Origin of the sequence: Geminisphaera colitermitum TAV2 (assembly GCF_000171235.2) — a bacterium.
Classification (GTDB): domain Bacteria; phylum Verrucomicrobiota; class Verrucomicrobiia; order Opitutales; family Opitutaceae; genus Geminisphaera; species Geminisphaera colitermitum.
In genome coordinates this window covers 1-57,011 of sequence record NZ_ABEA03000094.1, presented here as the reverse complement: position 1 = coordinate 57,011, position 57,011 = coordinate 1, and the positions used below count along the sequence as shown (strand labels likewise).

52 protein-coding genes (1 of these 52 running past the window's edge) are annotated in these 57,011 nt (G+C 62.0%); 28 read left to right on the top strand and 24 right to left on the bottom strand.

Going from position 1 to position 57,011, the window contains the following annotated elements; translation table 11 throughout:
- The 4 genes in view from OBACDRAFT_RS10240 to OBACDRAFT_RS10225 are tightly spaced (at most 13 nt apart) and all read left to right on the top strand, a layout consistent with a single transcriptional unit that may run on beyond the window.
- Positions 1-469, top strand: partial view of a hypothetical protein gene (locus OBACDRAFT_RS10240; protein ID WP_043585297.1) — the 3' portion only. 437 nt of this gene lie to the left of the window's left edge; the window shows 469 of its 906 coding nt (coding positions 438-906); its start codon lies off the left edge, out of view; the stop codon is at positions 467-469.
- Entirely contained in the window at positions 466-690 is a 225-nt protein-coding gene (locus OBACDRAFT_RS10235; RefSeq protein ID WP_043585295.1) for a hypothetical protein, read from the top strand. Before OBACDRAFT_RS10240 ends, OBACDRAFT_RS10235 begins: the two co-directional genes overlap by 4 nt.
- Positions 687-1,430 carry a hypothetical protein gene (locus OBACDRAFT_RS10230; RefSeq protein WP_043585294.1) on the top strand — a complete coding sequence of 248 codons (744 nt, stop codon included), beginning with the start codon at positions 687-689 and terminating at the stop codon, positions 1,428-1,430. Before OBACDRAFT_RS10235 ends, OBACDRAFT_RS10230 begins: the two co-directional genes overlap by 4 nt.
- A 13-nt stretch (positions 1,431-1,443) precedes the next feature.
- The gene (locus OBACDRAFT_RS10225) at positions 1,444-3,006 is read left to right on the top strand and encodes a phage portal protein family protein (RefSeq protein ID WP_043585292.1); all 1,563 of its coding nucleotides are present in this window, start codon (positions 1,444-1,446) and stop codon (positions 3,004-3,006) included.
- A gap of 203 nt (positions 3,007-3,209) precedes the next feature.
- Here OBACDRAFT_RS10225 and OBACDRAFT_RS10220 read toward each other — a convergent pair whose 3' ends face one another.
- Entirely contained in the window at positions 3,210-4,568 is a 1,359-nt protein-coding gene (locus OBACDRAFT_RS10220) for an MFS transporter (RefSeq protein ID WP_043585478.1), read from the bottom strand.
- A 134-nt stretch (positions 4,569-4,702) separates the two neighbouring features.
- Here OBACDRAFT_RS10220 and OBACDRAFT_RS10215 point away from each other — a divergent pair, with 134 nt between their 5' ends.
- Positions 4,703-5,140, top strand: coding sequence for a VOC family protein (locus OBACDRAFT_RS10215; protein WP_052361698.1), 438 nt, complete (start codon positions 4,703-4,705; stop codon positions 5,138-5,140).
- A gap of 36 nt (positions 5,141-5,176) precedes the next feature.
- Positions 5,177-6,733, top strand: a complete 1,557-nt coding sequence (gene creC, locus OBACDRAFT_RS10210; protein ID WP_043585290.1) for a two-component system sensor histidine kinase CreC — start codon at positions 5,177-5,179, stop codon at positions 6,731-6,733.
- A 426-nt stretch (positions 6,734-7,159) separates the two neighbouring features.
- On the opposite strand, the gene tsaE is transcribed toward creC, so the two are convergent.
- The 3 genes from tsaE to OBACDRAFT_RS10195 are packed head-to-tail and all read right to left on the bottom strand — an operon-like array spanning position 7,160 to position 9,662.
- The gene (gene tsaE / locus OBACDRAFT_RS10205) at positions 7,160-7,624 is read right to left on the bottom strand and encodes a tRNA (adenosine(37)-N6)-threonylcarbamoyltransferase complex ATPase subunit type 1 TsaE (protein ID WP_052361651.1); all 465 of its coding nucleotides are present in this window, start codon (positions 7,622-7,624) and stop codon (positions 7,160-7,162) included.
- Between the two features lie 46 nt (positions 7,625-7,670).
- Positions 7,671-8,678: a thiamine-phosphate kinase gene (locus OBACDRAFT_RS10200; protein ID WP_043585289.1), complete on the bottom strand. Its 1,008-nt coding sequence runs from the start codon at positions 8,676-8,678 to the stop codon at positions 7,671-7,673.
- 36 nt (positions 8,679-8,714) lie between these two features.
- The gene (locus tag OBACDRAFT_RS10195) at positions 8,715-9,662 is read right to left on the bottom strand and encodes a CPBP family intramembrane glutamic endopeptidase (protein ID WP_157837014.1); all 948 of its coding nucleotides are present in this window, start codon (positions 9,660-9,662) and stop codon (positions 8,715-8,717) included.
- 256 nt (positions 9,663-9,918) lie between these two features.
- On the opposite strand from OBACDRAFT_RS10195, the gene OBACDRAFT_RS10190 reads away from it, so the two are divergent.
- Positions 9,919-10,416, top strand: coding sequence for a hypothetical protein (locus tag OBACDRAFT_RS10190; RefSeq protein WP_052361647.1), 498 nt, complete (start codon positions 9,919-9,921; stop codon positions 10,414-10,416).
- A 217-nt stretch (positions 10,417-10,633) separates the two neighbouring features.
- Positions 10,634-11,491, top strand: coding sequence for a universal stress protein (locus tag OBACDRAFT_RS10185; protein WP_043585468.1), 858 nt, complete (start codon positions 10,634-10,636; stop codon positions 11,489-11,491).
- 71 nt (positions 11,492-11,562) lie between these two features.
- On the opposite strand, the gene OBACDRAFT_RS10180 is transcribed toward OBACDRAFT_RS10185, so the two are convergent.
- From OBACDRAFT_RS10180 to OBACDRAFT_RS10145, 8 genes are all read right to left on the bottom strand, one after another.
- A complete protein-coding gene (locus OBACDRAFT_RS10180) occupies positions 11,563-12,219 on the bottom strand; it encodes a hypothetical protein (RefSeq protein WP_052361645.1) in 657 nt (218 codons plus the stop codon).
- 215 nt (positions 12,220-12,434) lie between these two features.
- Entirely contained in the window at positions 12,435-13,853 is a 1,419-nt protein-coding gene (locus tag OBACDRAFT_RS10175) for an MFS transporter (protein WP_043585287.1), read from the bottom strand.
- Between the two features lie 153 nt (positions 13,854-14,006).
- Entirely contained in the window at positions 14,007-15,944 is a 1,938-nt protein-coding gene (locus tag OBACDRAFT_RS10170; protein WP_043585285.1) for a right-handed parallel beta-helix repeat-containing protein, read from the bottom strand.
- A 31-nt stretch (positions 15,945-15,975) separates the two neighbouring features.
- Positions 15,976-16,692: a prepilin-type N-terminal cleavage/methylation domain-containing protein gene (locus tag OBACDRAFT_RS10165; RefSeq protein WP_043585463.1), complete on the bottom strand. Its 717-nt coding sequence runs from the start codon at positions 16,690-16,692 to the stop codon at positions 15,976-15,978.
- Between the two features lie 91 nt (positions 16,693-16,783).
- Positions 16,784-17,698, bottom strand: a complete 915-nt coding sequence (locus OBACDRAFT_RS10160; protein WP_043585283.1) for a PEP-CTERM sorting domain-containing protein — start codon at positions 17,696-17,698, stop codon at positions 16,784-16,786.
- A 53-nt stretch (positions 17,699-17,751) separates the two neighbouring features.
- Positions 17,752-18,498, bottom strand: coding sequence for an RraA family protein (locus OBACDRAFT_RS10155; RefSeq protein WP_043585281.1), 747 nt, complete (start codon positions 18,496-18,498; stop codon positions 17,752-17,754).
- A 24-nt stretch (positions 18,499-18,522) separates the two neighbouring features.
- A complete protein-coding gene (locus OBACDRAFT_RS10150) occupies positions 18,523-19,239 on the bottom strand; it encodes an SDR family oxidoreductase (protein ID WP_043585279.1) in 717 nt (238 codons plus the stop codon).
- A 17-nt stretch (positions 19,240-19,256) separates the two neighbouring features.
- Entirely contained in the window at positions 19,257-20,324 is a 1,068-nt protein-coding gene (locus OBACDRAFT_RS10145; RefSeq protein ID WP_043585278.1) for a glycoside hydrolase family 88/105 protein, read from the bottom strand.
- A gap of 307 nt (positions 20,325-20,631) precedes the next feature.
- Between OBACDRAFT_RS10145 and OBACDRAFT_RS10140 the strand changes: the two genes are divergently transcribed.
- The 3 genes from OBACDRAFT_RS10140 (at position 20,632) to OBACDRAFT_RS10125 (ending at position 24,325) form a co-directional block, all read left to right on the top strand.
- The gene (locus tag OBACDRAFT_RS10140; RefSeq protein ID WP_043585276.1) at positions 20,632-21,735 is read left to right on the top strand and encodes a PDDEXK nuclease domain-containing protein; all 1,104 of its coding nucleotides are present in this window, start codon (positions 20,632-20,634) and stop codon (positions 21,733-21,735) included.
- Between the two features lie 145 nt (positions 21,736-21,880).
- A complete protein-coding gene (locus OBACDRAFT_RS10130; protein WP_052361641.1) occupies positions 21,881-23,356 on the top strand; it encodes a LacI family DNA-binding transcriptional regulator in 1,476 nt (491 codons plus the stop codon).
- Positions 23,357-23,626: 270 nt separating this feature from the next.
- A complete protein-coding gene (locus OBACDRAFT_RS10125) occupies positions 23,627-24,325 on the top strand; it encodes a rhomboid family intramembrane serine protease (RefSeq protein ID WP_043585272.1) in 699 nt (232 codons plus the stop codon).
- Here OBACDRAFT_RS10125 and OBACDRAFT_RS10120 read toward each other — a convergent pair.
- Entirely contained in the window at positions 24,282-25,319 is a 1,038-nt protein-coding gene (locus OBACDRAFT_RS10120; RefSeq protein WP_043585270.1) for a 3-deoxy-D-arabino-heptulosonate 7-phosphate synthase, read from the bottom strand. The genes OBACDRAFT_RS10125 and OBACDRAFT_RS10120 overlap by 44 nt on opposite strands.
- A 191-nt stretch (positions 25,320-25,510) precedes the next feature.
- On the opposite strand from OBACDRAFT_RS10120, the gene OBACDRAFT_RS10115 reads away from it, so the two are divergent.
- The 5 genes from OBACDRAFT_RS10115 to OBACDRAFT_RS10095 all read left to right on the top strand — a co-directional run bounded on the left by OBACDRAFT_RS10115 (position 25,511) and on the right by OBACDRAFT_RS10095 (position 29,974).
- A complete protein-coding gene (locus tag OBACDRAFT_RS10115) occupies positions 25,511-26,137 on the top strand; it encodes an MIP/aquaporin family protein (RefSeq protein ID WP_043585269.1) in 627 nt (208 codons plus the stop codon).
- Positions 26,138-26,336: 199 nt separating this feature from the next.
- The gene (locus tag OBACDRAFT_RS10110) at positions 26,337-27,293 is read left to right on the top strand and encodes an AEC family transporter (RefSeq protein WP_043585461.1); all 957 of its coding nucleotides are present in this window, start codon (positions 26,337-26,339) and stop codon (positions 27,291-27,293) included.
- 405 nt (positions 27,294-27,698) lie between these two features.
- Positions 27,699-28,013, top strand: a complete 315-nt coding sequence (locus tag OBACDRAFT_RS10105) for a hypothetical protein (protein ID WP_043585267.1) — start codon at positions 27,699-27,701, stop codon at positions 28,011-28,013.
- Between the two features lie 73 nt (positions 28,014-28,086).
- Positions 28,087-28,677: a GNAT family N-acetyltransferase gene (locus OBACDRAFT_RS10100; protein ID WP_081721951.1), complete on the top strand. Its 591-nt coding sequence runs from the start codon at positions 28,087-28,089 to the stop codon at positions 28,675-28,677.
- Positions 28,678-28,687: 10 nt separating this feature from the next.
- Entirely contained in the window at positions 28,688-29,974 is a 1,287-nt protein-coding gene (locus OBACDRAFT_RS10095) for an ABC transporter permease (protein WP_232766976.1), read from the top strand.
- Between the two features lie 225 nt (positions 29,975-30,199).
- Here OBACDRAFT_RS10095 and OBACDRAFT_RS10090 read toward each other — a convergent pair whose 3' ends face one another.
- Together OBACDRAFT_RS10090 and OBACDRAFT_RS10085 are read right to left on the bottom strand one after the other, a co-directional pair.
- Positions 30,200-30,409, bottom strand: a complete 210-nt coding sequence (locus OBACDRAFT_RS10090; protein WP_052361639.1) for a hypothetical protein — start codon at positions 30,407-30,409, stop codon at positions 30,200-30,202.
- The gene (locus OBACDRAFT_RS10085) at positions 30,402-30,596 is read right to left on the bottom strand and encodes a hypothetical protein (protein ID WP_043585265.1); all 195 of its coding nucleotides are present in this window, start codon (positions 30,594-30,596) and stop codon (positions 30,402-30,404) included. Before OBACDRAFT_RS10085 ends, OBACDRAFT_RS10090 begins: the two co-directional genes overlap by 8 nt.
- A 136-nt stretch (positions 30,597-30,732) precedes the next feature.
- On the opposite strand from OBACDRAFT_RS10085, the gene OBACDRAFT_RS10080 reads away from it, so the two are divergent.
- Together OBACDRAFT_RS10080 and OBACDRAFT_RS10075 are read left to right on the top strand one after the other, a co-directional pair.
- Positions 30,733-31,542 carry a threonine/serine exporter family protein gene (locus OBACDRAFT_RS10080; RefSeq protein WP_043585263.1) on the top strand — a complete coding sequence of 270 codons (810 nt, stop codon included), beginning with the start codon at positions 30,733-30,735 and terminating at the stop codon, positions 31,540-31,542.
- A gap of 45 nt (positions 31,543-31,587) precedes the next feature.
- Entirely contained in the window at positions 31,588-32,091 is a 504-nt protein-coding gene (locus OBACDRAFT_RS10075; RefSeq protein WP_043585262.1) for a threonine/serine exporter family protein, read from the top strand.
- A gap of 39 nt (positions 32,092-32,130) precedes the next feature.
- On the opposite strand, the gene OBACDRAFT_RS10070 is transcribed toward OBACDRAFT_RS10075, so the two are convergent.
- Positions 32,131-33,333, bottom strand: coding sequence for an MFS transporter (locus OBACDRAFT_RS10070; protein ID WP_043585260.1), 1,203 nt, complete (start codon positions 33,331-33,333; stop codon positions 32,131-32,133).
- Positions 33,330-33,566 (bottom strand): hypothetical protein, encoded by a 237-nt coding sequence (locus tag OBACDRAFT_RS28150; RefSeq protein WP_157837013.1) that lies wholly within the window; start codon positions 33,564-33,566, stop codon positions 33,330-33,332. The genes OBACDRAFT_RS10070 and OBACDRAFT_RS28150 overlap by 4 nt, the downstream gene beginning before the upstream one ends.
- On the opposite strand from OBACDRAFT_RS28150, the gene OBACDRAFT_RS10065 reads away from it, so the two are divergent.
- Positions 33,565-34,263: a tRNA-uridine aminocarboxypropyltransferase gene (locus OBACDRAFT_RS10065; RefSeq protein WP_043585456.1), complete on the top strand. Its 699-nt coding sequence runs from the start codon at positions 33,565-33,567 to the stop codon at positions 34,261-34,263. The two genes, OBACDRAFT_RS28150 and OBACDRAFT_RS10065, sit on opposite strands and share 2 nt — an antisense overlap.
- Before the next feature lie 64 nt (positions 34,264-34,327).
- Here the strand turns inward: OBACDRAFT_RS10065 and OBACDRAFT_RS10060 are convergent, their stop codons facing one another.
- The 5 genes from OBACDRAFT_RS10060 to OBACDRAFT_RS10040 all read right to left on the bottom strand — a co-directional run bounded on the left by OBACDRAFT_RS10060 (position 34,328) and on the right by OBACDRAFT_RS10040 (position 40,696).
- Positions 34,328-35,194, bottom strand: a complete 867-nt coding sequence (locus tag OBACDRAFT_RS10060) for an Fpg/Nei family DNA glycosylase (protein ID WP_043585259.1) — start codon at positions 35,192-35,194, stop codon at positions 34,328-34,330.
- The gene (locus tag OBACDRAFT_RS10055; RefSeq protein ID WP_043585257.1) at positions 35,187-37,304 is read right to left on the bottom strand and encodes a tRNA uridine-5-carboxymethylaminomethyl modification enzyme MnmG/GidA; all 2,118 of its coding nucleotides are present in this window, start codon (positions 37,302-37,304) and stop codon (positions 35,187-35,189) included. Before OBACDRAFT_RS10055 ends, OBACDRAFT_RS10060 begins: the two co-directional genes overlap by 8 nt.
- Positions 37,305-37,389: 85 nt before the next feature.
- On the bottom strand, positions 37,390-37,782 hold the full coding sequence (locus tag OBACDRAFT_RS10050) for a GxxExxY protein (RefSeq protein ID WP_043585255.1): 393 nt from the start codon (positions 37,780-37,782) through the stop codon (positions 37,390-37,392).
- Positions 37,783-37,822: 40 nt separating this feature from the next.
- The gene (mnmE, locus tag OBACDRAFT_RS10045) at positions 37,823-39,349 is read right to left on the bottom strand and encodes a tRNA uridine-5-carboxymethylaminomethyl(34) synthesis GTPase MnmE (RefSeq protein ID WP_052361637.1); all 1,527 of its coding nucleotides are present in this window, start codon (positions 39,347-39,349) and stop codon (positions 37,823-37,825) included.
- Positions 39,350-39,556: 207 nt separating this feature from the next.
- Entirely contained in the window at positions 39,557-40,696 is a 1,140-nt protein-coding gene (locus OBACDRAFT_RS10040) for an LptF/LptG family permease (RefSeq protein WP_232766974.1), read from the bottom strand.
- Positions 40,697-40,754: 58 nt separating this feature from the next.
- On the opposite strand from OBACDRAFT_RS10040, the gene rlmN reads away from it, so the two are divergent.
- On the top strand, positions 40,755-41,882 hold the full coding sequence (rlmN, locus tag OBACDRAFT_RS10035; RefSeq protein ID WP_043585253.1) for a dual-specificity RNA methyltransferase RlmN: 1,128 nt from the start codon (positions 40,755-40,757) through the stop codon (positions 41,880-41,882).
- A gap of 573 nt (positions 41,883-42,455) precedes the next feature.
- Here the strand turns inward: rlmN and OBACDRAFT_RS10030 are convergent.
- A complete protein-coding gene (locus OBACDRAFT_RS10030; protein WP_043585251.1) occupies positions 42,456-43,496 on the bottom strand; it encodes a LacI family DNA-binding transcriptional regulator in 1,041 nt (346 codons plus the stop codon).
- A 145-nt stretch (positions 43,497-43,641) separates the two neighbouring features.
- Between OBACDRAFT_RS10030 and OBACDRAFT_RS10025 the strand changes: the two genes are divergently transcribed.
- From OBACDRAFT_RS10025 to OBACDRAFT_RS25255, 8 genes are all read left to right on the top strand, one after another.
- Positions 43,642-44,403 carry a PEP-CTERM sorting domain-containing protein gene (locus OBACDRAFT_RS10025; protein ID WP_052361696.1) on the top strand — a complete coding sequence of 254 codons (762 nt, stop codon included), beginning with the start codon at positions 43,642-43,644 and terminating at the stop codon, positions 44,401-44,403.
- A 45-nt stretch (positions 44,404-44,448) separates the two neighbouring features.
- Positions 44,449-45,744: a hypothetical protein gene (locus OBACDRAFT_RS10020; RefSeq protein WP_052361635.1), complete on the top strand. Its 1,296-nt coding sequence runs from the start codon at positions 44,449-44,451 to the stop codon at positions 45,742-45,744.
- Positions 45,741-46,472: a prepilin-type N-terminal cleavage/methylation domain-containing protein gene (locus tag OBACDRAFT_RS10015; protein ID WP_043585249.1), complete on the top strand. Its 732-nt coding sequence runs from the start codon at positions 45,741-45,743 to the stop codon at positions 46,470-46,472. The genes OBACDRAFT_RS10020 and OBACDRAFT_RS10015 overlap by 4 nt, the downstream gene beginning before the upstream one ends.
- 126 nt (positions 46,473-46,598) lie before the next feature.
- Entirely contained in the window at positions 46,599-47,696 is a 1,098-nt protein-coding gene (locus OBACDRAFT_RS10010; protein ID WP_052361633.1) for an ABC transporter ATP-binding protein, read from the top strand.
- Positions 47,697-47,736: 40 nt separating this feature from the next.
- On the top strand, positions 47,737-48,498 hold the full coding sequence (locus tag OBACDRAFT_RS10005) for an ABC transporter permease (protein ID WP_043585247.1): 762 nt from the start codon (positions 47,737-47,739) through the stop codon (positions 48,496-48,498).
- 64 nt (positions 48,499-48,562) lie between these two features.
- A complete protein-coding gene (locus OBACDRAFT_RS10000) occupies positions 48,563-50,041 on the top strand; it encodes a GldG family protein (RefSeq protein ID WP_043585244.1) in 1,479 nt (492 codons plus the stop codon).
- A 72-nt stretch (positions 50,042-50,113) separates the two neighbouring features.
- Complete coding sequence (locus OBACDRAFT_RS26445) at positions 50,114-52,591, top strand: DUF4340 domain-containing protein (protein WP_043585243.1); 2,478 nt, start codon at positions 50,114-50,116, stop codon at positions 52,589-52,591.
- Complete coding sequence (locus tag OBACDRAFT_RS25255) at positions 52,506-55,274, top strand: peptidylprolyl isomerase (protein ID WP_232766999.1); 2,769 nt, start codon at positions 52,506-52,508, stop codon at positions 55,272-55,274. Before OBACDRAFT_RS26445 ends, OBACDRAFT_RS25255 begins: the two co-directional genes overlap by 86 nt.
- Positions 55,275-55,486: 212 nt before the next feature.
- On the opposite strand, the gene OBACDRAFT_RS09985 is transcribed toward OBACDRAFT_RS25255, so the two are convergent.
- Entirely contained in the window at positions 55,487-56,392 is a 906-nt protein-coding gene (locus OBACDRAFT_RS09985; protein WP_232766971.1) for an alpha/beta fold hydrolase, read from the bottom strand.
- Between the last annotated feature and the right edge of the window lie 619 nt (positions 56,393-57,011).

Genomic DNA, 57,011 nt, shown 5'->3' with positions numbered 1-57,011 from the left:
ATTTCTGGATGAAGTCGGGCGCATTCCCGGCCTGAAGGACATACTGGAAGCCGTCATGCCAATCATGGAGTCCAACCCGGAGTTCATCATGTGGATGGCGACCACCCCGCCGCCGGACGACAAACATTACTCGTTCGAACTGTTCCAGCCGCCTTCCGCGATGGATTTTCCGGTCAACCCCCTCGGCAACTTCTACGACGCGCCGGCCGGCGTGCTCGTCCACCGCTTCGACGCTTGGGACGGCGAGGCCGCCGGCATCCATCTCCACCATCCCAAGACCGGCGAGCCGATCACGCCCGAAGAGCACCGCGCCCTCGCCTTCGACAAGGCCGGCTGGGATCGTAACTACGCCCTGAAATTCCTCGCTGGCGGCACGGCGGCCGTCAGCACCACCGCTATCCTGCGCGCAATGGCCCTCGGCAAGCCCGATTGCCTCGGCGTCAACATCACGGAGGCCGTCATCGCATGATTACCAAGCTGGATCGCGCCGTTGCCCGCTACCTCATCATTCTCAATGCGCCGCGTCCCGCGCGACACGACGAAATCGCCTGGGCCGTGCGCCTGGATCGCCTAGACCGCGCCCGCTACGTCGTTCTCAACCTCCTCATCAAGCGCCAGCGTTATCGCCGGCTGAAAAGCCGCAAGGCGTGGACCGCGCGCAATAACCCCCACCGTCCCCCGCTCGCATGAAGGCCGCCCGCCTGAAAAAGACCATCAATGTCGAACACATCCTGCCCGCGGGATGGCGAGATGGCTTTGCGGCCGATTACCCTCGCATCGGCCTCGGGCTCGACCTCGGCACCACCACCAAGCAGAAGAGCAACCCCAGCGTGCTCGCGGTCGATCAGCAGGTGTCGTTCACCCATTTCATGCGCCTGATCGTGCGCTGGAAAACGGAAAATCCGGCCGTCACCCGCAGCATCCTGCGAACCGTCATCACCGGCCTGCCTCACGGGCTTCGCGGGCGTCGTCTCTGCATCGACGCGACCAACGAACGCTTCTTCGCCACCGATCTGCGCAGCGAGTTCGCCAGCCTCATCCCCGTGGACCTCGTCATCAGCAGCGAGACCCTCGTTTACGAAGGCGAGGAAATGAACTTCAAGACCTACCTCGGTAATCTGTTCGTGAATACAATCGAGGATGGTTATGTCGCTCTGCCTTCGCTGGAGTGGATAAAAACTAGCATCCGCCAAGTGACGCGCGACCGTGGCACCTTCGAGGCGGAAGTCGCCGAGGACGGCGACCACGGCGACGTATTCGACGGCTGCAAACTCGCCATCCATGCTCTCACGGCGCAGGGCGGTCCCGCCCAGGCCAACGCCGCTCGGGTCGGCACGCTAAAAATGGGCGGAGATTTCCGCCCCGGCCTCAGAAACCCGCTCCTGCGCAAACACCAACACGGCCACGGACGCCGTATCCATTCCATCTGACATCTTTTCCGCCATGACCACCGCCGATCTCGCATTTCAACAGGCTTTCCCGACTCCTCCGCCCCCTACCAAACGTCGCACCAACTTCCACACACTGCGCACGCATGACGAAATCGCGTCCTCCGTGGACATGGATCGCGTCGCCTCCATCCTGCGCGATGCCGAGGGCGGCGACTGCCGGGGACTCTTCGCCCTCTATCGCGACATCGTCGCCTCTCACTCCCACCTTCAGGGCCGGTTTTCCGAGCGCAAGGAAGCCGTCACCGGCGACACCCTCAGCATCCAGCCAGCCGACAAAAAAAATCCCGACGACCAGTTCGCCGCCAAGGTCATCGAGTCGCAGATCGGCAACCTCCCCAACTGGGAAACCGCCTGTCTGCACCTCTTGGATAGCACACTCTATCCCGTCGCCGTCGTGGAAAAAATCTTCCGCATGAGCACGACGGTCATCGGCGGGCGCCCGCTCCGCTATGAAGTCGCCAGCCTGGTCCCCGTCCCCCATGACCTGCTCGATTTCAGCGACGGCACCCTCCGCATTCGCGACACCGACGATCAGGGCACCCCGCTCAGCACCAGCCATGTCGCTGACGGCGCCAGCTACATTATCCATCGCGGCCATTCGCTCACGATGCCCGACAACTGGGGCGGCCCCTTGCGCTCGCTCGTGTTCTGGTGGCTCTTTGGCACGATGGGGCGCGAGTGGTGGGCGCGCTTCCTCGATAAATACGGCACCCCTTTCATGGTGGGGAAGTATGACCAGGCCGACGATGCTACCCGGTCCATCATGGAGCGTGCCTTCAGCCTCGCGACGAAGCCCGGCGGCTTGGTCGTGAGCCGCGGCACGGAGGTGGAGATCAAGCAGGCCGCCGCCAGCGACGCCGGCTCCGCGTTCGAGACCTTCCATCGCGTCGCCAACGCCGAGATCAGCAAACTCATCCTCGGGCAGACTCTCTCATCCGATGCCTCGGCGACCGGGATGAATAGCGGCGTCGCCGCCGCGCAGGACGGGATTCGCCAAGACAAGCGCATGAGCGACGCCCGCCGGCTTGGCACCACCCTCCGCTTCCAGCTCTTCGTGGACATTCTCCGATACAACGGACTCGCCGGCCGCGAGCCTGTTGCCACTTGGGGCTCAATCAGTGTCGCCGAGATGAAGGCCACTGCCGACTGGCTGACCTCGCTCAAAACCGCCGGCCTGCGCGTCCAGGACGCCGGCCTTGAGACCCTTTCCGAACGCTTCGGGATGCCCATCGAGCGTGATCTGGCGCCCGAGCCAGTCGGCGGCGGCGGCTTTTTCCCCATGTCGGTCCGAATGCACCGGGCCAATGGACCGCATAGCCAGGTGCATCAGGCCAACGATGCCATCCTGCGCACGGGTGCTGCACGCCTGGCGCAAGCCCTCGGCAAGACCTATGCACCGTTGGAGGCGCTCATCGCCACCAGCACATCTCCCGACGACCTCATGCGCAAGGTGGAGACCTATTGTGCGACCCTCGACCCGGTCAGTGCGGCCGACATCCTGGAGCAAAGCCTGATCGCGTTTACGGCAAATGGGTCGGTTGTTTCGGCGCGCTGACCCGTTTCAATCATTTCTCAGCCACTTCGGGCGGCGTTTCCGATAAATGTTTGGAACGCCGTCTCGCTATTTTCGTAACTCACGCACTAGCGGCGAGTCGCGCCACATCGCACCAAATCGCACCTGTTCCAATCATTTCTAGGGCTCTGGTCCCTACCAGGTATCAAATGCCTACAGCTTAAACGAAACTGCTTTAAAATGCTCTAGGCAGCCGGAGCCAGCGGCGGCACGCGCGACAAACGCCGCGCCACCATCAACGCCGCCAGCAAGAGCCCCGCGATGAACAAACCAACACCCGTCCAGCCCCAGTGATGCCAGAAAAAACCGCCGCTGGTGCCCGCGATGCTCGACCCCATGTAGTAGCTCAGCAAATACAATGACGACGCCTGTCCGCGCGCGCGGAGCGCCCGGCGTCCGATCCAACTGCTCGCCACCGAATGCGCTCCGAAAAAGCCAAACGTGAAAACCAGCATCCCGGCCAGCACCAGCCACAAGGAATTCGCCAGCGTAACAAGCGCGCCCGCCAGCATCACGCCGATCACCGCCCAGAGCACCCGGCGGCGGCCCAGCCTGTCAGCCAGCGCCCCGACCCGCGCCGAACTGTAGATGCCGGTCAAATACACCGCCGAGGCAAAGCCAACGACCGCCTGGCTCAGGTTGTAAGGCGGAGCGAGCAGCCGCCATGTGATGTAGTTGAATAATGTTACAAACCCGCCCATCAGCAAAAACCCTTCGACGAACAACCACGGCAGCGCGGCATCCTGGAAATGCACCCGGAACCCCTCAACAAGCGTGCGCAAACGCAACGGCGTGGGTCGGAAATGCCGCGAATCGGGCACGATGCGCTTGAAGGTGATCGCCGCTCCCAGAGCCAGCACGCCCAGCAATCCCACGGCCATGCGCCACGAAACGAAGTCCACGATTACGCCCGCCACCAGCCGGCCAAGCATGCCACCGATGGCATTGCCCGCGATGTAGAGCCCCATCGCAAAGCCGAGCACCTGCGGCTGGATTTCCTCGCTCAGATAAGTCATCGCCACGGCCACCAGCCCGCTCAGGAAACAGCCAACAAGCACCCGCATCGCCAGCACGCCGTGCCAGCCCGGCATCACCGCGCTGCCGAGGGTGCAGAGCGCGGCGCCAAACAGCGCCGTGACCATCACCGGCTTGCGTCCCACCGCGTCGGAGAGCGGCCCTGTCACCATCAGGCCGAAGGCCAGCGTCGCCGTGGAGACGGAAAGCACGAGACTGCTGGCGGCGGCGGTCAGCGAAAAATCGGCGGCGATCGCCGGCATGAGCGGCTGCACGCAGTAGAGCAGGGCGAAGGTGGCGAAGCCCGCGGTGAACAGCGCCGCCACCGTGCGCCGGAAGGCGGGGGTGCCCTTTTCGATAAACGACGCCTCTTCGGGAGACGCTGCCCGCGGAGTGGGTGTGCCGCCTCCACTTTCCGCCGCCACGAGAGCCGCGGCCGGGCCGAGGATTTTCCCATCTGTTTCAACCGCCGCGCCGTGTTTGCCCTCCGGAGAGAGGGAGCCGGTTCCGGCGTTTTCGTCAGTGCTCATAATGTCAAAAGCCGGCCATTCTGCCGATGACATCCGGCCCCCGGCAATTGCACATTTAATCTGTCGTGGAGAACACACATCTCAAAACCCTGTTCTTGGCCAATCCCATCCAAGGTGACAGAGTTTACCCCTGCATGAACTCCACCGACACCAACACCACGGACGGTCACAACAACAACGCGGCCTCCGCCGCTCCATCGCTCCGCGTTCTTGAATACGCCTTCACCGTCAACCCCGTCGCCGACATCGCCCGCGCCCGGAAATTTTACGAACAAATCCTCGGCCTGAAACCCGGCTCCGTGTGGGAAGACGCGCAGTTTTCCTGGATCGAATACGATGTGGGCGCGCACACGCTCGCCATCACCAAGTCCGTCCCCGAGTGGAAACCCGGCAGCGGTCCTTCCATCGCGCTCGAAGTCGAGGACTACGACGCGGCCATCGCCCACCTGCGAGCAAACGCCGCGACCTTCATTGTGGAGCCCAACGAGACCCCCGTCTGCCGCATGGCCGTCATCGCCGACCCCGACGGCAACGGCCTCATCATCCACAAACGCACCTCCCACGCGCACTGACACGGCCTGTCATCGCTTAACTCCACCGACCGCACCGTGACCATTCGCACCCGCATCCTTCTCGTTTACCTGCTCATTATCGGAGGCGGGTATTTGTACCTCGTTGGCTGGATACTCGACAGCATCCGTCCGCGTTATCTTGAGTCGATGGAAGAGTCGCTCGTGGACACCGCCAACATCCTCGCCGCCATCGTCGAGCAACGCGTGGCGGCAACGCCCGATGCCACCTCCACCAACGCCTCCGACCCGCTCGCCGCCACCTCGCTGCGACAACTCTTCGACACGGCCTACCATCGCGTTTTCAACGCGCAGATTTACTCCATCCTCAAAACCGACATCGACCTGCGCATCTACGTCACCGGCGCGGACGGCATTGTGCGTTACGACTCCGACCACGGACGCGACGAAGGCGCCGACTACTCGCGCTGGCTTGATGTCTCAAAAACCTTGCGCGGCGAATACGGTGCGCGCGCCACACGCGACGATCCCGATCGGGACTACTCGCTCGCCATCTATGTGGCCGCGCCAATCCGTAGTCCCGGCGGCGATACCATCGGCGTGCTCACCGTCAGCAAACCCACGCGCAACATCAACGAGCTCGTCGGCGCGGCCCGCAATCGCGTGCTCATCGGCGGCATGATCGGCGGCGCGTTTGTGCTCGTTGCCGGCGTGGCGTTTTCCGTGTGGATCACCACGCCGCTCCAACGTCTCACCGCCTATGCGCGCGCCGTGCGCGACGGCCGCCCCGCCTCGCTGCCGCGTCTCGCGGGACGCGAGGTGGACGAACTCCGCCATGCGTTTGAGGAGATGCGCACCGCCCTCGAAGGCAAAGACTACGTGGAACGCTACACGCAGACGCTGGCCCATGAAATCAAGGCTCCGCTCTCCGCCATTCGCGGCGCCGCCGAACTGCTGACCGACGACAAGGGCGCGATGCCAGCCGCGCAACGCGAGCGGTTTCTCGGCAACCTCCAGCGCGAGTCCGCGCGCATCCAACAGATCGTGGACAAACTCCTGCAACTTGCCGCGCTCGAATCGCGGGCGCACCTCCCCCCCCCCTCCCCGGTGGACCTGCGCGCATTGGTCCGCGAAGCCGTGTCCGCCACCGAACCGGCGCGCGTGGCCCGCAGGATCGCGCTCACCCTGACGCCCGCGCCAGCCCAAGAGTCGCCGGATGCGACGGCCTTCACGCTCACCGGCGAAAAATTCCTGCTCACCCAAGCGCTGGTCAACTTGCTGCAAAACGCCATCGACTTCAGTCCGCCCGGCGGAGCGATCATGGTGACGCTGACCACGGCACCGGTCCCGGCGGGCGGTGCGGTGACTCGCGCCGCCAAGATCGTCACGCAAACGCCGTCGCCGCGTCACCGGTTTTCCATTACGATCGACGACACCGGACCCGGCATCCCCGACTACGCGCAGGAGCGGGTTTTCGAGCGGTTCTATTCGCTGCCGCGTCCGGAAAGCGGAGCCAAAAGCACGGGCCTGGGGCTCAGTTTCGTGCGCGAGGTTGCGCACCTGCACGGCGGCGACATCACACTGCAAAACCGCCCCGAAGGCGGCTGCCGCGCCACCCTCACGCTTGAGCAGTGAAACAGTGAACAGTGAACAGTGAACAGTGAGCAGTGAGAGGCGATGCTGATGCCTTTTCCCGCTCAGAAATATCTCACGCGGAGGCACGGAGGACGCGGAGGAGAATAAAACTCCGCGTCCTTATAGGACAGCTGACCAAGACCCGTGAAGTTGGTAAAACGTAGCGGGTCTAGGCCCTCTCTCCTTTCCAATTCATTTGCTCCTGCTTTCAAAAAAAACCTATTCGCGTGTAGCCGTTGTCTTAACGGTAGGGAGGCCTCTCCGAGGCCTCCGCCGTGCGTAGTGTGAGCATGCGAAATTCATAGGTAGATGGAACGTGGTTTCGGAGGCCTCGGAGAGGCCTCCCTACCGTTAAGACAACGGCTACATCTCAACTCTAATTGCTCTAAACACCTATAATCCGGCAGAGGCCACCAAATTTAATTTCTACCGCAGGCGGATCGAATGACGTCCGCCGTCCACGATCCCCAGATCAAAATGCCATGTCTGCGGCGGCAACCAGTCTGCAATCTTTTCCGGCCATTCCACGGCCAACCACCACGGCATCACCAAAAAATCCTCCAACATCAAATCCTCCAACTGCCCCGCTCCCTCCAGTCGGTAAGCATCCAGATGTGCCAGCATTCGCCCCCCCCCTCCCCCCCCTGTTCCGCTTCCGCAATCGCTCCGATGCAAGGTGAACACATTGAACGTCGGGCTTGTCACCGTTCCGCCAATACCAAGTCCGCGCGCCAAGCCCTGCACGAATGTTGTTTTTCCCACGCCCAAATCCCCATGCAAGGCCAGCACTGAACCCGCGGGCAACACCGCCGCCAGTTGCTCCGCCAGCGCCTGCGACTCGGCAGCCGACCCCGTGATAACCCCGGCGCGAAGTTGGGAAAGGATGTCCATGATAATTCGTTGTTCGTAAAAAAAGTTCGTGAGAAATGACCGTTCCCTACCGTGCCCGCAAATGTTCAAACCCGTGCAATTCGCTCAAATCGAGCGCGTCCACCGGCGCGTTGCCTGCTGTCATGAATCGCCCGATACACGTCGCCGGCACCTTGGGAAACGCTCGCCGCCACTCCGCGTCAAACACCGCCCGGTCCGCGCGCGCCGCCAGCGCGAAAAGCAATTCGTAGTCCTCCCCATCGCACAACGCCGCCCGCACATCGCAACCCCGGTGACGCGGCAACGCCGACGCCTCAATCGCCGGCGTGCAACCCGCCGGAGTCAACGCCTGCAAATCCTTCGCCAGCCCGTCGCTCACATCCATCATTGCGCGCACCTCGCGCCGCGCCGCCAGCCACTCCCCCTCCGCCAGACGCGGCGTGAAACGATAATGCCGCCCGCTCGCCAGACTCCCGCCGAGCCGCCCCGTCACATAAATCCAATCCCCCGCCCGCGCCCCCGTGCGACACAACGCCCGCTCCGACGTCGTCTCGCCCAACAACGTCAACGTCGCCGCCAGTCCGCCCGGCAGCGTGGCGATGTCGCCGCCCACCAAGGCCACCCCATGCTCGCGTGCCACGCCCGCCAGCCCGCGGTAAAACCCCTCCACCCACGCCGTCCGCACCCGCCCGTCGAGCAGCAGCGCAATGACCGCCGAACGCGGACGCCCGCCCATCGCCGCGATGTCGCTCAAGTTGCGCCGCAGCAATTTCGCCCCCGCATCCTGCGGACGCACCGCGTCATCAAAATGCTGCCCATAGATCACCGGGTCCACCGTCACCAACTGACTCCGCCGCGCCGCCCGCACCTGCGTCCCCCCCCCCCCCCCCTCCCCTGCTCGCATCCGCGCACGCGCGCACGCCGCCAGCGGCAACGGCAGCACCGCGCAATCGTCGCCCATGCCCCGCGGCGCGCGCGGCGCCGTGTCGCCCAGCCAGCGACGGATCGCGTCGATGAGCCTCAACTCGCCCAACGCACTCACGGATTCGGCAACCTTGTCGGTAAACGGATTCATTTCGGTTCAGTTCAATTCAAGTCGATTCAGTTCAATTCAGTTTGACGCCGCCGCAGGCCCAAACCCCGCCAGCACCAGCACGATTGTATTAAGATTAAAAAGCGCATGTGCCACCATCGGCACCACGATCGACCCCGTGCGCTCGTAAGCCAGCGCCAAGAGCATCCCCAGCACGCAAAGCGGCCCGAACACCGACAAATCCCAATGCACCGCGCCGAACACCGCCCCCGAAATCGCCATCGCCCACCCCGGCCGCACCCGCCGGTGCAGGAACCGGAACAACCCCCCGCGAAAAATCAGCTCCTCCGTAAGCGGCGCCACCACCACGGCGAAAAACGACATCGCCACGATCCACGACCACGAACCGCTGCGGGCAAAAAGCCCCACCAAATCCTGCTCCGACACCTTGAAGCCGCACGCCCTCACCGCCCATTGCCACGCCGCCGCCACCGCGATCATGAGCGGCAACGCCATCGCAAACACCGCCACACCCGCCAACGCTGGCGCTAAGGCAGAATGACGAATGGTGGTGACTGAAGAAGTCCTGCACGTTGGAGCGGCGACGTTCCCGCCCCCCACCTCTGCCGCCCCATCCCCATTCTGCACTCTATATTCTGCATTCCTCATTAGCGCCAGCGTCAACGCCGCCCCCGCCAGCATCCCCAGTTGAAACCCCGCCCCTTGCAACAAAAGCGCAGCCTCCCCCCCCCCCCCCCCCGACATGAATTTTTGCGTCACAAAAACCATTGCCGCCTGCCCGCCCAGCGCCCCGGTCACCACCAACGCCACCCCGGTCATGAAACCCGCCATGTCCGCGTCCCACGGCTGCATCCGCCTGCCACCCAACCACTGAGCGCCCTTTCGCCCCGCGCCGCGCGCAAACCACCACACCCACAACCCCGCGCCCGCCAGGTACACCATCACCTCCAGTGCGAACACGGCGATTTGCAAAGGCGTCAGCGAAACGGGGAGCGAGTCGGTCATCATGTGAAAGTAAAACCCCGGATCAGAAAACGAGCAGCCCGCAGCGCCAAGCGCATTCCCCGCCCGTCGCTCCTGATGCCAAACACCGGAGGGCGGGTCTCCTGACCCGCCAGACGCGGCGCAGCCGCGCCCTTCCGGAATTGCGGCGCTTCGCGCCGTCGGCGGGTCGGAAGACCCGCCCTCCGCCAATACCTCCGCGGCCCACCAATGCAGACCAGATGTTGTCAGCGCCCCTCATTGATGTTCTTTTCGCCGCATGGACCACTACTCCGACGAACCCGTTCTCGTAAAACCCACCTCCATCTCCAAATGGGGACTGCGCCAGTGGATTCTTACGGGAATAGGGACACTGGTCCTGCTCATCGCCGCGGCCTTCATCGCCACGCCATTTTACCAAAAACACCTCGACCACAAAGCGCACGAAGTGAAACGCGGCGAAATGTGGGGAGCCATTTACGACACCGAAATCGAAGGTGTCGTGAGCACGATTGAACTCGCCTGGCCCGGACAAAAGCTCGCCGTCATCGTCCGCCCCTCGCCCATTGCCGGCGCTGTCATGCAAATCGACGGCTCCTTCGGCTCCGAACGCCTCACGTGGGACGCCCAGCACAGCGCCTTCGGCCCCACCCAGGCGACCCTGAATCCACTCGACCACTACAAGGTAAAACTCACCCTGCGCCGCGACGGACGCGAAGTCTGGTCGGGCAAATTCTGGGCCTACGGAGCCGTGCAAAACAGCGGCCACGGACATTAAGCCCCCCCCTCCGCCTCGCGCGCATTCGCCGCGCATCCCTGCGCCCGCATAAAGTTTTAAAAAACTTTCATCCAAGTCTGGCCAACCGCTCAAAAAAGAACATGTTGCGGCGTGCCAGCCAGTGATCCCACTGGCCCCCGCCCCGGGGACCGGAAACTGCTTCACGACCGGCAGCCAAAGCCAACCCATCAACCGCAATCCCCGACCCAATAAAACCATGCCCACGATCCTAACCTGCACCGACGGCTCCATCTACGCGTCCAGCATTTATGACCACACCGCCTGGGCCGCCCGACGCCTCAAAGTTCCCGTTCGCGTTCTCCATATGCTGGAGCCCGTCAGCACCGTGTCGCTTACCACCGACTTCACCGGCATCATCGGTCCCGATGCCCAAAACCAACTCGCTGCCGAACTTATGGCTCTCGAAGCCGCGCAGGAACGCGTCAATCGCACCCGTTCCGACGCCCTCCTCGCCGCCGCTCGCGACCACCTTGCCAAGGCTGGCGTCACTGACGTGCGCGCCGAAGTCCTGCCCGGTGAACTCGTGGACGCCATCACCACCTACAACGGAGCCAGCGGCCTCGTTGTCATGGGCAAACGCGGCGAACACGTTGACTTCGCCAAAGGACACCTCGGCAGCAACCTCGAACGCGTCATCCGCACCAGTCAGGAACCCGTGCTCGTCGCCTCCCGGGTGTTCCGTCCCATCGGACGCGTGCTCTTCGCCTGGGACGGCAGCTCCAGTGCGCAAAAAGCCCTCAACTACATCCTCACCCGCCCACTCCTCCAGCGACTGCACTTCCTGCTCCTCACAGTCGGCGACGCAGACACTGCCCGCGCGGCCGAGACCGGACTGGCGCGCAGCCGGCTGGCCGCGGCAGGCTTTGATGTGGAAGCCCGCCACGTAGCTGGCGACGTCAGCGACGTCATCGCCGCCACGGTTGAACGCGAAGCCTTCAACCTCCTCGTCATGGGCGCCTACGGCCATTCGCGCATCCGCCAACTCTTTGTCGGCAGCACCACCAGCGACATGATCCGCAACGTGCAAATCCCCGTCCTCCTCTTCCGCCAATAACGCCCCCTCCCCCCCCTCGCCCTCACTGCTCACTGCTCACTGCTCACTGTTCATTGTTCATTGTTCACTGCTCACAGCAACGCGACCGACCACCCCGCCCTGTAGTGAAAATCAGGACGCGGCAGCCGCGACGATTCGTTGCATGAAAGCACCGGCTTCGCCGCCCCTGCCTGATAATCGTAACGCGAGACGAGAAAACGCAGCCGTTGCGGCAACCCTCCAAACAACGGCTCAAGGCCGATCCGCACAAAAACCTCCCAGCCCTCCCCCCCCGGCGCAATGCGCACGCGACTCTCGAACAGCGGCGTGCCCACATGAAACGTGGACAACGGCACCAACCCCCGGCTCACCCTGCGAGTCGCTTCGCCATCGGGAAAGTGCAGTTGCAGACGCTGGTTTTCCGGCGTGACGTGAAACTCGTAATAATCCTCACGCTGGGGCGATTCCGACTGGAGAAACAACTCGAGCACATCTCCCAACATCCACGTCCGTTCGTTCCACTCCGTGGCGCGATTGGCGGGTGCGTGGTCGGTCAATTCGGCCACGAGGAGCAAGTCCGAACCATGCAAACCCAAGCGCACCGTTCCCGGAGAAAAACGCGGCTCCCGTTGTTCCAGCCAAGGCTGGCCGAGCGACTGGCAAAGACCGGGCGCAAGGGCGCGGCGGATGTCATTCCAGTCAAGACTGACGGGCGCTTGCAGGCGCGGAATGCGGAGGGAATCGTTCATCGTTGATCGCCCGGAACGCAGACCATTCGCCCCTCCCGACGCAAGCGAAACGAAACCCCGCCCCCCCCCTCCCCCGTGGCGCGGGCGTCCCGCCCGCATTTCTGGCGACGCGCCGCGCCGTCGGCGGACAAGAGTGTCCGCCCTCCAACAAACGTGGCGCGGGCGTTTGGGATTGTCAGCAAAAGCCCGCGCCACGTAACGGCTGCGAATTTCCATCAGAGTTTTCCGCGCCGGGCTTCCAATTCGGTGCGGATTTCGCGGGCGCGGGTTTCGGTGATGGGAAACCACCACAGAAAAATAAGCGCGATCAGGCCGGAAACAGACGGAACAATGTAAAACCACCAGCGCATGGCGTCCACAACGCCGGACGCCTGCTCCGCGCCTGCCTCGGCCTTGTATCCGGTGTAGGCGAGGATGAATCCCGAAAGCATCGCCGTCGCGGACATGGAGAGTTTGCTTATCCACGCGGACACGGCGCCAATCGCCCCCTCGCGGCGCAACCCGGTTTGCAATTCGTCATAGTCGCAAATGTCGGCCTTGATCGAGGAAATCAGCAACCAGAAGCCGGTGACGGATGGTATTGTGAAAAACATGACAGCAAGGCTGGCATAGGGATGCGACGGGATGTAAAAAAGCCATTTGGCGAAACCGCTCAGAACCAGCAGGACGAGACAGACGCCGAGTGTGCGGCGTTTCCCGATACGGAAGGAGAGGCGGTTCAGAAACCACACGCAAAACAGGCCGTAAAAAAAGGAGACGTTGCCACCCACACCGGCGAGAATGCCCTGTTTCATCTTGTCGCCGCCGAAGAGGTAGTAGAGGCCGATGTAAAAACCAAGGACGTTGACCAGTCGCCCGCCAAGGGTGCTGAAAAAGGTGATGACCACCATCATTAGAAAGGGACGGTTTTTGAGCGTCAGGCTGATGGAGCGCAGAATGGCGACCTTTTCCTGATCCTTCGCCTTTTTGAAAAACCGTTCGGTGAGAAAAACAACCGGGATAAGGCCCGATATGATAATGATAATGCCGACGCCGACACCCATCCAGCGTGCGCCGATCATGGTGTCGCCACCCCATAGCGGGAGCTGGGTGAAGGCAAAGGCCCAGGGCACGATGAGCACAACAAGCTTGGCCGTGTAGGCACGCATCTCCATGAGGCGGGTGCGTTCGTTGTAGTCGGGCGTCAGTTCGTAACCGAGCGCGTTCCAGGGGACGGTGAACAGCGTCTGCCCGGCGTAAAAGGCGATGGCGGTGACGGTGAGCCAGAGAAAAATGCCGAAAGAGGAAAATCCTCCAGGCACACACCAGATGAGGGGAAAAGTCAGCCCGGCCAGTATCGCGCCAACAAACATGAAAGGACGCCGCCTGCCCCAGCGGGTGCGGGCGTTGTCCGAGATGGCCCCGACAACAGGGTCCGTGATTGCGTCCCACAGGCGCATGATGCCGATGGCCAGCCCGATAAGGCGCGGATCGACATGGAGGATGATGTTGAAGATGGGGTTGATATTGCCCATCAGCGTGTCCGTGCCGATGTGATCGGTGAAATTGCCCATGCCAAAGGCGATACGCTTGGGGATCGGGATTTTGTCCTCGGGCGCTGTGGGCCGGACTTTGTGAAAGAGTTTTTCAGACACGGGATTCTGTGTATTCAGATTTCGGATTGATCCGGGATTTATCGCGCAGGGGCGGGTGTAATATCCGTGTCACGAGACGCTTGTGCGCGCGGTTCCGCGTAACATCAGTTAAGGAGGAGGGGGGGGGGGGGGGGGATTCGTCCTGCGAATATATCAGTCTGCGTGAGGACGGGGTTGCGGGCCGGCGTTGATGGAAAAGGGAGCGGCGCCGGGCGCGGGTCGCAGGGGGGGAAGTGCGGCGGGTGCGTCCGGGATGCCGGCGGCGCGGAGGATTGAGGTAACGACGCCGATTTTTTCCAGCGGACTGCCGGGCGCAAATGGAGTGGTCGCGTTCGTTTCGTCCAGCGGAAGGCGGAGTCCGTTGGTGTCGCCTTCGGATGGAAGGGGAATTCCGTGGGCGCCAGCGGCGGCAGCGGCAAGGGATGGGACGTCGGTCACGGCGAGGACGCTCGCGAAAGCGCCTTGGAAACGGGTCACGTTGCCATCGTAAAAAATCCCACTGGGGGCCGCGCGGTGGGAAAGCGTGTGGGCGACGAGGATGTTGTTGAGAAAATAAAATCCGCGAAGCGGGCGCTCCGGGGGATTGAGCTGGGTGAGGATGCGTCCCGATGGTGCGAATACCGTGTTGTGCTCGACCCAGAAGCCACCGGGGGCGGCGGCTTCGGCGGGCGGGGATGTCTCGCCGGGAAACGGCGCACTCCAGTAGGGAATGTCTTTTCGGATACCAATCTTGAAGGCGGCTCCGGTGTTGGCGGCGGACATGGCTTGGAAGCGGGGCGTCTGGAGAATCACGTTGTCATGGATGTAAACCGGACCGGGGAGCGGCGGGCCGTTAAGAGGCTGCCAGGAGAAAGGTTCGAAGGTGTCGATGACCAGGTTGTGATGGATGCGGAGGTCGCGGGCACGGGGTTCGGCTTCGATGGCGTTGTCGGCGATGCGTTCGAAACGGTTGTGGTGAATATTGGCGCTGGCGCTGTGGCCAACGGATCCGCCGCTGAGGGCTTCGAACATGTCGTAAAAGTGGTTGTATCGGATTTCCCATGCGTCGCCCGCGCCGCGAATGGCGCCGACTTCGTAACTCCAGGCGCGCCCGACGGTGTGGTTGCCCTTGCGCTGCCAGTGAACGATGCGGTAGGCGGCGTTTTTGCGGGAACTCTGGTCGGCGGCCTCGGCGGGCGTGATGTCCTCGATGTCGGTGAAGGCGGGGTATTGGGTAAAGTAGTTGTGTTCGACGAGGACGCGGTCGGCGCGGGGCGGGCCGCGCCCGGCGGGCAGGTCGGCGCGAGGGGCGGCAATGCCGATGCGGCAACCGTAAAACCAGTTGTTGCGGACGACGAGGTCGGAGGCGGCGGTGTAGATGCCGGCTATGCCGGGCGTTTCAAAGGTGAAGCCGTCGATCACAATGTGCGCGGGGCCGGAGAAGCGGAGGGCGAGGTTGTAGTTGTCGGGGCGTTTGTTGGGTTCGGCGCCGAAGCTTCCGCCGCCGGTGGGTGGGGAGACGGCGAGTGTGGTGGCGTTGGGGTCGGCGGGGCCGTGGCGTCCGTCGGCGCGGAGGCGGACGTAAAGGTGTTGGGTCGCGGGGTCCCAGGCAAAGCCGTGCTTGTGGCCGAGGTAGTCGGCGTCGAGGAAACGGAAGGCTCGCAGGTCGGCGAGTGTCGGGTAATGAAGAAGGTCCGCATGACCGGCGAGAACGCGCGTGGGGCGGTAGTCGAGCGGGATGCGGTAGAGGCCGAGGTCGGAGTCAACGAGTTCCCAGGCGGTGCGTTTTTGGCGGATGTCGCGTTGCGCGCCAGTGATAATGACGCGGTCGCGTTCGACGCAGTCGGCTATGATGCGGATGGGGGCGTCCACCGTGCCGCCACGACGGATGGTGATGTGTTCGTAATATATTCCTGGATACGCAACGACGGTGTCGCCGGGCTGCGCGGCGTCGATGGCGCGCTGGAGGGTGGCGAAGGCGGCAGTTCGGGTGTCGCCCGCATTGGCGTCGTTGCCGTTGGCGGCGTCAGCGTGCCAGGTGGCGGAGCGCACGTTGACGGAAAATACCGTCAAGAATACGAGCGCGAGCGCGGTCAGTTTTTGTTGTTTCATGAAAACCGGGGGGGGGGGGAGGAGGAGGAGGTCAGGGTGTGGTTGCGCGGTCGCTTTCGGCGAGGGAGAAGGAGCGGACGTGTCCGTCGAAATAAGCGATGTGACGGCGGTTGCCGTGAAGGGGTTTTGGCGGACAACGATTATAGGCGTCGCTGGTGGTGGAAACCCATTTGGCCTCCTTGTCGGCTTCGCGGAGCATCTCGGAGCTGGACGGGGTTTCCACGGAGGAGAGGGGCTTGGGCAGGCTGGGCGGGGTGCTGTCAGCGTAGCCGAGGGGTCTGGTGCCGCTAACCATGGCGGTAAAATAGCGGGGACCGGTGCCCGCCGGCAATGACTGGTCGTAGGCGCGCTGGGCGGAGGTCATGAATTGCTTGGCCTGCAAAAAGCCCTGCGGGCTGGCGGGAGCGACAAGATTGAGATAGGGATGGATGTAGGTGAGTAACCGGCCCTGGCGGGAATTGCCGCCGCCACCGGGGACGAAGGCTGGGCCGTTGTAATCAAAATCCTGACCGGTGTTGAGCGGACCGGGCAGGATGTTGCCGCGATTGTCGGAACAATAGGCCATGACGCCGACGCCAAGTTGTCGCATCTGGCTGAGGGCTTCGACGGCCTTGGCCTTGCCGCGAACCGCGCTGACGGTGGGTATCATGATGGCGGCCAGAATTCCGATGATGGCAATGACCGTGAGCAATTCGATGAGGGTGAAGGCAGACGTTTTCAGTCCGGGGATGGAGCGTGTGGTTTTCATGGGGGAAAACGGGGGGGGGGGGGAGGGGGGAGTAGTTTGGAGGAGGCGGGCAGGCGTTGTCCACGCCTTGCCCGGAAAAGAAACGTCAACGTCAACGGCGGCGGCGGGCGACGGCGGCGGAACAAACGGCAACCATGCCGAGGAGGAGGGCGACCGTGGAGGGCTCGGGGATTGCCGAAATATAGGTGAGGTCAACCGAGTTCAGCGTAAGGGAATCGAAGACGTGGGAGGTGGGCGTGCCGATCGCGAAGGTGTTGAAGGTTGTGTGAACATAGTCGCTCGTGGTCCATTTCTGGCTGTAGTTGGTAAAGCCAGTGCCGGCCAAACCGAGCGTGATGCTCACCTCAGTCGCAGACTCGCGTTTGATGATCAGAGACGCCGTGTAGCTCACCCCCGTGGTAAATGCCGTTGTGGGCGCATTGGCGCCGAAAACGGTGGCCTCGCCCGTGGAAAGGAGGGTGCTGCCAGAGGTTTTTGACGTGACGCGGCCCGCCTGACTGGCACCGCTTGTCGTATTCAAGGCCATCATGTAGCCGGAGTAACCCGTAAAGGCACTCCCAAAACTATCGGCAGACACAAGGGAACCAGTGCCCGAACTGAACATGCCAAAGCGAAAATTGCGGGCACCTGTATTCGAACCGACCGTGCCCGTAAACGAGAAGGTCAGAGAGAGCGAGTCGCCGACGCTGGCGAGCGTCACGGGCGTGAATTGGGCAAGCAGCGTACGACCGCCGCCCGAGGTATTCATGGTGAGCGCTCCGGCAATGTTGTCGGTGATTTCGGAGGTAAAATCCGTGGTGAGGGTAGTGGAAGAATAATACCAAGCGGCGGTTGTCGGCAGGTTGGCATTGGTGCGATCGTTGGCGGCGAAGCGTTCTTCGAGAATTTTCGTCTCGCCCGCCGTGGCGGTGGAGACGAGCAAGGCGGCCACCAGCGAGGCGGCAGCAAAGCCGCTGGAGGGAAGCAGCTTGGAGAACAGGGGGGAGTGCGGATATTTGTTTTTCATGGTGGTTGGTCGGGAGAGGTTGCGTGTCGAATGTTCTGAGATGGAAAGCCGGTTTAGAAATACCCGCCACGTTTCACGATTTCGACGGCGGACATGCCTTCTTTTATCCAGCGTTTGAGATCGGATTCGCCGTGGGCGATTTCCTCGGCGCGCTCAAGGATGGGCACGCAGATCGCTCGCGGCACACAAAGGGCGCCGTCGATGTCGGCGAAGATGAGGTCGCCGGGATTCACAAAAACGTTGCCCATCTGGATCGGCGTCTGCCACGCGCTGATGCGGAAGCGGCCGAGCATGCCATTGGAACTGCGGTAACGTATCCAGAGAGGGAAACCAAGTTTGAGGACTTGGTCGGTGTCGCGCACGCCTCCATCGACGACCGCGCCGCGACAGTGTTTGCGTTGCGCGGCCATGGTCATGCACTCGCCCCAGTGGGCGGATTCGGTGTCGAGCGAAGTGTCCCAGACGACGAAGGCGTTTTCCGTGATCGCATCGAGCATCTCGGCGCGGCTGGCCATTTCGTTTTTGAGCGTGAGGTTTTTCGCACCCTTAATCGTGAAGGCGAAACCGGCGGCGCGCATGTGGTCGCGCAGTGGAATCAGGCCGTTGGGGAGCGTCTGGTGGAGGAGCTTCGCTTCGCGGAGTGCGTCGTTCACGGCGGCGGTGAAGACCTTTTCATAGCGGTCGCAAATTTCATTTTCGAGAAGCGGCAGCGGCGCGGAGATATTGACCTCGCGCTCGGCCTCGAGGTCTTCGAGGCGCATTTTGGGCGGAGGGGAGAGGGCGGCGACGATGGTTGACATGCGTAGTGTTAAATTGGCTACAGATTAGCGGTGAGCGGTCAGGTCGATGTCCTTGATGAGGACGCCGTCGGGCTGGCTGGCGACGAAGTGGATCGCGGCGGCGACTTCGGAGGGTTTCAGGAGTTCTGAGCGGTCAACGGTGCGGCCGTCCCAATAGGCGGTGTCGGTGCCGGAAGGGGAGACGAGTGAGACGCGAATGCGGTCGGCGGCGACCTGCTGACGGAGTCCGTCGGTGTAGCCGTTGAGGGCGTGTTTGCTGGCGCAATAAAGCGGGGCGTTGGGATTGGCGACCTTGCCGACAATAGAGGAAACGTTGATGATGTGGCCGGACTTGCAGGCCTTCATGCCGGGAAGCACCGCGCGAGTGCAGAGGAAAACGCCGGTGAGGTTGGTTTCGAGGATGCGACGGTAATCGGCGAACGTGCAGGTGGCGAGGTCGGTGGCGAAACCGACACCGGCGTTGTTGATGAGAATGTCGATACGGCTGTCGAATTCTTGGGCGATTTGCGCGAAAGCGGTGGCGACGGCGGCTTCGTCGGTGACATCGCAGGGGATGGCGAACGGCGTGGGCGCATCGGGCGCGGCGGCGATGATTTCAGTCGCCGCAGTTTTGAGTTTTCCGGCAGAGCGGGCGAGAAGCGCCAGGCGGCAGCCGGAACGGGCAAAGCATTTTGCCGCTTCGAGGCCGATGCCGCTGGAAGCGCCGGTAATGACAACCGTGTGATTGGCGAGGTCTTTCATGTGATGATGCAATCCGGTCAGCGGGTGACGGTTTCGAGGCCGAGGAGATGGGCCTGTCCGGCGGCGAGCACTACGGGACCGAAGGCGTGCGAGTCGTTGAGCACGGGAGGATGCGCCCGGTAGTCGAGTTTGGTGGCGTTGCCCGGGCAGAGGCATCCGCGACAGGTGTGGAAGATGTCGAGGTCGTCGGTGATGTAGGCGAGGAGGCCGCGCAGGCCGCGTTCGAAGCGGACGCGATGCGCGGCTTCTTCCGGGGAGCCAGACGCTCCGAACAGGCCGGCTTCGAGTCCAGAGCCGAGGGCGTAGAGGAGGAGAGCGGAGCCGGAAGTCTCGACATAGGAGAGGCCCGGCTCGGTCATTTCCTGATGCCAGAGCCCAGCGTCGTTTTGTGCGCGGGCGCAGGCTTCGACGTGGTCGCGGTAGAGGGCGAGGGATTCGACCTTGCGAGGATGATCGTCAGGGAGATGTCGGGCGAGTTCGATGAGGCCAAATGCGCCCCAACCGTTGCCGCGGCTCCAGTGATCCTCGGAGATTTTTCCGGGGCCGTTGAAGTTGCGACCTTGGTGCAGCAGTCCGTTGTCGGGATCACGGAAGAGGCGAACCATTTTGGATACCTGCTGGAAGGATTCCTCGATGTAGCGGTCGTCGTCGAGAGCGAGGCCAGTGAAGAGCAGGAAAGGTCCGACAGAAAAGGCGACGTCGATCCAGACGTAGTTTTTTTCGACGTCGCGCGGGCGGGTGAGGATGCCGTCGGGGGCACGTGGGGCGTCGTTGAGGATTTCGTCGGCATAACGACGGACGGCGTCGCGGACGTCCGGCAGGTGTCCGCGCCAGAGGAAATAGGCGGAGGCCGCGCCGCCGCAGAGGTAATTGGGGAAATTGTGCCAGAAATTGAGTTCGCCGCGCACGAAAGGCATGAGCCAGTCGCGGGTTTGCGCGAGCAGGGCCGGATCACCGGTGCCAGCGGCGAGGCGCGTCATGCCGTAGAGAGTAACAATGCCTTCGTATCGTTCGAAATTGCCGCAGACAGCGAGGTGCTTGCGGGCGGCTTTGAGAGCGAGGTCGAGGGAGCGGGCGGATTTCATGAAACAGGGGGGGGGGGAGGCTGGCGGGCGGTTGATCGCAGATGGAATCGTCTTGGGTTGAACGGGGAAGTGGTCTGAACGTGGCGTCAGGCAACAGGGTTTCGGACATGCGGCAATCGGCATGTCGTTTTCTTGTCAATTTTTTCGCGTTCAAACCAACCGCTCCTTTCGGATGATCGGTGCGTTGGTTGCATTAACGCCACCCATGAGGCGCACGTAGTGCCACGTGGCAGGCGAGCGAGATGGCAAAAACCAGAGGTTGCCATGCCCGTGAATTCGCCAAAGGGTGGCGCCTCCTTTCTTGCGCATGCCAAAACTCATTGCCAGACGATCAACCAAGGCCAGGCCGGCACCGGCTCCCGCCGCGTTTGTTTCCGCTGTTCCGACCTCGCGGTCCTTGCTCAAGGATGTGCGCGAACTCATCCAGCTCGCGCGCACGCAAACCGCCCGTGTCGTCAACGCCGGCCTAGTCCTGCTCTACTGGCAGATCGGACAGCGTATCCATAAAGACATTCTCCGCGAAAAACGGGCGGGCTATGGAAAAAAGATTTTCTACGCACTGAGTAGAAAATTGGTCGTGGAGTTCGGCAGCGGATTTACTGAACGCAACCTCGCAAACATGGCACGTTTCGCCGAGGTGTTTCCTGATCCAGACATTTTGCACGCACTGAGTGCAAAATTGGGGTGGACCCATTTTCGGCAGATCATATACCTCGACGATCCGCTCCAGCGCGATTTCTACGCGGAGATGTGCCGTATCGAAAACTGGAGCACACGCACGCTGCAAAAGAAAATCCAGTCGATGCTTTTCGAGCGGACTGCCATCTCGCGCAAGCCGGCCAAACTCGCGGCGCAGGAACTCAAGTCCCTGCGCAAGGAGGACCAGCTTACAGCCGACCTCGTGCTGCGCGATCCCTACATCCTCGACTTTCTGGGCTTGAAAGACAGCTACTCCGAAAAGGACATGGAGGCCGCGATTCTCCGGGAAATGGAGTCTTTCATTCTGGAACTCGGCTCAGGGTTTGCCTTCGTCGCCCGGCAAAAGCGGATGCAGGTGGACGACCGCGATTATTACCTCGATCTTCTCTTCTATCATCGAGGGTTGCGCCGGCTCGTCGCCATTGATCTCAAAATCGGCCAGTTCGAGACCTCCGACAAGGCGCAGATGGAACTCTACCTCAACTGGCTTCGCCGCCACGAACAACAGTCCGGTGAGGATTCACCCATCGGCATCATCCTGTGTGCCGGCAAGCGCAGCCAGCATATCGAGCTTCTCGAACTGGAGAAGAGTGGAATCCACGTCGCCGGTTACCTGACCAAGCTGCTGCCCCGGCGTGCTCTCGAGCACCGTTTCCTCAAGGCCATCCGCCAGGCCCGGGCCCGCCTTGCGAATTCGGGAAAAGGCGCGTGACACGGCAAGCCGCCAAGCGAAGGGGAGGATGACAGGGAACCACAAACGAAAGCGTTGATTCTTCTTTCCGGTAAGAGAAAAGCTTCAACTCGATTGTCCTTTTTTCGCTTTCAAAACTCAGGTGACTCCATCCGGATACGGAAGCATGAGCAAAGGAGCACCGGACGGAGCGGCAAAGCGTGAAGCGAACAGCCAGAGTATCGGACGCGGCGGACGGCGGCGGGCGTTGTTGAGCGTGGCGGCGGAGAAACGGTTACTGGAGCCGTGGGCAGGGTTGATCGCGGCGGGCGGCAACGGGCGCGTGCTTGTGCCTGCGGTGCGCAAGACGCTCGAAAGACGACTCGGGCGGGCAGTGTCGGCGTCGGTTGTCTATCGCCTGCTCGGGCGGCATGGATGGCGGAAAGCAACGCGTAACGAAAAAACAACTACAAGCGAAAATGTGAACAGGGTTGCGGGCGGGATGCCCGTGCCACGCGTAGGGGCTTCGCTTGCGAAGCCCGCGTATGCAGGAGACGGCCTCAAATGGCTGGCGCGGGCGTCGCAAGCGACGCCCCTACTTGCGGGCGGGACGCCCGCGCCACATCCGGCGCTGACGATTCGCGAACTGGCGGTGCTGGCGGGGATGTCGCGGACCACCGTATCGCTGGCGTTGCGCAACAAGCCGTCGCTCCCGAAGACAACACGCGAGCGCATCCAGGCGCTGGCGCGACGGCATGGTTATCAGCCGGACCCGGCGGTCGGAAAATTGATGGAGAAAATCCGCGAGCGAAAACGCAACCGGCAGCCGGACGTGATCGCGTATCTCACAGCCTATCCGAAGCGCGAGATATGGCGGGAGCATCCGACGTTGCTCGACTATTTTACGGGCGCGTCTGCGCGGGCACGCGAATGCGGTTACCAGTTGGAGGAGTTCTGGCTGGCGGAGCCGGGCATGTCGGAGCGACGGATGAGCGAGATCCTGCGCAACCGTGGCATCGACGGCGTGATCGCCGCGCCGATGCCGTCGCCCGACGGGACGCTGACGGAGTTTCGCTGGGATTATTTTTCGGCGGTGAGTCTCGGCTACTCGCTCGCCAATCCGACGCTGTGCCGGGCGTGCAACCACCAATTCCACGCCATGCAGTTGCTGATGCGTGAACTCCAGAAGCTCGGCTACCGCGACATCGGTCTGGCCATGCGTGAGGACCACGACACGCGAGTGAACCATAACTGGCAGGGAGGTTATTTTGTAGGGAGAAACCTGATACCCGGCCATCGTGACATCCCTCTGCTGCTGACGCCGCAGTGGAGCCGCGACGATTTCGCGCGCTGGCTCGACGCATACCAGCCCGAGGCTGTGGTGACAACGGGCAGCGAGGTGCGCGAGTGGTTGCGGGATTTGGGGATTCGCACGCCGCGCGAACTGGGTTTTGCGCATGGCAATCTTGGGCCGGCGATGCGGAGCGAAAAAATAACGGGCATCGACCAGCACTCGGCGCAGGTGGGCGCGTCGGCGGTGGACTTGCTGCTCTCGCTGATGCGCACCAGCGAACGCGGCGCTCCGGTGATCCCGCGCCTGCACATGGTCGAAGGAAGTTTTGTTCCCGGACGAACGACGAAGCTTTGCCGGAATCGCCACTAGAGCATTTTCGGTTTATTTTGTCTCACGCGGAGACGCAGAGAACGCAGAGTCGGGAAAATACAATGTTTGTAATTTATTTATAATTAGCAATCTATGTTTTCTCTGCGCCTCTGCGTCTCTGCGTGATCTCTTAAACCTTGCGACAAATTGAACCGACAATGCTCTAGCTGCCTGGTGCCCCTCCCCCCCCCCCCCCCCCCGTCCCTCGAAAATGCGTTCCCGACTTGTTCTCCGTTCGCGTTGCGGGCAGACAGACAAACTCAATCCGCCATGCTGCCTCTCTGGGATACTCAACCACACCGCCGTCCGCCCGCCTTCACGACCCTGCTCATCGCCGCCTGCGTAGTGGTTTTCGGATACGAGGCGTGGCTCGCGTTGCAAACTCCATCGCAAGTCGAAGACTTCATTACGGAACACGCGCTCGTCCCGGCGCGGCTCGCCTCGGGATGGCGGACGTGGTCGCAGTGGCAGACGGTTTTCAGCTCCATGTTTCTCCACGGAGGCGTGGCGCATCTGGCGGGCAACTGCTGGTTTCTCTGGATCTTCGGTCGCAGCGTGGAAAGCCGCATCGGGTCGATGCGTTACCTGCCGCTTTACCTCGTGTGCGGCGTGGCCGCGGCGGCGGCTCAGGTGGTGTTTTCATGGGGTTCGCATGACGTTCCCATGCTGGGCGCGAGCGGCGCGATTTCCGGTGTGCTCGGCGCGTATTTCGTGCTCTTCCCCACGGCGTGGGTGGTGGCGCTCGTTCCGTGGGTTGTACCCGTGGTGCCGATACCAGCGGTGGTTTTCCTGTTTCTCTGGTTTTTGTTCCAAGCGTGGAGCGGAGTCGGTCAACTCCTCGGCCTCGCCAGCGGCGAGGGGGGAGGCGTGGCGTGGTGGGCGCACGCGGGTGGATTCGCCGCGGGCGCGTTGATCGGGCTCGTGCTCAAGCGGAGCGGACAAGCTTCCAAAGCTCGCGCGCCTTCCTGATCGTGCTCGCCAGGGCCTCGGGCGTGAGCGCCTGCTTGGGATCGTCGCCAATGCCGAGGCTGGGTTTGATGTGCGCCTCGATGCACAGGCCGTCCGCCCCGTAGGCGATGGCGGCCAGCGCGGCGGCGGGGACGTAGCTCGCCTTGCCGACGGAGTGAGAGGGATCAACCACAACGGGCGCCCAGGTTTTCTCTTTGAGCAGCGGCGTTATGCTTTCGTCGGGATGATTGCGGTAGCCGTCGAGCCCAGGCGAGGTGCCGCGCGGGCAGAGCAGGATGTTGGGGTTGCCAAAGCTGGCGATGTATTCGGCGGCGGAGATGAATTCGTTGACCGGCCCCATGTGGATGCCGCGCTTGAGGAGGACGGCGACCGTGGGGTGGTCGGCAACGGCGCGGCCAATGGCGCGGAGGAGCGAGTAGTTGAGGGCGTTGCGCGCGCCGACTTGCAGGACGTGCACGCCGGCGTCGAGGGCGAGCTTGAGTTGTTGTTCGTCCATCACCTCGGCATCGACGGGCAGGCCGGTGGCGCGGTGCGCCTCCATGAGGATGTCGAGCGACTTCGTATCGCCTTGGAACGAGTAGGGGTTGGTGCGGGGTTTCCAGACGCCGCCGCGCAGGAGCGTGGCACCGGCGGCCTTCACGGCGTGGGCGGTTTCGAGAAAGAGGGAGGGATTTTGCGGGTCGATGGTGCACTGACCGGCTATCACGAACAGTTCGTCCCCGAGGGTGACGCCACCGAGGGTAATGCGATGCGCGGCAAGGACGGATTTTTTGTTCATGAGCTTGTGCGGGGACTGGATGCGATCGACGCGCTCCACGTAATCGAGGCCTTCCAAGCGGTTGATCATGACCTCGCTGCGTTCGTCACCCACGATGGCGTAGATGCTGCGCACCTCGCCGATGATGGGCTGGATGGAGCAACCAAACTCGGCAACGATCGCGGTAATCTCGGCGAGTTGCTCGGGGGAGAGACGGGCGGGCTTGGGAAGGATCATAAGGGGTCTGTTTTGAGCAACGTGCCGGTTATTTGCAGGCTTAAAGTGCGATGGCTGGAGTCCGGGGAGAAGCGTCCTTCTCTGTTTTCATAAAAATCCTTGTTGCAAACTCGTTGCCGTTTTGCAGTTTGGCCCGCTTCTTAAATCTTATACGCAGTATAACTGGTTTAGATTCACACAAACATCCTCACATGAAAAAATATATCGTCGAATTCATCGGCACATTCTTCCTCGTTTTCACAGTCGGCATGGCTGTGAAAACCGGCAGCCCTCTGGCTCCTCTCGCGATCGGGTCGGCCCTCATGGTCATGATCTACGCCGGCGGCCATCTCTCGGGCGGCCACTTCAACCCGGCGGTCACGCTGGGCGTGTTTCTCCGCGGCAAATGCCCGGCGAAGGACGTAATCCCTTACTGGATTTTCCAACTCGCCGCCGGTGTCGTCGCGGCGTTTGCCGTGTGCTGGTTGATTGGTGCTCCTGCCGTTGATGTCGTCGTGGCCCAGCCGGCCAATGTCGCCAAGGCGGTGTTCGTCGAATTCCTGTTCACTTTTGCCCTCGTCTGGGTGGTGCTCAACTCCGCCACGGCCAAGGGCACTTCGGGCAACTCCTTCTACGGTCTCGCCATCGGCTTCACGGTCCTCGTGGGCGCGGTGGCCGTGGGCGGCATTTCCGGCGGCGCGTTCAACCCGGCCGTAGGCTTGGGCGTGTTCGTGATGAAGCTCGCCAGCTTCACCCACCTGTGGATCTACATCGGCGCCGACCTCGTTGGTGGCGCGGTGGCGGCCATCGCCTACAAGGCGCTCGCTCCCCGCGACTAAGTTTGCGTCACACGACGCGAATCAAAAAAACGGGCCTCACAACGGGGTCCGTTTTTTTTGTGCGCCGTGCTTCAGGTGGAGCGACGACTTTTTTTGAAGACCGTCGTTCCCCTCCCCCCCCCCCCCCCCTCCCCCCCGTCCCCCGGATTCTGTGTTGGAGTCCGCCCGCGAAATGCGCGAGGCTGCACGTTTCATTTCCATGAGTGACTGGAGTTATTGGTATTTGTTGCAGCTCATCCTGCCGGTGTTCGGCCTCATTGCGCTCGGCGCGGTGCTGCGGCGCGTCGGCTGGCTCGGCGCGGAGGCGGACAACAGCCTGCTCAAAATGGTGACGGGATTCTTTTACCCGTGCCTCATCTTCGACAGCGTCATGGGCAACGCCGCCCTGCGCGAACCCGGCAACCTCCTCTTTGCCCCGCTGACCGGCTTCGTCGCCACGGCCGGCGGCATCATCCTCGCCTACCACGCGGGACGCGCGCTGGGCCTCACGGTGGGCGGCGGACTGCGCACCTTCGCCTTTGCCACCGGCATCTACAACTACGGCTACATTCCGGTGCCGCTCATGGAAAAACTCTTCGGCAAGGAAAGCCTCGGCGTGCTCCTCGTCCACAACGCCGGTTGCGAAGCCGCGCTCTGGACGGTGGGCATCCTGATGCTCTCCGGCCTCTCGCTGCGCGAGGGCTGGCGCAAACTCCTCAATCCTCCCGTGTGCGCGCTCATCGCGGCGCTGCTGCTCAACACGCTCGGCCTTTCGCAACACATGCCCGGCGTGGCCATGAGCGTGGTGCGCTTGAGCGCCGCCTGCGCGATCCCGCTTGGACTGATTCTGATCGGGGCGACGCTCGTCGAATTCCTGCAACGCCCGCACGAGCTGTTCGACGCGCGCGCCTCCATCGGCTCCATCGTTCTGCGGCTCGGCGTGCTTCCGCTGCTGTTCCTGGTGGCCGCCCGGTTTCTGCCCTGCTCCATCGACTTGAAGCGCGTGCTCGTGGTGCAGGCCGCGATGCCGGCGGCGATCCTGCCCATCGTCATCGCGCGCCACTACGGCGGCCGGCCATTGGTGGCCGTGCAAGTCGCCTTCGCAACGAGCGCCGTAGGGATTTTTCTGATACCGCTGTGGATTTCCGCCGGACTGCGCTGGGTGACAGGCGAGTAAGCCCCCCCCCGCTCCCGCTCGCGCACACACACATCACATGTAACGTATCCATTTTCCCGCTACACATGGAGGCGACCACAGGAAAAGAGAGAAAGGGAGGGGGGGGGGGGGGGAGGACTGCATAACATCAATCATTAGAGCAGTTTCATTTAAGCTGTAGCCATTTGATACCTGGTAGGGAGGCCTCTCCGAGTCCTCCGAAACCACTCCAACCACCTATGAGTTTTGCATCCTCTCACCACGCACAACGGAGGACTCGGAGAGGCCTCCCTACCGCCAAGACGACGGACACAACTCAACTGAAAATGCTCTAAAAACCCACACTCGACATTATTGTCCAACGTCTGCATTAGGATGTTTGGTTCAGTTCTCCATTCGCCTACACTCTCAACCCAAGGAAATCCCATGTATGTCGATGCAGCGATCCTCTTGATTTTGATCCTTATTTTTGCCGGCAACAACGCCGAGGGCGGCATGCTCCGCGCCTTCCTTCTGTTGATTGGCGTCACCGTGGTCACGTGGTTGATCGGGACCAAAATCCCTCCGGAACTCTGGTATCTGCCAAGCATCATCTACATCGTGCTGCTGGCGGTGGGCCTGACATTTTTCTGTGGCACGCAGCCCAAACAGACGGGCAAAATCGTGGGGCTTTTTGTGCTTTATCAGATCGTGTGGGCGGTCATCGCGCATTTCCTGTTCAACACCTCGACGCCCGCTTGACGCCGGCGCTCCCTGCATCCTTCGCGTTCTGAGGGCTCGCAGGACGAACGGCGGATGGTTTTGCTGGGCGGGCATGAGCACTCGCAACGCTTCCGCCACCACGACAAACGCCGCCGTCCCCTCGCCTGCTGACGCGCCGCCCTCGCCGTCCGCGTTGCAAATGCGCGTCGCCACGCCCTCGCCCAGTGACGAGGAGATGGTGCTGGAAATGATACAGGCCTTTTACGCCGAGGAACAAATCGTGTTCGTCGAGGAACGTGCGCGCCGCGCCGTCCGCCAACTGACGCGCCAGCCGGAGTGCGGCGCCGTGCTGCTGTTCACGCTGCCCAAACCGGCCGGCGGCTGCGGATGCGGCGGCAACGGCGATGGCGGCGAACCCTGTTGCGATACGGAGGTGATCGCGGGCTACGCCGTGGCGACGATCGGCTTCACGCTGGAGCATGGCGGACGCCTGGTGTTGCTCGATGAGTTTTACCTGCGCCGCTTTACCCGTGGCCGCGGGTGCGGACAACAAGCGCTCTCGCTCGTTAAAAACTGGGCGCGCGAGCGCGGTGTGGAGGCCCTGCGCCTGGAGGTGCATCACCACAACCTGCGGGCAAAGGCGATCTACGAAAAAGCCGGCTTCCAAAACGACCACCGCGATCTGATGACATTCTGGTTGTAACCAAAATCCCATGACGCCCCCCGCCTCCACCGACACCCCCGCCCGTATGCTCACGCACCTTCGCGTCATGGGGTCGATGCTGCGACTGGCGTTCACCGGACTCGTGACCAACAAACTGCGTTCCTCGCTCACCATGCTCGGCATCGCGGTCGGCGTGTTCTCCGTCATCGGCGTGATGACCATCATCAGCGCCCTGCGCTCCTCCATTGAGTCGGGCCTGAGCGTGCTCGGGTCCAGCAGCTTTCAGATCACCAAAAGCCCCGCGATCTCCTTTACCACCCCGCGCCTGCACTCGTATTTCGCCAACCGGCGCAACATCACCTACGTGCAGGCTGCGCGCTTCAAGCAACTCCTCGGGGCCGACGCCCTCGTGGGCCTGCAAATCACGCGCGGCGGCGCCCGCGCCAGCCGTGGCGAACACCGCACCAACCCCAACCTTGAACTCATCGGAGCGGATGAGAACTTCGCGCCGGCGGCCAACTACGAAATCGCCGCCGGACGCAACCTCGACCCCTCGGACGTAGAGTTTGGCCGCCCCGTGTGCGTCATCGGCGACGACGTCGTGAAACGCCTCTTCGCCAACGAGGAACCCATTGGTCAACAAGTGCGCGTCGCCGGGCAAAACTACACGGTCATCGGCACCTTCGCCCCAAAAAACTCCTCCTTCGGACGCAGCCAGGACAACAAAGTCATCACGCCCGTCACCCGCTGGCTGCAAATCTACGGGCAGGCCCAGCGCACGATGAACATCAACGTGCAAGCCCCCAGCCAGTCCGTGTTTGAGGCAACGCAGGACCACGCCATCGGCGCGATGCGGATTGTGCGCGGGCTCGCGCCGGAGGACCCCAACGATTTTGAAATCTACTCCAACGACTCCCTCATCGAGACCTTCAACAACACCGCCCGCCTCGTCACCATCGGCGCGTTTGTCATCAGCGCCATTGCCCTGCTCGCCTCCGGCGTCGGCGTGATGAACATCATGCTCGTGAGCGTGACCGAGCGCACGCGCGAGATTGGCATCCGCAAGAGCATCGGCGCGCGCAGTCGCAGCGTGTTGTTACAGTTTCTTGCCGAAGCCGTGGCCCTCTCGCTCGTCGGCGGACTGGGCGGCGTCCTCCTCGGCGTGGTGGCGGGCAACATTGTGGTGGCCGGCGTGTTCAAGGCACAAGTGATGTTCCCTTACGCTTGGGCGGCGGCCGGCATCTTTGTCTGCGGCGGCATCGGCGTGGGCTTCGGCCTGTACCCCGCTTGGAAAGCCGCCTCGCTCGACCCCATCGAAGCGCTGCGGTTCGAGTAAAAAAGTGGCGTGTAATGTGGCGCGGGCGTCCCGCCCGCTCCGTGGATTGGACGTGACGAGGCGCGTTGCGCCTCGTCCGGCGGCAAGATGCCGCCGCTCCCTGTGATACCCTTTTGCAGGCAATGCTTCTTCGGTAATGGTGAAGCGAATATACCTATCGGCCTGTGTTTCCTATTCCGCGATGTCGATCTCGGTGAACATCACGAGGCGTTCGCCATGATCCACTCAGTAAGAAAAAATAATCCCATCCACGAGCAGATGCTCGATCGGACGTCCATTGGTATCGGTAATGATGTAATCACTACGAATAAATGGCCAGCGGGCGAGTTCGTAAGCGCGATCCATGACAATGCGCTGTTTTCTCCGGGGAAGCGCCAGGATCGACTCGGCGGCCAGATCGGAAAAAACGGGGTGATAACCGTGTGTCTCAGCCACGGGCGATGCGGATTTCGAGTTCTTTTGCGGTCACCCGACGTCCGGCTTGCATGGCATTGAGACGGCGGGCGCTTTCACGTTTCCACTCAGGCGTGTCGTGCCGGAGACGAATCAGGTAGGCATGAAGCTCTTGTCTCTCTCGTTTTGTCAGGCGTGTGACTTCTTGTTTCAGCTCCAGCAAACTCATGCGAGAAACTTGCCTCGACAGAGTCTTCGGGTCAAGGGCGCTTGGACTTATCCGTTTTCCCTCACCCATCTCGCTTCCCATTTTTAGCGCACATTGTGCTTTCGTAATCCCTAAATACCGGGATAACGGGAGCCCAATGTCCGACGAAACAACATCATCATTAAATCCCTCCCAGGAAAATGTTTCGGTGGAGCAGTTTGCCGACATGGCGCTCGATGTCGGCGTGTTTCTGCTCGCGTCTGGCGCGCATTGCGGGCGCGTCTTCAGCAACATCAAACGCCTCGCCGACCGCTGGGGTTTTCCCATTCACATCAACCCGACCTTCACCGGCCTTACCATCACCGTGCGCGACGGGAAACAATCCGAGCGCACCGTCACCCGCTACCAGGACGCCCCGCCGCACAGCGTGCATCTGGCGATCCTCACCCTCTTCAGCCGGCTCTCCTGGCAGGTGCTGGAAGACCGCCTTCCCTTCGACCTCGTCAAACAGCGGATCGAGGAAATAAAGGCGAAGGCCAACTACAACTTCTGGCTCGTCGCCCTCGCCGTCGGCGCCGCCTGCGCCAGCCTGTGCATGCTCGCGGGCGGCGATGCCAGAAACGCACTCTGCGCGTTTGTAGCGGCCTTCACCGGATCGGTATTGAGAATCGGGATACTCAAAATGCGCTTCAACCCGATGATCTCCTTCGTCGTCGCGGCCTTCGTCACCACCCTGATCGCCGGGATCGACACGATCTGGCATATCGGCACGTCACCGGAGGCCACCCTGGCCACCGCCGTCCTCTACCTGATCCCCGGCGTGCCGCTCATCAACAGCGTCATCGACCTGATCGAAGGCTACCTTGCCTCGGCGTTGTCGCGCGGATTGTTCGCCGCATTCATCCTGCTCTGTATCGCATCAGGCATGACACTAGCCATCACCCTTCTGGGTATCGAAAATTTTTAACTCCCCTCCCCTCCCCCCCCCCCCCCCTCCCTGCACATCACCATCATGACGACTGAATTTCTCATCGCAGTTCTGTGCGACATCTCGCTCGCATTTCTCGTGGCCGTGGGCTGGAGCGTGTTGTTCGGCACGCCCGGACGCGTCCTGTGGGTGGCCGGACTCCTGGGTGGATTCGGACATTGTTTCCGGTTCGTCCTGCTCGAAGCCGGCGTGGGGCTGGTGCTGGCGACACTGCTGGCGTCGGTTCTGATCGGGCTGACGGGGATATTTATGGCGCATCGCGTCGATCATCCCCCGGTCGTCTTCACCATGCCGGCCTGCATCACGATGGTGCCCGGCCTGTATGCGTACCGCAGCATGTTGGGCGGGATCAAAGTGACGGACGAAACCATCCTGCGCGAAAACCCGACGCTGCTGGCCGAAATCGCGCACAACATCATGCTCACCTTTTCCCTGCTCGCCACGCTGGCGATCGGGATATCGGTCGGCGTTCTGTTGTTCCGCAAACGAAGCGTGCGCGACATCTCCTTCGGTTGGAAACGCCCCTGAGCCCGGCACCGCCGGCAATGCGGACATCCACGTCTCCCCTCAATTTTCCCGCCGTCCCCCGCCCAGAGGCATGAACAGCGCCGCCAGACCCAGCGCGCCGAAACCGCCGCCAGCGAAGCAGACGCCCGCCCAGCCCCCATGTTGCAACGCCCATGAACCCGCTGCCGAGCCGATGGCACCACCGATGAAATAGCCCACCATGTAGATTGCGTTGATCCGGTTGCGCAGCGCAGGGGACAGCGCGTAGATGCGACTCTGGTTGGAGATCTGGCTCCCCTGCGCGCCGGCATCCATAAAAAACACCCCGGCGACCAGCCACGCCAGCGTACGATCCGCGAGCGCCATCATCGCAAACGAAATCACGATCATCCCCAGCGACACCCCGTTGACCACCCGCGCCGAAAACCGGTCGGACAAGCGCCCCGACACCGGCGCTACCAGCGCCCCCGCCACGCCGATCAAGCCAAACAAACCCGTCACCTCGCTGCCATAGTGTTCGGGACGGGCCGCGAGGTAAAACGACAGCGTCGTCCAGAACACGCTAAACGCGCCAAACCCCGCCGCGCCGATCAACAAATGGCGTTGCAACACCGGTTCCCCTTTCAGTATCGGCCAGAGCGATACCAACAATTCGCGCAACCGCACCGGTTGATGCGGAGGCTGCGGCGGCAGTTTCCAGCGCAGCCCGGTCGCGAGCAGCACCATCGCGACCGCGCCGATAAAATACATGCCCTGCCAGCCGAAATGCGCGCCCACCACTCCGCTCACCGAACGTGACACGAGGATGCCCACCAACAGCCCGCCCATGACCGTGCCGACGACACGCCCGCGCTTTTCCGGCGCGGCAAAGGTGGCGGCATAAGGCACGATCAACTGCGGCGACACACACGCCAGTCCCAACAAATAACTGAGCGCGACCAACACAGGCAGCGTCGGCGAGAACGCCGTCGCCAGCAGCACGCCCGCCGAGGCCAGAATCGACGTGCAGATCAATCCCCGCCGTTCAAAAGTGTCGCCCAGCGGCACGATGAGCAGCAATCCGGTCGCGTAACCGAGTTGCGTGGCCACGGTAATGACGCCCGTGGCGGCCACGCTCGTGCCAAATGCTCCGGCGATCGCATTGAGCAGCGGCTGGCTGTAATAGATGTTGGCCACGGTCGCCCCCGCCGCGAAAGCCAGGAGAAAGACCAACGAGGCCGGGATGCCCGCACCGTCTCGAAACCGTTGCCTGATATCTGTCATGAATCGAAACGGAGACAAGGAACGGAATCCGGCGCGCAGGGCGATTCAATCTTCGGCAAGCGGGCATCGGAGGGCGGGTCTCCTGACCCGCCAGACGCGGCGCAGCCGCGCACATCCGGAATTGCGGCGCTTCGCGCCGTCTGGCGGGTCAGGAGACCCGCCCTCCCCTCCCCCCCCCCCCCCCCGATATTGGAATCGCCGGGCTCGATGTGCGCGGCCACGTTCGGACGCATGGCTCGAAGTGTTGTCCTTCATGGCACCGTCCGGTGCCCGCGCTGCCAGATCGCGCCGCGATGGTGCATCTGCGAAGGTATCTACAATGTGGATACCAGCGTGGCCGTGGACGTGCTCATGCACTCGGGCGAAATCCACCGGCCCACCAGCACGGGCAACCTGATCCAGCGTGTAATGCCGGAAGCACGACGCCATGTGTTCCACCACGAACGCCTGCCGTCGCGCGAGTCGGTGGCGCGCGAAACAACGGCGGGAGGACAACGCGTGCTCTGGATTCTCCATCCGCGCGGCGAACCCATCGCAAACATGACGCCGGTTCCGCCGACGCGGGACTTGCAGGTGCTGTTGATCGACGGCACATGGTCGCAGGCCAACACGATGTTGCGCCACGTCGAAGGCTGGGGCCAGCGCGTGAGCCTGACGATGCCGGCACAACAGAGCCGTTACTGGCTGCGTTCGCAGCACCGCGACGGACATTTTTCGACCATCGAAGCGTTGATCTTTTTTCTATCGGCATTCGGCGAAACAAACGCAGCGGAGTCCTTGCGATTGCAGTTTGAGTTGCACGTTTATGCGAGCCTGCTGGCGCGCGGACACAAGGCCGACGCAGCCGTATTTCTGGCGGATTCGCCCATCACGGCGGCGCTGCCGGACTTGGTGCGAAAGCTCGCGGGATATTCTCCGTGTGCTCTGTGACGCTGTAGTTAATTTACGATATGATCTTGGCAGACAAAGACTTCATCATGGTTTCCCCGGCCCGTCACCCATGCGCCGCCGCCTTCGCCATGCGCAACCGCTGCCGTTTGGGCGACCAGCAAGTGGTGCGCCCGCCGATTTGTTCGCGCACAAGCGGCGCGCCGGTGCGCGGGCATTTGCCCCCGTCCTCCCAGCGATGCGGGAAAAGCCACGTCGAGGGTGGATCGGCGTAGGTTTCGCCGATCGTCGCCTGCGCCTGCTCACACACCCAACGCGTTTCCCGCCAGAGCTTGCGGATCTCAGCGGGAGTCAATTCGCCCGCCAACTGCCGCGGATGAATCGCCGACCTCCACAAAATCTCGTCGGCCATCCAGTTGCCGATTCCCGGGAAACGCTCCTGCATAAGCAGCACGGCCTTGATCGGAGCCCGCGACCGCCGTTTTAGAAACGCCGCGACCCCATCAACTGTAAATTCACGCGACACGACCTCTGGCGGCAGTGATATCCACCAGTCAGGCGGCTCTGCTCCGGTTGCGAAACGCACCCGGCCAAACATGCGCGGATCGTTGAACACCAGCACCCGCTCCGCCTGCACGAGCGCGAGATGATCGGACGCCGTCTGCCTGAATTGTTCCGACGGCCCCTGCATGCGCAATGCGCCTGTCATGCCAAGATGGATACCAAGCCAGACATAAACGTCATCGCACTTATGCCCGCCGCCGTCGGTGCGAAAACGAAAAATCATCTGTTTCCCCCTGGCTTCGGAGCCATCAAGCACCGCGCCCGTGAGCAATCGGGCGAGTTCGTCTGCACCGCCTTCGCATTCCCGAAACACCCGCGCCCGCGGATGCGTCAGCACCCGGACGACAGCCGCGCCAATGCCTGGATTCCAGAGTTTGCGGAAAAATTCGACTTCAGCGAGTTCAGGCATGGCGGCAGCCGTTGTCCTGTTCTATGCTTCCAGTCGCGCCCCTGCCGCCCGCCGGGGCATTTCGGGCGGCGAGCGCGACCATGAGGATGCTGATGTCGGCGGGGTTGACGCCGCTGATCCGACTCGCCTGACCGAGGTTGTAAGGGTGGGCAGCAATCAGTTTTTGCGCGCTCTCAAGACGCAGGCCGCGAACTGCACGGTAATCAAAATCCGGAGGGATTTTGATTTTTTCGACGTGCGAGAGTTTTTCGATCTGTCGCTGCTCGCGTTCCAAATAACCTTTGTAGCCGACGCGGTAGAGAACCTCCTGACGAAGCTCGTCAGGAAGCGCCGTGAAGTCGGACGGCAACGGTAGGGAGGTCTCTCCGAGACCTCCGTCAACACGCTTCGAAGGCTCCTGTGTTTCGATTGTATTTTCCGCATCAGACGGAGGCCTCGGAGAGGCCTCCCTACCGCCCTCCCCTCCCCTCCCCTGCCCTGCCGCCGATCCGGCGCGACGAATGAAATCGCCCCAAGTCCCCTGCCCTGCCGTGGCTGCGATATCTGCTGGGATTCGCGTGGTTTCGAGCGTGGTGATCCAGTATTCGATCCGGCGTTTTTTCTCCTCAATGCGCGCCAGACGCGTCGCGGACACGAGGCCGTGCGCGCGGGCGTGGTGCAGGAGGCGGAGTTCGGCGCTGCCGTGGTTGAAAAGCAGGCGGTATTCGGCGCGGCTGGTGAACATCCGGTAAGGTTCGGTCGTGCCCTTGGTCACAAGATCGTCGATGAGCACGCCGGTATAAGCTTCGTGCCGGGCAATGATAAGCGGGGCCGCGCCGCGCACTTTGTTGACGGCATTGACGCCCGCGACGAGTCCCTGACAGGCGGCCTCTTCGTAGCCGGAAGTACCGTTGATCTGGCCGGCAAAAAAGAGGTTTTCGACTTTCTTGGATTCGAGCGAGGGGAACAACTGGGTGGGCGGGGCAAAGTCATACTCCACGGCGTAGGCGGGGCGCATGAGGACGGCGTTTTCGAGGCCGGGCACGCTGCGAACGAGTTGGAGTTGCACGTCAAAGGGCATCGAGGTCGAAAGGCCGTTGACGTAGTATTCGTCGGTGGAGCGTCCCTCGGGTTCGAGAAAGAGAAGATGGCGGGGTTTGTCGGCAAAACGGACGATTTTGTCCTCAAAACTCGGACAGTAGCGCGCCCCCGTGCCGGTGATGTTGCCTGAATACATGGCCGAGCGGGTGAGATTTTCGCGGGCGATGCGAGCGGTGTCGGCAGTGGTGTAGGTCATCCAACACGGAAGTTGGTTGCTGCCGGGAGCCCAGCCGAGGCGGGTTTGCGTTGGGGGGGGGGGGGGGGGGGGGGATGGATGCGGACGTTGTTCCACGTGGAACAAGTCCTGCGGGTCGCGGGTGTCGTGAAACGCGAACAGCGTGGGACGGGCATCGCCATGCTGAGGCTCCATTTTGCTGAAATCGAGCGAACGCCCAAGGAGGCGCGGCGGCGTGCCGGTTTTCAGGCGCTGGAGTTCGATGCCTGCCTCAAGGAAACTGGCGGAGAGCGTTTTGGCCGAAAAGTCCCCTGCCCTGCCGCCTTCGTTCTGGTTCGCGCCAATGTGCATGAGTCCGCGCAGAAAAGTGCCGGTCGTCACGACCACGGTTCGTCCAACGAATTCGATGTCGAGATTGGTGCGCACGCCGATGACTTTGCGCCCGGCGGTGGTGTTTTCGTAGATCAACCCCGCTACGGTGGCCTGAAACACCTGGAGGTCGGGCTGGAGTTCGAGGGTGTGCTTGAGGCGGTATTGGTAGGCTTTTTTGTCGCACTGGGCGCGGGGTGACTGGACGGCGGGGCCTTTGGATTCGTTGAGGAGGCGAAACTGGATGCCAGTGAGGTCGGTGTTGATAGCCATTTCGCCGCCGAGAGCGTCGATTTCGCGGACGATCTGACCCTTGGCTTGTCCGCCGATGGCCGGGTTGCAGCTCATTTGGGCGATGGTATCGACGTTGCCGGTGACGAGCAGGGTGTTGGCTCCCATGCGTGCGGCAGCCAGCGCGGCCTCGCAACCGGCATGGCCGGCGCCGCAAACAATGACATCAAAAGGTGCAGTCGGATTGTAGATCACAGGGAAAGACAGAATTTTTTAACCACTAATGCACACTAATGAGCACTAATACGGAAGGAAGGAAGTGCAGGGGTGCAGGAAGGGATCAGTGAACGAGGCGCTTCCATTCAAGGCGAGGGAAGGAGCAGAAGTTGACAAGGTAACCGACGTGTTTGCGCGTGGCTTTCAGGTAATTGATGAGTTGGGCCTCGTGCTCGGGCAGGAGTTTTTTGACGGCCTTAAGCTCCACCAGAATTTCTCCAATGACGATCAGGTCGGCTTCGTAATATTTTTTGAGCAGACGGTCTTTGTAGTAAAGTTGTAGGCGGGATTTGGATACGAAAGGGATGCCCCGCTCGGTGAGCTCCATTTCAAGGCTTTCTTGATAAACTTCTTCAAGGAAACCGCTCCCCAATGTGTTGTGAACCTCAAAGCATGCCGACATGAAGTTATCTCCTTTTTGTTGAAACAATTCCGGCATCTGGCTATTAGTGTCCATTAGTGTGCATTAGTGGTTAAAAATCGGTTTTATTTCCCGGTTATTTGCCGATGCAGAAGGTGGCGAAGAGGTGGTCGAGCATGCGTTCGTTGTCGATTTTGCCGGCAATCTCGCCCAAGGCATCGAGCGCGCCGCGCAAGTCACTGGCAAGGAGCTCGGTAGGTGCCACAGATGAGAGTTTTAACTGGGCGGCAGTCAGGCAATCCAAGGCGCGACGAAGAGCGTCGGCATGGCGGGCATTGATGGCGATGAGTTCGTCGCCGGTCGTTTGGGCAAGGGCGTCGGCAAGCGTCGTGATGGCGGAGGCGAGTTCGTCGAAACCGGCACCGGTGAGGGCGGAGACAGAGAGCGACGCTTCGCGTCGAACGTCGAACATCGAACATCGAACATCCAACATCGAATGAGCGGCTTCGCCGTCAGTTCCCTGCATCGGATTCGGTTGGGCGTTGGATACTGGACCTTGGACGTTCGATGTTGGCCGTTCGATGTTCGATGTTCGACGTTCAAGGAGGTCGGTTTTGTTGCGCAGAATGATCGCGTTGGCGGGGGTGAGGCGGGCGGCGATTTCAGGGGGCAGGGCAGGGGAGGGGAGCGTGGCGTCCTGAACCCACAAAAAAAGATCGGCTTCGGCGGCGCGTTCGAGGGTTTTGTCGATGCCGAGTTTCTCGATGGCACCGGGGGTCGGGTTGAGTCCGGCGGTGTCGATGAGGCGGAGGGCATGGGGACCGATAATGATGAGTTCTTCGATGAAATCGCGGGTGGTGCCAGGCTCGGGACTGACGAGGGCGCGGTCGCGTCCGACGAGGCGGTTGAGGAGTGAGCTTTTGCCGGCGTTGGGCTCGCCGATGATGACGGTTTTGATGCCTTCGCGCAAAAGTTCGCCGTAGCGGCTGGTGGCGAGAAGCTGATTTGTTCCACGTAGAACACTGGCGAGTTCGTCGGCCACGATGCGCCGGTCTTCATCGGGCAGGTCTTCGTCGGGGAAGTCGATGTAGGCTTCGATGCGGGCGAGGACGAGCAGGAGGGCGTCGGTCAGCGTGGCAAGGTGGCGGCCAAGGCTGCCGCGGAGTTGCTGATTGGCGGCGGCGAGGGCGCGTTCGCTGCGGGCATGAATGAGGTCCATGACGGCCTCGGCTTGGCTAAGGTCGATGCGTCCGTTGAGAAATGCGCGGCGGGTAAACTCGCCCGCTTCGGCGGGACGGCAGCCGCGCTGGAAGAGGTCGGCAAGGATGAGTTGCGCGATGAGCGGGTTGCCATGACAGGCGATTTCGAGGCTGTCTTCGCCGGTGTAGGAACGGGGGCCGCGGAACCAGGTAACGAGAACGTCGTCGAGCAGTTTGCCCGCAACATCGTGGTAATCGACATGCGTTGCGCGGCGGGGGAGGGGAGGGGAGGGGGGAAAAAGAGCCGCCACGAGTTCCGCGCAGGCGGGACCGCTGGCCCGGATGACGGCGATGGCGGAGGTGCCCGCAGGCGTGGCAAGCGCAGCAATGGTGTCGGTGCTGACAACGGGCACAAGCACCTCCGGCCCGACAGGGGAGGGGGGGGGGGGGGGAGGGGAGGACATTATGAGGAATGACGTTTGAGCGTTCTGTTATGGGAATACCTAAAAATTTCTTTCCCCAATCCGACAAACCAACCGCGACTGAATGCGAATGAACGCGAATAAGAACACAATAGATTCATATTTAAATAACTATTCATTTCATCGGTCTTTCTAAGTTCGCGTCTATTCGCGTTCATTCGCGGTTAAAAATGTTTTTTTAATCCTCCCTTATTTCATTCGTCCCAAACGGCTGAGAAGCCACGCGCCAAAGCCCGCGAACAACAAGGGCGGCACCCACACGATCAAGTCGGGTCGCCATCGCGGATAGGCTTCCAGCCAGCCAGCCACACCGGAAAGCATGTAGTAGATGAGGATCAACAGCAACGCCATGCCGAGGTTGGCCGACGTCTCGCGGCGCGACACCTTGATGCCGAGAGGCACGCCGATCAGCGCAAAGGCCAGCACCGCCAGCGCATTTGCCGCCTTTTTATTAAGGGTCACGTCCACCTGCATCCGCCGCATTTGGCCCTCTGGGGTGTCGGCGTCCGGTGCTGCGGTAAGTTGTTCGCGCTGCGCTTTCAGCTCCTCGAGTGTCATCCAGTCGAGTTTTTGGCGCGTCGTGATCCGCCCGAACAAATTGCTCAGCGAGAATTCGAATTCCGCGCTCCCAAATGTGGACACCGTCACGACCTTGTTAAACGCCTCGGGATCGTCGCGGTCGCGCAGTTCGGTGGTGCCCTCGCGCACCTTCAGGACTAGTTTGTGGCTCTCTTCGTTGTAAGCCAGTTCGCCTTCCTGGGCGTGGTGGGCGCGGACCACGCGTTTGTCCCGGTCGAGTTCCCACACCCACAGGTCGCGCAATACGGTGCCGTCCTTCTCGTCCACATAAACGACGGCGTTGGGGAATTCCCGGAGGAATGTGCGGGCTGTAATCAGCTTGAGTGGATCACTGCGCACGATGTTGGGGACCATGTTTTTATAGGGTTTCCGTGTCATCGGCATGTAGTAGTAGTTGACAATAAGGCAGATAACCGACCCGGCCACTGCCAGCAACAGGATCGGGCGCGTCACGAACGCGATGCCCAGCCCGGCGGCGCGCATGGCGGTGATCTCGCTGTTGCCCGACATCCGCCCCAGCACGAGCAACACGCCCGTGAGCACGCCGATGGGCAGGGCAAACGCCACCACATAGGGCACCAGCAGGAGCAGGAGTTTGGCCATGTCGGGCATGGTGATCTGGCCCGCCAATGCGAACTGGAGCAGATCCTTGAGTGCGTTGCCCACGATGAGGACAAAGGTGAACAGGAGCACCGCCGCGAAGCAGGTGGTGAGGACGCTGAGGAAGATGTGTCGTTGGAGGATTTTCACGCGCTTGCGGTTTCCGGGATGCCTGCTGTTGTGCGCACACCGACTCTCTTCGCCAACCATGAAGTTCACGCCCGCCAAGCCGTTTCTGACCGGCGAGACCCTTGACTCGCTCACCGCCCGCCTGCGCGAGCACGGCGAGCAGACTTTCCGCGCCCGGCAGATCCTCGACTGGGTTTACAAAAAACGCGCCCGTTCGTGGGACGACATGACCAATCTTTCCAAGGCCTTGCGCGCGTGGTTGGCGGAGACGTTTGTGTTGATCCCCGCCGCGCTCGTCCTCGACAAGCAGTCGCACGATGCTCACGACGCCACCGACAAGTTGCTCCTCGAACTCGGCGATGCTTCGCTGGTCGAAACGGTTATCATCCGCGCTCCGCAGGATGGCGTGGGGCTGGAGCATTCGCGCAAGACGATCTGCATTTCCACGCAAGTTGGCTGCGCCATGGCCTGCGCGTTTTGCGCCTCCGGTCTGGCCGGGCTCAAGCGCGATTTGCTCGCCGGTGAGATCGTGGCGCAGCTCCTGCATGTGTGTTACCGCGAGGATGCCCGCACGCCGCGCGCACGTTCCGAGCTGGCGTCGTTCGACAACATCGTGGTCATGGGCATGGGCGAACCGCTGGCTAATTACGACGCCATCGTGCGCGCCTTGCGCATCGTCAACGCCGAGTGGGGTCTCGGAGTCGGCGCCCGTCGTATCACGCTTTCGACCAGCGGACTTGTTCCCAAAATCCTCAAGCTCGCCGACGAAGACCTCGGCATCCGGCTCGCCATTTCGTTGCACGGCGCGACCGACGAAGTCCGCGAGCGAATCATGCCCGTCAACAAGGCCTTCCCGCTCGCCAAACTCATCCCGGCGGTGAAGACATTTTCCGAGAAAAACGGCCGCATGGTGACTCTTGAGTTCATCCTTATCGAGGAGGTCAACGACACCATCGAGCAAGCCGAGGCGCTTTGTTACATCGCCCGCGACCTGCACGCCCACGTCAACCTCATCCCTTACAACACCGTTGAAGGTCTCCTATGGAAGCGTCCCAGCCTGACGCGCCAAGAACGTTTTGCGGACGTCCTCCGCGCCGCCCGCGTGTCGGTCACCTTGCGCCGCGAAAAGGGCCACGACATCGACGCCGCCTGCGGCCAGCTCCGCCTCAAAACCGAGAAGGAACGCGAACTGAATACCTCGACATAAATTTCCACCCGATCAGGCCTGCGTAGTGCTTTTTCTGGATCTGCGCTGCCTCCAATAATTCGCCGTAGTTTTGTAGAGTATAACAAGCGATAGCACTACTGACAAAGTTGGCATGATCACGCTTATGAGCCGGGAGCCAGTGCCAAAATATGGAACGGAATTTCCCAGTATTTCGGCGGCAGCGATGCATCCGGAAGCAACGAAAATCGGAAAGAATATGAACCAAATGCCAATAACGGTTATAAGCGTAGGATTGCCCAGTGTCGCTGCGCGACATGCGATCCCTTGAGCTTCGATCTGTCCCAATGGACCCAACATGACCGTGGAATCGAGGGGGAAATGACATGAAGAACAATGCCGCGCGAATGGCTCATTTGGTGTCTGACACGAGGGGCAGATCATCTGCTCATTTTGTTCGGTAGAATCTTCCTGTTTCGTGTTCATCGGCTTAGAGAGAGGGGGGGGGAGGGCAGAAATTAACAACCTCATTTTCATGCGAATCTGACTGTGATACGCGAATCAAAACGTCTGGCTCATCGCTCGTTCTTATGCCGCGTCTCCAGCATGGAGATATCAATTGTCTGCCTTACGCACGCTGTATCCATCCACCCATGACGCGTCGATCATCACCCGCTGCGGATGCGCGGGGGCTCCGCGCTCGTTGCGGTGCAACATGCTTACCAACAAATCCACCGCCGCCGAGCCGATGACGGGACCGTTCTCGTTCATGCCGGAAAACCAAGAATTGTCCGACGTGATCGTCGGCACCACGCCGATCTCATCGGGGATTTTCCAGCCGCCCTCCTCAAGCCACGTGCGCATGTCCACGAGATCGGTGATAATCACCACATCCGGCCGGTGCTTTCTGACCCATGCCTGAAGTTCTGCCGCTGTCGGCGTCCCCATGATAAGCGGCGGCACCACACCGCGCCGCTTTCCCCGCCGCGCCTCGAACGCCCAAAACGCCGCCGACCACATCCGGTTCACCCGCTCCTCGTGAAATGCCGAAGCCGCCAGGCCCGGCCTCCGGTATCCGAGCTCCACTAGTTTTTCGAGCAGCGCGATCATTGTCCGGTAAGAATGACTCGTCACCGTGTGTAAGGCCGGAGACTCCAGCGTGAACCCAAACGTCACCGCCGAAAAGCGCGCCAAATCCGCCTCCAGTCGCGTGTGTGACTCCGGCTGCGGCACGAGCAAAAGCCCCTGCACACCCCGCGCCTGCAACACCCGCAACGCCGCCCCCGTGCTCCGCCCCTGCTCGCGTATCCAGAATTCCTCTACCTTGTAGCCCAGCGCCTCCGCCCGCTGCCGCGCTCCCTCGAAATACTGCGGGAATGCGTGATTACTCCGCCACCCATCGCGCGTCGGCCAGTTCGTCACCCATGCCAGCGTGCCGGTGAAATGCGCCGCCTGCCGCCTCCTCTGGTAGGCGGACAAACCCGCCAGATAAGGATCGGGCCGGTAGTCCAGTGCCTCCGCCAACGCACGCACGCGACGCTTCGTCTCTGCCGCGATTTTCGGATGCCCGCTCAACGCCCGCGACACCGTGCTGTGATGCAGCTCCAGACGCTGCGCCAACTGTTGGATGGTCACCCTCTCGGAAGAAATATCCATGTTTCGTAAGCAGCAGATAATCAAATAATGCACAAGCGTGCATTACGAGGCATTCGACCTCCTTCCACAGACGGCCAAGCTGGACAACCTTACACGCCGCAATCCAGCGGACATCATTCACCCAAAAACACGCCAACTCCACGCCATGAACACCAAACTCATCCAGTCTCTCGCATTCGCAGCCCTATCCTGCCTCGCCTCCGTGGCCGTGACAGCCGCAACACTCGTCACTTACGATTTTGAAAACACCAGTGATCTCCTCGCGCCCAATCCGGCCAGCATTGCCGCCGGGATCAATGCCGACACGCTCGCGCTCAACCACCTTGCCAACAACAGCTACAATTACAGCAATCCCGCCAACAGAGCCATTACCCTGATGCCCTCCGCTTCTGAATACGTCCAAACCTCCTACTCCGTTTCCACCGCCCTCACCAACGCCACCTACCTCTCACTCAAGCTCACCGTTGCCCCCGGGCAGACCCTCGCTCTCGATTCCATTTCCCTTCAGGCCGCGGGCGGCGGTAGCGCCAGTTATCGCGCCTTCTATGTGTTCTCGAACCTCACCGGATTCACCTCCACAACGGACGTTATTCTCAGCGGTCGGATGGACTACAGCGGCAGTGGCGGAACGCTTCCCGCCCGCACCACTGGCCTGAAAGACTACTCCGTCTCCTTCGCCTCCCTGTCGTCCGCCGCCGCCTACACAAACATCAGCGGCGGCACCGAAGTCGAATTCCGCATCTACATCCAAACCGACAGCACCGGCAGATCTCTCGACATCGGCAACATCACCCTCAACGGCACGCTCACCCCCGCGCCCGTTCCTGAACCTGCCACCACCGCCCTCCTGCTCGCCCTCAGCGTTCTCGCAAGCTGCCTCTGGCTTCGCCGTCGTCGCCAAAGTTGACCTTCGCCCTTCCCTTACCGGCCCGGCATCCGCTCTCACCGCATCATGCACCCCAAAGACTATCCCTCTCTCATCCGTGCCAGTATTGCCTCGCTCGCACTCCTCGCAGCCGGAACCTTGGCAGCGCACGCAAGCGACACCAGCGCCACACCGCAGCATTTGGATGACGCGCCGGACACAACCCGTTCACTCCGCCGTCTAGATGCCGCCTTTTCTGGAGTGGTTCCTTGGATACAAAGCCTCGCCGATGAAAAAACCGGCGGTTTCTTTGAAACAACCGGATTGAAACAAGGCCGCGAAGACCGCCCCTACGAGGCCGACATCCAGTCCACCTACTTCGCCGTGCTGATGCTCAATGACGCCGGACAACTTGCCACCCTGCCGCCCGCACGAAAAGACGCCCTCGTCCACTTCTTCCAATCACGTCAGGATCCAGAAACCGGATACTTCTCTGATCCCGCGTATCCGGAAATGAAAGACAACACACGGACGATGGGCCGCGCGCTTCTCTTTTCCGTCAACGGACTCCGCCATCTCGGCGCCAAACCGCTCCATCCGCTGCCCGGAGAACGCCGGCCAAAGGACACAAAACCAGCCACAGCGGGAATAAGCCTCTCGTTTATTCGCAAAACGACCGCCGCCGCGACTGCCTCCCCGACAGTTCCCGCGCACCTCGCCTCGGCTGACGCCTTCCGAAAGTGGCTGGACGAGCGCCCGTGGGACAACGCCTGGACCGCGCTCGACCAGCTTTCCTCGCAGGCCCGCTTGATTCGCGCCCAAGAACCCGTGTTGCAACGCGCCTTGGTTGACGAAGCCTTGCGCAACGTCCGTGCCCGCCAAAACCCCGACACCGGACTCGTCAAAGGCGGCCCCATGAGCGTGCGCCTCTCGGGGGCCTTCAAATTCGTTTCCTTTTGCAACAACGTTGGCCGTCCCATCCCCTTCGCCGCCCAACTGCGAAAAAGCACGGTCGCCTGGTATCGAAGCCAACCCGTGACGGACAAAATTTTCTTCATCCGCAACGCCGCCGAAATGCTCGCAAGCCTCGTACGCCAGACCGGACACCCTCTCGCGCCAGCCGAATTGCGTGATGTCATCGACACATCGCTCATCGAACTCGAACGCTACCGCTGTCCCGACGGTGCTTTTTCCAGCTTTGTTGGCCGCTACTACATTTCGCCCAACGATCTCTGGCTCTCGCCCCGTCGTGTCGCCCGCGCAGGTCCGCAGAGCGACATGAACGGCACGGCCAACGCATGGGCCATGCGCAAGGCTCTCCACCGCCTCGCCGGCTCCACCCCCGAATACGGACTACCACCATCCAACCCGTCCCATCCATGAACTCTGCCCTGAAAGAACCGTCCGCCGCGACTGCGCGCGGCTTCACCCTGATCGAACTGCTCACCGTCATCGCCATCATCGGCATCCTCGCGGCCATACTCATCCCCACCGTTTCGCGGGTGCGCTCCACCGCGCGCGCAGCGAGTTGCCGCAGCAACCTCCGGCAGCTTGGCGTCGCCGGTCTTCTCTATGTGGAGGAAAACCGCGGAACCCTGTTTCCGTACCGCGGAAACAATCAGGACAATGGCTACAACTGGCTCTTGCGCCCCTGGGTCGGAGGCGAGACCAGCGACCAGGGCACCACCGCCACGCTGCCCGTGTTTATCTGTCCCGCCTCGCAAATCCCCGTGCCGCCGCGCATCAAGTATCCAAGATTCACTTACTCCATCAACAAGACGCTGACCGCGCTCAACGACACCTCACCCAAACCCCGTCTCGATGCCATTCCCGACCGTTCGCAGATCATATTCTTTGCGGACGGCGCTCAAAATTCCTCCTTGGAATCCAAAAGTGCATCCCACGGTTTTACTTGGAACGCGCGTCCCATCCCGTCCAACCCGGACGCCATTCTCTCGCCCGCCACCGACCCTGACGACGACACGGCGGCGAGCACCGGCTATTTCCGTTACCGCCACAACAGCCTTTGCCAAGCCGTCTTCCTCGACGGAAGCGTTCGCGGTTTCGGACCCGGCAAAATACTCAACCGAAACTACTACTGGCCCTACTGATATCCCATGCCGCCTCGCCGCCGGAGTTTCGCACCGCCCCCGCCTGCCCCAAGCTCATACTGTCGCCCTCGTTTTGCTTTATTTTCCACTTTCGATCTGCGGGCCATCGTGTGAACGTGCCTGCGCATGTCCGACACGCCATCGCAACAGTCACCGCAGCCGCCTCCCGCCACACCCGCCATCATCGTTGAAAACCTGGTGAAGACCTACGCCGGCGTCACGGCCGTCAACCGCGTGTCCTTCACCGTCGCGCGCGGCGAGATCATCGGCTTCCTCGGCCCCAACGGCGCGGGCAAGTCCACCACCATGCGCATCCTCACCGGCTATCTCCCGGCCACCAGCGGACGCGTGGAAGTTTGCGGCACCTCGGTGGCCTCGCACCCCGGCGACGTGAAACAACTCATCGGTTACATGCCCGAAAACAACCCCCTCCCCGAAGACATGCGCGTCTCCGAATACCTCCACTACCGCGGACGCCTCAAAGAAGTTCCCCGCCGCAAACTCGGCCACCGCATCGATGAAGTCCTCGAACTGTGCGACCTCAAACGCGTGCGCCACCGCATCCTCGGAAAACTCTCCAAAGGCTTTCGCCAGCGCGTCGGCATTGCCGAAGCCATCCTCGCCGAGCCCCCCGTCATCATCATGGACGAGCCCACCATCGGACTCGACCCGCATCAAATCCTCATCGTTCGCGACCTCATTGCCAGCCTCCGTGGCCGCATGACGGTGCTCATCTCCTCCCACATCCTCCCCGAGATCGAGATGACCTGTGACCGCGTGCTCATCATCAACGGCGGACGCCTCGTGGCAACCGGCACACCTGCCGAACTCCGCCGCGACCTGATCGGCCCCCCGCACTACGACATCGAATTCGCGGGCGATCCCTCCGAAGTCGCCCGCGTGCTCTCCACCGTCAATCCCGCCCTCAACCTGACCCTCCCCAGCGCTCCCGCGCCTGACGGTTTTTATCACGGCCAGGTCAACCTCATCGCCGCCACTGATGCGGACGAGACGCCCGCGCCACTCCCCCCCCCCCCCCCCCCTCCCGCCGCCGCCGCTGATTCGACTGCGGAAAAAATCCTTGCCGCCCTCGCCAGCGCTCCCGGCCTGCGCGTGCGAGCATTCGCTCCCAACCGGGCCACGCTTGAGGACGTTTTCCTTGCCGCCACCCGCCGCACTTGGGATGTCGCTCCGGCGCAAGGCTCCGCCATCCCCAAAATCTAACCATTTCAGCTTTTAGCTTTTCAGCATCTTAGCTTTTTCCATGAAACACTTCCTCACCATCTTCGGCCACGAACTGCGCATGTTGCTGGTCAGCCCCGGCACCTACATTGCCGCCGTGCTCTTTCTCATGCTCATGGGTTTCATCTTTGCCGGCGTGCTGGAGAGCTACAGCGCGGCGGCCCAGGAAACCTCGCCCTCCGGCGTGTTTTTCCAACTCTTTTGGGTTCCCGTTCTCTTCATGGTCCCGCTCCTCACCATGAAATGCCTCGCCGAAGAACGCCGCCTCGGCACCCTTGAAACCCTCCTCACGACCCCCGTCAGCACCGCCGAAGTCGTGCTCGGCAAGTATGCCGCCGCCTACGTCCTCTACACCGGCCTCTGGGCCTCCACCGGAGGGTTTTTTTGGATACTACAAAGATTCGCGCGCGAAGCCCGTTTCATTGACCCCGGCTCCCTCATTGGCGGCTATCTCTTCGTGGCCGTTTCCGGACTGCTCTTTGTCGCCATTGGCGTTTTTGCCAGTTCCCTTTCGCGCAGCCAGGCCGTGGCTGGCATCATGGCCTTCTCGCTCCTCTTCGCCACGATCATTGGCCTGCGTTACGCCGCCGGACTCGACCTCCTCAAACCCGAAGCCATGGCCTCCATGCGGCAAATCGTCGAGTATGCGCAAATCTTCCAACACCTCGACGACTTCACCCGCGGCGTCGTCGATACCCGCCAGATCCTCTTTTACATCAGCGGCACCGCCCTTGCCCTCATCCTCAGCATCCTCGGCGTCGAAGCCAAAATCCTCCACTCGTAATCCCCCTCCCCCCCCCCCCCCCCTCACACAGCCAACCTACTCGCTACCCGCTACTCTTTCTCCCATGACCTTCCGCACCGCCCGCTGGCTCCGCACGACCAATCTCATTCTCCAAGCCCTGCTCGTGCTCACCCTCGTCAGCGGACTCAATTACCTCGCTCTCAACCACGGCTGGCGCTTCGACCTCACGCAAAACCGCCTCCACTCCCTCTCGCCCGAAACCCGTTCCTATCTCAAATCCCTGCCCGCCCCCGTCAAAATCATCATCACCCTCACCCCCGACAGCGAAAACAAGGAAGTCGTCCAAGCCTACCGCGACGTCACCCACCTCCTCCGCGACTACGCCGAAGTCGCCGCCACTGGAGACAACCCCATCACCGTCGAATACATTGACGTTTACCGCCAGCGCCGCGACGCCGAAGCCTACGGCATTGACCAGCCCAACACCATCCTCGTCATAGGCAACTCCCGCCGCATCATCGGCCTCGACGAACTCTACCAGATCGGCAACCGCGAAAAACAAGCCTTCAAAGGCGAACAAGTCTTCACTGCCGCCATCCTCAACGTCACCAGCGCCGACAAAAAACGCATCTACTTCCTTGAAGGCCACGGCGAGATGCGCCTCACCGACACCGACGCCCGCCGCGGCCTCTCCCTGCTCAAGGACGAACTCGTTGCCCGCAACCACATCCTCACCGAATACGACCTCACCAAAACCCCCGAAATCCCCGACGACGCCGCCCTCGTCGTCATCGCCGGTCCCCAAGGCCGCTACAGCCTCGCTGAACAAGAAATCCTCCGCCGCTACCTCAACAACCGCGCTGGCCGCCTCCTCGTCCTCCTCGCCCCCTCCTATCCCCACGGCCTCGAAGCCCTCTTTTACGACTGGGGCATTCACGTCAACGACGTCCTCATCATTGACCCCAGCGCCGCCGGCCAGAGCGACACCGGCGACCTCATCCTCGCCCCCGCCACCGCCGCTGCCGAGCACCCCGTCACCCGCTACCTCTCCGAAAACCGCATCTCCCTCCGCTTCGGCCCCTCGCGCCAAGTCCGCCCCGCCTTTGGCGCCACGCAAGACGGCACCCCGCAAGACCCCACCCTCAAAGTCACCCCCCTCCTCGCCACCACCGGCCACGCCTGGGGCGAACGCAACTATCTCAACCTCCAAACCGCCCCCCGTTACGACGAAGGCATAGACATTTCCGGCCCCCTCGCCGTTGGCACCGCTGCCGAACGCGCCACCGCCCGCTCCAACCTCCCCTTCAGCATTCGCGGCGGCCGCATTGTTGCCTACGGCGGCGCCGACTGGGTGGCCAACGGACGCCTCGCCGCCGGCGGCAACCTCTCCCTCATCCTCTCCTCCATCAACTGGCTCATCGACCGCGACACCCAGCTCAACATCCAACCCCGCCCCATCCAACGCTACCAACTCACTCTCAGCCAGGCCCAGATCGCCCGTCTCCGCTACGCCCTCGTCTTTGGTCTGCCCGCCCTCGCCGCCCTCATCGGCCTCATCGTTTACTGGACCCGCCGCCGCTAAACACCACCATCGCCCCACTCCACACAGCCAGCCTACTCACTACCCACTACTCGCCACTTCTTCCGCCGCCCAATGCGCACCAAAGTCACACTCATCCTCGTCCTCCTCAACGCCGCCCTCTTCGCCTTCATCTTCTTCTTCGAACGCGAATGGCGCGCCGAGCGCGCCGCCCTCCAAGTCCGCAAACGCGTCCTCGGCCCCGAATCCGCCGGCATCGACACCCTCACCCTCTCCGGCCCCGGCGGCAGCCTCCGCCTCGAACGCGAACCCAACAGCGACCTCTGGACTCTGACCACCCCCATCCGCTGGCCCGCCAACACCTTTGCCGTCTCCCGCATCCTCACCCAACTCCAACTCCTCGAACACGACACCAGCTTCTCCCTCGCCGAAGCCGAACGCAGCGGCCAGACCCTTGCCGACTTCGGCCTCGCCGAACCCGGCCTCACCCTCACCTACACCGCCCCCTCCACCATCCCCGGCGCCCCCCCCCTTGGCGGCACCCTCATCATAGGCCGCGCCACCGCCGTCGGCAGCCGCCTCTACGTCCGCACCGGCGACCGCATCCACGTCATCAACGCCAACCTCATTGCCAACCTCCCCCTCACCCCCGCCGACGTCCTCTCCGACGCCGTCTTCACCATCCCCGTCTTCGAAGTCCGCTCCCTCAACCTCCAGACCAGCGCCACCGCCGCCCGCCTCCGCCTCCGCCGCGAACACGCCCGCTGGATGTTCGAAGCCCCCATCGTTGCCCGCGCCTCCAAGACCGACACCGAACTCACCATCAACGACCTCAACGCTCTCCGCGTCACCCGCTTCCTTGAGACCACCGCCGCCACCACCAACGACCGCACCGGCCTCGGCCCCAACGCCCTCCGCATCACCCTTGAAGGCAACAACCGCCGCGAAACCCTCCTCATTGGCAACCCCGTCTCCGCCGACGCCCCCAAAGAAAACAACGACGAACACACCGAACGCTACGCCCGCCTCGAAAAACCCCTCAACGAAACCCGCCGCGACGCCGACCGCCCTGACGTCCTCTTCACCACCCGCGTCAACCCCCGCCTCATCACCACCCTCAACGACGCCCAGACCAACCTCCGCGACAAAAACATCCTCGACCTCGAAACCCGCGACATCGTTGCCCTCACCCTTTCTGCGCCCGCCATTCCCTCCGCCCCCGAAATCACCCTCCAGCACATCGAAGGCTCCACCCCCGACACCGGCTGGCAACTCCTCCGCCGCGACCCCTCGCCCGCGTCGTCCGCTGCCACCACTACCACCCCGGCCGACAGCCCCCGCGTCGCCCGCCTCGTGCAAGACATCACCCTCCTCCAAGCCCAACGCTTCGTCAACGACGCCCCCTCCAAAGCCGACCTCGAAACCTACGGCTTCAACCTCCCCGAACGCATCCTCACCCTCACCCTCGCCCCCCCTGTCGGTTCTATCGCCGCCTCCCCCGGCACCCTGCCCGCCACCGGCACCCTCGTCCTTGAATTTGGCCGCAGCGCCGCCGCTGACCGCTCCCTCTATGCCCGCCTCGTCGGGCAACCCTTCATTTATGAAGTCTCGCCCGAAATCGCAAACCTCCCCGTTGACCCGCTCGCCTACCGCGAACGCACCCTGCAAATCCTCCCTGCCAGCACCCCCCTCGCCCGGCTCACCCTCACCACAGCCGACGGCGACAAAACCATCTACGACCGCACCCTTGCCCCCGGCGAAACCTGGGACAAAGCCCTCGCTGCCGAACCCGAAGCCCGCCGTGCCGCCCTCACCCAACTCCTCGCCCAAGTCCCCCGCATTGAAGCCCGCGCCATCACCCGCGAACGCTTCGCCCGCACCGTGACCGTCAACGGACGCGAACGCCCCTGGGCCTGGCGCCTCGACCTCACCCCTGGCACCCCCGGCAGCCTCCCCAACACACCACCGTCCCCCTCTCCGGCAGGTGCCCCCCCCCCCCCCCTCCCACCGTCACGCTCTTCATTGCCGAACGCGCAGGAGGCACCACCCAGCTCATCGGCTCCCCCTCCCCCGGCCTCAACCTCATCTTTGAGGCCCCGCAAACCCTCATCGACCCCCTCTGGACGCTCCTTTACGCCGACCGCGACCCCGGCCCTGACAGCGACGCGACCGTCCCGCCTGCGACCGTTGCCCCTCAGCTTGGGACCGCCGAAATCCTGCCAACCCCGGCCTCACCAGCCACCCCCGCCAAGGACGAAGGCAAGTAACCGGCGACATTATCCCCAAAAACACCCTCATCCCTCCCGCATCCCCTCGTTCCGAACTCCTCGATATGAAAACTCCACGCCATCCCTCCGATTCCCTCGCCACATTGTTCCCTGCGCTTGTGTTCGTGCTCGTGTGCGCCTTCGCGGCCCCGTCCGCACTCCGTGCCGCCGCGCCCGCCATCAACGCCCAAAACATCCCGACCACCAACGTCGGCGCCAAGCAGAACGACTACCAATACATCAACCTCACCGAGTATTTCGACGACCTCGCCAACCCCGCCCCCCAAAAAGTCCGCTTCTATTTTTCAACGGGCGACAGCATTGATTTCATCCTCCACCGCGACTGGGCTCCCAACGCGCACGACAATTTCCTGAAATACGTCAAAGCCCTGCGCTATGACGGCACCGCCATTCACCGCAGCGAATACGACTTCGTTGTCCAAGGCGGCGGCTACCGTTACAACAGCAACACCCAAAGCTCCTGGGATTCGATCGAACGCTTCGCCCCCGCGAAAGACGATCCCTACACGCCCGCCCACGCCAACACCCGAGGCACCATCGCCCTCGCCAAGACCGGCGAACCCAACAGCGCCACGAGCGAGTGGTTCGTCAACATCGGCAACAACACCACCCCGCTCGCACCGATCTCCGCCGGCGGCGAGCAGACCAACGGCGGCTTCTTCCCCTTTGCCGAAGTCGCCGACGAATGTGTGAGCACGTATTTCGCAAGCGGCATGGATTTCTTTGACTGGGTGAATTACGACATCGGTGCATATCAAGTCGGCTGGTTCAACACCGTCCCGGTTTACGAAAACGACAGCGGCCAGCAATACCTTGTCACCGTCGAAGCCGCGCGCCCGACGCTCGATTTCGCGCTCGTGGACGCCTCCGGCAACCTCGTCCAGAAAATCACAGGCGGCGCGACCGAAGCCGCCCTCACCTACGGCAACCGCTACCTTGAACTCAAAGGCCTCGCCGGCAAAAACGACACCGATACCTACCGCATCCGCGCCACCGCGCCCGACGGGCGCATCGCGACCAAAACCCTCACCGTCAACACCGGAACCGTCCTCTCCGCACTTGCTGGCAAAACGATAACACTCACCGCCCCCGCCCTCCCCAAAACCGGGGCCGACAAACCCAAGTCCGGCACGAAACCGCAATACACCTGGACCTTCACTGGCACGAACAGCGTCGGCCAAACCATCGCAGGAGCGACCAAGGCCACCTATGCCGCCTCGTCTGCCGGCCTGTATGGCTCCGGCAAATACACCGTCACGCTGACCTGGGTGAACACCGACGGAAACACGGTCGAAAAAACAGCATCCTTCATCGTCGATTTCATCAAAAGCCCCCTGAAACTCGGCGAGGCCTTTGTGGCCACGCCCGACGCCCCCGTTCGCGACGCCAAGGGCAAACTCATCCCAAACACCGTCATCGGTGCGGACACAACCATCACGCTTTACGACGAGAACCACAAACAAATGCGGGTCCAGAATGTGCCGCAAGGCGTGCAATTCGCCATCAAGCTCAACGACATGCCCACGGGCGACCGCCCGCTGCTGCGCTACAATTGGTATGCGGGCAAGGAACTCCTCGACACCTACACGACGAATGTGCGCACCGACACGTATTACGTCTCGGCGGACCTGGCCGCGCGCATCATGTATTACCTGCGCACGCAAAAAGTCTCGATCAACTGCGTGGTCGAAACCGTTGCCACCGACGCCAAGGGCAAACCCGTCTCCACGCTCAAGACCAAAGCCATCACACTCAAAACCTACACCGTGCCCGGCAACGTTGTCATCACCAACAACGCCGACCCCTCCAACAAGAAGAACAAAACCGTGGACGACGGCGGCACGGTCACACTTTCAGCGAAAGCCGGCGGCAGCGCCACGCTCAGCTACCAATGGCAAAAATTCGACGAGGACTCGCGGCAGTGGGTGAACGTTGAAGACAGCACGGACAAGGCCACCGGCCACTCCATCGCCGGAGCGAAAAAAAACAAACTCACCATCAAAAAAGCCTACGCGACCGACACCGGACGCTACCGCGTCGTAGTCAAAAATTTCGCCGGCGAAAACTACGCCGCCTCCGCCGAGACTTCCGTGACAGTGAACCAGCAACTCGCGCCTGCAAGCATCGCCGCCGGGCAATATATGTCTTACGATGCCGGAGTCCTCAGGACTCTCACCCTGACAAAGCCCGTGAAATTACCCGATGGCTCGATGCTCACCAACGACCTCTTCAACGACTACCTAAAAAGCGGCGACATTATGCGTGTCACCGTTCCCGGAAAATTCATGCTGCCCTATGTCACTGGCTACTCCGGCACGTTCACCTACAAGCGTTCAAGCGCGACCACTGCGACCGTGAAATACACGCTCGAAAACAAACAGGAAGGCTACAAGGAAAGCGGCATATGGTCGCTCACGTTCACCAGCTTTGGCCGGGGCACGGTCACCACCAGTAGCAAGGTGGCTTTCAAGATTGGCGGCAAAAGCGTAAGCGCATCGTTCAAAGTCACCGATTGCGAATTTCTGATTAAAGACACCGCGCCAGTTGTCACCACAATCACAGGAGGCGGGCAAATGGCTACCTATAACCCGGACTTGCCGAACGTCACCACGGATTGGAGCCAGCTTGTGACTGTCTCCCCTTTGCTTTCGTCACCGCCTTTGCCCGCCTCCGCTGCCGAACTCAAAACGCTCTTGAGCACGGGCAAGTTGCTCTTGCGCCTGACCGACGCCGCCAGCGGCGAAACACGCGTTTTGGATTTCTCCGACGGCTCGTTGCAAGACCTCGCCGTTGAGGACACTGCGGATGGCGCTGTCCGTGTGACGTTCATCACGCGGGATGCGTTCGGCGAAACCGACGCCGTGCTGACCCTGTCGTTCGGCGAAACGCCGGCCTATGCGCTTGAGGAGACCCGCGTGTTTATCGACGAAATCGGCAATCTCACGGAGGACGTCCGAACCTCCGCCGGAACGTTCACCTGCGAATAGAGTGATGGGACACGACGAAGGATTGGCAGAAAAAGTGGCGCGGGCGTCTCGCCCGCTGTAGGGGCGTCGCTTGCGACGCCCGCGCCAGCCGGACGGATTTACCGAATACCAGAAGAGCAGGCGCAGGCCGAAACGTAGTCGCGGGCTTCGCAAGCGAAGCCCCTACAACGGAGTGGCGCGGGCGTCTCGCCCGCTTCTGCTGGAGGTGCCTCTCACCCCTTGTCGTCGAAGAAATGCCTGATCGCCTTGATGGTATCCTCCGGCGCTTCTTCGGCGATGAAATGGCCGCAACCGGGAACCGGATAACCGGTGACGTCCGCGGCGTGTTGTCTCCAGATTCCCAATACATCAGGTTCACTCAAATTGCGCAAATACGGCGCGGCCCATAGCACAAGCAGGGGCACGGGGATCTTCCCTCTGGCTCCGGCTGCCGCGATATGTTCGAGATCCACCGTTGCACCGGCGCGGTAGTCCTCGCAAGTGGCGTGGATGACGGCCGGATTGGAAAATTTTTCGACGTAGTGCGCCATCACGTCTTCAGGGAAGGCATCGCCGCCTCCGCGCGATCCCAGACTGCCGGCGGTCCGGCGAATCCACGCCTCTGGATTACCCGCGAGCAACTTCTCCGGCAGGTCGTTGGGCAGGATCAGGAAAAACCAGTGAAAGTAGATCGAGGCGAATTCCTTGTCCGTCCGCGCATACATCTCCGATGTCGGAATGATGTCCAGCAGCACCGCCCGGCGCACTTTTTCGGGATAATCCAAAAGCATCTGGTGGCACACCCGCGCCCCCCGGTCATGCCCCGCCAGATAAAAACGCTCGAACCCCAACTGGCGCATCACCTCCACCTGATCCCGCGCCATGGCCCGTTTGCTGTAGCCCAGGTGATTTTCGCCATCCGGCGGACAAGAACTGTCCCCGTATCCGCGCAAGTCCGTCAAGACCACCGTGTAATTCTCCGCGAGGGCCGGAGCCACCTTGTGCCACATCAGGTGGGTTTGCGGATAACCGTGCAACATCAGCAACGGCTCGCCACTGCCGCGCACGAAGGTGTTAATGACGGCCTCGCCGGTATCGATTTTGTGCTGCGTGAATCCTGCGAGTCGCTCGTTTGTCATGGTGGGTGATGGTTGGGCGGCTGTCATAACACAGCAGACTGCAAGGCAGAAGGAAAAGCACAGCCGATGTCTTAACGGTAGGGAGGCCTTTGTGCCCTCTGCCGAGGGCAGCCCTTCGGGCCATCGCCTTTGGCGATGCCATCTCCGCGCTGCTGCGCTCCGTCCGAGACCTCCGAAACCACGTCCCAAACACCTATGAGTTTCGCATCCTCACACTACGCTCGCGGAGGCCTCGGAGAGGCCTCCCTACCGGATAGGAATGGCTACGGTTCTCTTGAAATTGCTCCAATCCCCAAAGACAAGCCGCACCAACATGTGCCGCGCCAACATGAGGTTTGAGCCCATTCCCAAGACTTGCCTCACTCAGTTCACTCTATCAACCGTTCCACTTCATGACCCGCTCCCGTACAAGTGCCGGTCCGGACAACACGGGCCATTGGGAAATAATCGCATGACCCCCCCCCCCCCCTTCCCGGACCTGTTCGGCGGCATGCTCCCGCATCACGCCTTTGCCAGACTCGCGGCCCTGCACGAGCGCAGGACGCGGTTTCGGCTGCGAGCCATCGACGCGCAAGGCCGTTTCCTTGACACCCCCGTCCGTGCCTCTCGCGGCATCACC

Coding starts and splice junctions, on each gene's coding strand:
- OBACDRAFT_RS10235 (WP_043585295.1), top strand. CDS start 466: ATGATTACCAAGCTGGATCGCGCCGTTGCCCGCTACCTCATCATTCTC.
- OBACDRAFT_RS10230 (WP_043585294.1), top strand. CDS start 687: ATGAAGGCCGCCCGCCTGAAAAAGACCATCAATGTCGAACACATCCTG.
- OBACDRAFT_RS10225 (WP_043585292.1), top strand. CDS start 1,444: ATGACCACCGCCGATCTCGCATTTCAACAGGCTTTCCCGACTCCTCCG.
- OBACDRAFT_RS10220 (WP_043585478.1), bottom strand. CDS start 4,568: ATGAGCACTGACGAAAACGCCGGAACCGGCTCCCTCTCTCCGGAGGGC.
- OBACDRAFT_RS10215 (WP_052361698.1), top strand. CDS start 4,703: ATGAACTCCACCGACACCAACACCACGGACGGTCACAACAACAACGCG.
- tsaE (WP_052361651.1), bottom strand. CDS start 7,624: ATGGACATCCTTTCCCAACTTCGCGCCGGGGTTATCACGGGGTCGGCT.
- OBACDRAFT_RS10200 (WP_043585289.1), bottom strand. CDS start 8,678: ATGAATCCGTTTACCGACAAGGTTGCCGAATCCGTGAGTGCGTTGGGC.
- OBACDRAFT_RS10195 (WP_157837014.1), bottom strand. CDS start 9,662: ATGACCGACTCGCTCCCCGTTTCGCTGACGCCTTTGCAAATCGCCGTG.
- OBACDRAFT_RS10190 (WP_052361647.1), top strand. CDS start 9,919: ATGGACCACTACTCCGACGAACCCGTTCTCGTAAAACCCACCTCCATC.
- OBACDRAFT_RS10185 (WP_043585468.1), top strand. CDS start 10,634: ATGCCCACGATCCTAACCTGCACCGACGGCTCCATCTACGCGTCCAGC.
- OBACDRAFT_RS10180 (WP_052361645.1), bottom strand. CDS start 12,219: ATGAACGATTCCCTCCGCATTCCGCGCCTGCAAGCGCCCGTCAGTCTT.
- OBACDRAFT_RS10170 (WP_043585285.1), bottom strand. CDS start 15,944: ATGAAACAACAAAAACTGACCGCGCTCGCGCTCGTATTCTTGACGGTA.
- OBACDRAFT_RS10165 (WP_043585463.1), bottom strand. CDS start 16,692: ATGAAAACCACACGCTCCATCCCCGGACTGAAAACGTCTGCCTTCACC.
- OBACDRAFT_RS10160 (WP_043585283.1), bottom strand. CDS start 17,698: ATGAAAAACAAATATCCGCACTCCCCCCTGTTCTCCAAGCTGCTTCCC.
- OBACDRAFT_RS10155 (WP_043585281.1), bottom strand. CDS start 18,498: ATGTCAACCATCGTCGCCGCCCTCTCCCCTCCGCCCAAAATGCGCCTC.
- OBACDRAFT_RS10150 (WP_043585279.1), bottom strand. CDS start 19,239: ATGAAAGACCTCGCCAATCACACGGTTGTCATTACCGGCGCTTCCAGC.
- OBACDRAFT_RS10145 (WP_043585278.1), bottom strand. CDS start 20,324: ATGAAATCCGCCCGCTCCCTCGACCTCGCTCTCAAAGCCGCCCGCAAG.
- OBACDRAFT_RS10140 (WP_043585276.1), top strand. CDS start 20,632: ATGCCAAAACTCATTGCCAGACGATCAACCAAGGCCAGGCCGGCACCG.
- OBACDRAFT_RS10130 (WP_052361641.1), top strand. CDS start 21,881: ATGAGCAAAGGAGCACCGGACGGAGCGGCAAAGCGTGAAGCGAACAGC.
- OBACDRAFT_RS10125 (WP_043585272.1), top strand. CDS start 23,627: ATGCTGCCTCTCTGGGATACTCAACCACACCGCCGTCCGCCCGCCTTC.
- OBACDRAFT_RS10120 (WP_043585270.1), bottom strand. CDS start 25,319: ATGATCCTTCCCAAGCCCGCCCGTCTCTCCCCCGAGCAACTCGCCGAG.
- OBACDRAFT_RS10115 (WP_043585269.1), top strand. CDS start 25,511: ATGAAAAAATATATCGTCGAATTCATCGGCACATTCTTCCTCGTTTTC.
- OBACDRAFT_RS10110 (WP_043585461.1), top strand. CDS start 26,337: ATGAGTGACTGGAGTTATTGGTATTTGTTGCAGCTCATCCTGCCGGTG.
- OBACDRAFT_RS10105 (WP_043585267.1), top strand. CDS start 27,699: ATGTATGTCGATGCAGCGATCCTCTTGATTTTGATCCTTATTTTTGCC.
- OBACDRAFT_RS10100 (WP_081721951.1), top strand. CDS start 28,087: ATGAGCACTCGCAACGCTTCCGCCACCACGACAAACGCCGCCGTCCCC.
- OBACDRAFT_RS10095 (WP_232766976.1), top strand. CDS start 28,688: ATGACGCCCCCCGCCTCCACCGACACCCCCGCCCGTATGCTCACGCAC.
- OBACDRAFT_RS10085 (WP_043585265.1), bottom strand. CDS start 30,596: ATGAGTTTGCTGGAGCTGAAACAAGAAGTCACACGCCTGACAAAACGA.
- OBACDRAFT_RS10080 (WP_043585263.1), top strand. CDS start 30,733: ATGTCCGACGAAACAACATCATCATTAAATCCCTCCCAGGAAAATGTT.
- OBACDRAFT_RS10075 (WP_043585262.1), top strand. CDS start 31,588: ATGACGACTGAATTTCTCATCGCAGTTCTGTGCGACATCTCGCTCGCA.
- OBACDRAFT_RS10070 (WP_043585260.1), bottom strand. CDS start 33,333: ATGACAGATATCAGGCAACGGTTTCGAGACGGTGCGGGCATCCCGGCC.
- OBACDRAFT_RS10065 (WP_043585456.1), top strand. CDS start 33,565: ATGGCTCGAAGTGTTGTCCTTCATGGCACCGTCCGGTGCCCGCGCTGC.
- OBACDRAFT_RS28150 (WP_157837013.1), bottom strand. CDS start 33,566: ATGCGTCCGAACGTGGCCGCGCACATCGAGCCCGGCGATTCCAATATC.
- OBACDRAFT_RS10060 (WP_043585259.1), bottom strand. CDS start 35,194: ATGCCTGAACTCGCTGAAGTCGAATTTTTCCGCAAACTCTGGAATCCA.
- OBACDRAFT_RS10050 (WP_043585255.1), bottom strand. CDS start 37,782: ATGGACACTAATAGCCAGATGCCGGAATTGTTTCAACAAAAAGGAGAT.
- mnmE (WP_052361637.1), bottom strand. CDS start 39,349: ATGTCCTCCCCTCCCCCCCCCCCCCCCTCCCCTGTCGGGCCGGAGGTG.
- rlmN (WP_043585253.1), top strand. CDS start 40,755: ATGAAGTTCACGCCCGCCAAGCCGTTTCTGACCGGCGAGACCCTTGAC.
- OBACDRAFT_RS10030 (WP_043585251.1), bottom strand. CDS start 43,496: ATGGATATTTCTTCCGAGAGGGTGACCATCCAACAGTTGGCGCAGCGT.
- OBACDRAFT_RS10025 (WP_052361696.1), top strand. CDS start 43,642: ATGAACACCAAACTCATCCAGTCTCTCGCATTCGCAGCCCTATCCTGC.
- OBACDRAFT_RS10020 (WP_052361635.1), top strand. CDS start 44,449: ATGCACCCCAAAGACTATCCCTCTCTCATCCGTGCCAGTATTGCCTCG.
- OBACDRAFT_RS10015 (WP_043585249.1), top strand. CDS start 45,741: ATGAACTCTGCCCTGAAAGAACCGTCCGCCGCGACTGCGCGCGGCTTC.
- OBACDRAFT_RS10010 (WP_052361633.1), top strand. CDS start 46,599: ATGTCCGACACGCCATCGCAACAGTCACCGCAGCCGCCTCCCGCCACA.
- OBACDRAFT_RS10005 (WP_043585247.1), top strand. CDS start 47,737: ATGAAACACTTCCTCACCATCTTCGGCCACGAACTGCGCATGTTGCTG.
- OBACDRAFT_RS10000 (WP_043585244.1), top strand. CDS start 48,563: ATGACCTTCCGCACCGCCCGCTGGCTCCGCACGACCAATCTCATTCTC.
- OBACDRAFT_RS26445 (WP_043585243.1), top strand. CDS start 50,114: ATGCGCACCAAAGTCACACTCATCCTCGTCCTCCTCAACGCCGCCCTC.
- OBACDRAFT_RS09985 (WP_232766971.1), bottom strand. CDS start 56,392: ATGACAAACGAGCGACTCGCAGGATTCACGCAGCACAAAATCGATACC.